This is a genomic window from Ralstonia sp. 25C (assembly GCF_051904805.1).
GTDB lineage: Bacteria > Pseudomonadota > Gammaproteobacteria > Burkholderiales > Burkholderiaceae > Ralstonia.
This window is the reverse complement of record NZ_CP196738.1, coordinates 1,946,087-2,003,757: the sequence shown is the minus strand read 5'-3', so window position 1 is coordinate 2,003,757 and position 57,671 is coordinate 1,946,087. Positions and strand designations below refer to the sequence as shown.

Annotated in this window: 48 protein-coding genes (2 of these 48 running past the window's edge); 18 read left to right on the top strand and 30 right to left on the bottom strand. The window is 62.8% G+C overall.

Annotated features, from left to right (window positions below; all coding sequences use genetic code 11):
* Window positions 1-730, bottom strand: the 5' portion of a protein-coding gene (locus ACS7SF_RS27490; protein ID WP_439893618.1) for a hypothetical protein. Its footprint begins 5 nt before the window's first position; 730 of the gene's 735 nt are visible here — the first part of the coding sequence; its start codon is at window positions 728-730; its stop codon lies beyond the left edge, outside the window.
* A gap of 260 nt (window positions 731-990) precedes the next feature.
* Here ACS7SF_RS27490 and ACS7SF_RS27485 point away from each other — a divergent pair, with 260 nt between their 5' ends.
* The 8 genes from ACS7SF_RS27485 to ACS7SF_RS27450 all read left to right on the top strand — a co-directional run bounded on the left by ACS7SF_RS27485 (window position 991) and on the right by ACS7SF_RS27450 (window position 12,064).
* A complete protein-coding gene (locus ACS7SF_RS27485) occupies window positions 991-1,848 on the top strand; it encodes a M15 family metallopeptidase (RefSeq protein ID WP_439893617.1) in 858 nt (285 codons plus the stop codon).
* A gap of 31 nt (window positions 1,849-1,879) precedes the next feature.
* A complete protein-coding gene (locus tag ACS7SF_RS27480) occupies window positions 1,880-2,149 on the top strand; it encodes a PAAR domain-containing protein (protein ID WP_439893616.1) in 270 nt (89 codons plus the stop codon).
* A 10-nt stretch (window positions 2,150-2,159) separates the two neighbouring features.
* Complete coding sequence (locus ACS7SF_RS27475; protein ID WP_439893615.1) at window positions 2,160-3,629, top strand: hypothetical protein; 1,470 nt, start codon at window positions 2,160-2,162, stop codon at window positions 3,627-3,629.
* Window positions 3,630-3,684: 55 nt separating this feature from the next.
* Window positions 3,685-7,632 carry a type VI secretion system membrane subunit TssM gene (gene tssM, locus ACS7SF_RS27470; protein ID WP_439893614.1) on the top strand — a complete coding sequence of 1,316 codons (3,948 nt, stop codon included), beginning with the start codon at window positions 3,685-3,687 and terminating at the stop codon, window positions 7,630-7,632.
* Complete coding sequence (gene tagF, locus ACS7SF_RS27465; RefSeq protein WP_439893613.1) at window positions 7,629-8,624, top strand: type VI secretion system-associated protein TagF; 996 nt, start codon at window positions 7,629-7,631, stop codon at window positions 8,622-8,624. Before tssM ends, tagF begins: the two co-directional genes overlap by 4 nt.
* A 2-nt stretch (window positions 8,625-8,626) precedes the next feature.
* The gene (locus tag ACS7SF_RS27460) at window positions 8,627-9,445 is read left to right on the top strand and encodes an OmpA family protein (RefSeq protein ID WP_439893612.1); all 819 of its coding nucleotides are present in this window, start codon (window positions 8,627-8,629) and stop codon (window positions 9,443-9,445) included.
* Between the two features lie 242 nt (window positions 9,446-9,687).
* Complete coding sequence (locus tag ACS7SF_RS27455; RefSeq protein WP_439893611.1) at window positions 9,688-10,443, top strand: hypothetical protein; 756 nt, start codon at window positions 9,688-9,690, stop codon at window positions 10,441-10,443.
* Between the two features lie 61 nt (window positions 10,444-10,504).
* Entirely contained in the window at window positions 10,505-12,064 is a 1,560-nt protein-coding gene (locus ACS7SF_RS27450) for a TIGR04222 domain-containing membrane protein (RefSeq protein ID WP_439893610.1), read from the top strand.
* Between the two features lie 12 nt (window positions 12,065-12,076).
* Here ACS7SF_RS27450 and tssA read toward each other — a convergent pair whose 3' ends face one another.
* The 7 genes from tssA to ACS7SF_RS27415 form a co-directional block, all read right to left on the bottom strand.
* Window positions 12,077-13,156 carry a type VI secretion system protein TssA gene (tssA, locus tag ACS7SF_RS27445; RefSeq protein WP_439893609.1) on the bottom strand — a complete coding sequence of 360 codons (1,080 nt, stop codon included), beginning with the start codon at window positions 13,154-13,156 and terminating at the stop codon, window positions 12,077-12,079.
* 35 nt (window positions 13,157-13,191) lie between these two features.
* On the bottom strand, window positions 13,192-13,599 hold the full coding sequence (locus tag ACS7SF_RS27440; RefSeq protein ID WP_439893608.1) for a hypothetical protein: 408 nt from the start codon (window positions 13,597-13,599) through the stop codon (window positions 13,192-13,194).
* A gap of 128 nt (window positions 13,600-13,727) precedes the next feature.
* Window positions 13,728-15,323 carry a rhomboid family intramembrane serine protease gene (locus ACS7SF_RS27435; RefSeq protein WP_439893607.1) on the bottom strand — a complete coding sequence of 532 codons (1,596 nt, stop codon included), beginning with the start codon at window positions 15,321-15,323 and terminating at the stop codon, window positions 13,728-13,730.
* Between the two features lie 387 nt (window positions 15,324-15,710).
* The gene (locus ACS7SF_RS27430) at window positions 15,711-16,694 is read right to left on the bottom strand and encodes a DUF6708 domain-containing protein (protein WP_439893606.1); all 984 of its coding nucleotides are present in this window, start codon (window positions 16,692-16,694) and stop codon (window positions 15,711-15,713) included.
* A gap of 207 nt (window positions 16,695-16,901) precedes the next feature.
* Entirely contained in the window at window positions 16,902-17,270 is a 369-nt protein-coding gene (locus ACS7SF_RS27425) for a MetQ/NlpA family ABC transporter substrate-binding protein (protein ID WP_439893605.1), read from the bottom strand.
* Window positions 17,209-17,880, bottom strand: coding sequence for a MetQ/NlpA family ABC transporter substrate-binding protein (locus ACS7SF_RS27420; RefSeq protein WP_439893604.1), 672 nt, complete (start codon window positions 17,878-17,880; stop codon window positions 17,209-17,211). Before ACS7SF_RS27420 ends, ACS7SF_RS27425 begins: the two co-directional genes overlap by 62 nt.
* Window positions 17,873-19,384: a hypothetical protein gene (locus ACS7SF_RS27415; protein ID WP_439893603.1), complete on the bottom strand. Its 1,512-nt coding sequence runs from the start codon at window positions 19,382-19,384 to the stop codon at window positions 17,873-17,875. The genes ACS7SF_RS27420 and ACS7SF_RS27415 overlap by 8 nt, the downstream gene beginning before the upstream one ends.
* 107 nt (window positions 19,385-19,491) lie before the next feature.
* Here ACS7SF_RS27415 and ACS7SF_RS27410 point away from each other — a divergent pair, with 107 nt between their 5' ends.
* Window positions 19,492-19,632, top strand: coding sequence for a hypothetical protein (locus tag ACS7SF_RS27410; RefSeq protein WP_439893602.1), 141 nt, complete (start codon window positions 19,492-19,494; stop codon window positions 19,630-19,632).
* On the opposite strand, the gene ACS7SF_RS27405 is transcribed toward ACS7SF_RS27410, so the two are convergent.
* The 17 genes from ACS7SF_RS27405 to ACS7SF_RS27325 form a co-directional block, all read right to left on the bottom strand.
* Window positions 19,629-20,753, bottom strand: coding sequence for a hypothetical protein (locus tag ACS7SF_RS27405; RefSeq protein ID WP_439893601.1), 1,125 nt, complete (start codon window positions 20,751-20,753; stop codon window positions 19,629-19,631). The genes ACS7SF_RS27410 and ACS7SF_RS27405 overlap by 4 nt on opposite strands.
* A 569-nt stretch (window positions 20,754-21,322) precedes the next feature.
* The gene (locus ACS7SF_RS27400; RefSeq protein ID WP_439893600.1) at window positions 21,323-21,496 is read right to left on the bottom strand and encodes a hypothetical protein; all 174 of its coding nucleotides are present in this window, start codon (window positions 21,494-21,496) and stop codon (window positions 21,323-21,325) included.
* Window positions 21,477-21,662, bottom strand: coding sequence for a hypothetical protein (locus ACS7SF_RS27395; protein WP_439893599.1), 186 nt, complete (start codon window positions 21,660-21,662; stop codon window positions 21,477-21,479). Before ACS7SF_RS27395 ends, ACS7SF_RS27400 begins: the two co-directional genes overlap by 20 nt.
* A 143-nt stretch (window positions 21,663-21,805) precedes the next feature.
* Window positions 21,806-22,534, bottom strand: a complete 729-nt coding sequence (locus ACS7SF_RS27390) for a putative type VI secretion system effector (RefSeq protein WP_439893598.1) — start codon at window positions 22,532-22,534, stop codon at window positions 21,806-21,808.
* 49 nt (window positions 22,535-22,583) lie between these two features.
* Window positions 22,584-23,330, bottom strand: coding sequence for a putative type VI secretion system effector (locus tag ACS7SF_RS27385; RefSeq protein ID WP_439893597.1), 747 nt, complete (start codon window positions 23,328-23,330; stop codon window positions 22,584-22,586).
* A gap of 97 nt (window positions 23,331-23,427) precedes the next feature.
* Window positions 23,428-24,204: a putative type VI secretion system effector gene (locus ACS7SF_RS27380; RefSeq protein ID WP_439893596.1), complete on the bottom strand. Its 777-nt coding sequence runs from the start codon at window positions 24,202-24,204 to the stop codon at window positions 23,428-23,430.
* The gene (locus ACS7SF_RS27375) at window positions 24,201-27,023 is read right to left on the bottom strand and encodes a T6SS effector BTH_I2691 family protein (RefSeq protein WP_439893595.1); all 2,823 of its coding nucleotides are present in this window, start codon (window positions 27,021-27,023) and stop codon (window positions 24,201-24,203) included. Before ACS7SF_RS27375 ends, ACS7SF_RS27380 begins: the two co-directional genes overlap by 4 nt.
* Before the next feature lie 49 nt (window positions 27,024-27,072).
* Window positions 27,073-28,023: a DUF4123 domain-containing protein gene (locus tag ACS7SF_RS27370; RefSeq protein WP_439893594.1), complete on the bottom strand. Its 951-nt coding sequence runs from the start codon at window positions 28,021-28,023 to the stop codon at window positions 27,073-27,075.
* A 7-nt stretch (window positions 28,024-28,030) separates the two neighbouring features.
* Window positions 28,031-30,814, bottom strand: a complete 2,784-nt coding sequence (locus ACS7SF_RS27365) for a type VI secretion system Vgr family protein (protein ID WP_439893593.1) — start codon at window positions 30,812-30,814, stop codon at window positions 28,031-28,033.
* Window positions 30,815-30,825: 11 nt separating this feature from the next.
* Entirely contained in the window at window positions 30,826-33,549 is a 2,724-nt protein-coding gene (gene tssH / locus ACS7SF_RS27360) for a type VI secretion system ATPase TssH (RefSeq protein ID WP_439893592.1), read from the bottom strand.
* 61 nt (window positions 33,550-33,610) lie between these two features.
* Window positions 33,611-34,702, bottom strand: a complete 1,092-nt coding sequence (tssG, locus tag ACS7SF_RS27355) for a type VI secretion system baseplate subunit TssG (protein WP_439893591.1) — start codon at window positions 34,700-34,702, stop codon at window positions 33,611-33,613.
* A complete protein-coding gene (gene tssF, locus ACS7SF_RS27350; RefSeq protein ID WP_439893590.1) occupies window positions 34,666-36,516 on the bottom strand; it encodes a type VI secretion system baseplate subunit TssF in 1,851 nt (616 codons plus the stop codon). The genes tssG and tssF overlap by 37 nt, the downstream gene beginning before the upstream one ends.
* 53 nt (window positions 36,517-36,569) lie before the next feature.
* On the bottom strand, window positions 36,570-37,043 hold the full coding sequence (gene tssE, locus ACS7SF_RS27345) for a type VI secretion system baseplate subunit TssE (protein ID WP_439893589.1): 474 nt from the start codon (window positions 37,041-37,043) through the stop codon (window positions 36,570-36,572).
* A gap of 69 nt (window positions 37,044-37,112) precedes the next feature.
* On the bottom strand, window positions 37,113-37,616 hold the full coding sequence (locus tag ACS7SF_RS27340) for an Hcp family type VI secretion system effector (protein ID WP_426400252.1): 504 nt from the start codon (window positions 37,614-37,616) through the stop codon (window positions 37,113-37,115).
* A gap of 106 nt (window positions 37,617-37,722) precedes the next feature.
* Window positions 37,723-39,207, bottom strand: a complete 1,485-nt coding sequence (tssC, locus tag ACS7SF_RS27335; protein WP_439893588.1) for a type VI secretion system contractile sheath large subunit — start codon at window positions 39,205-39,207, stop codon at window positions 37,723-37,725.
* Window positions 39,200-39,712 carry a type VI secretion system contractile sheath small subunit gene (gene tssB, locus ACS7SF_RS27330; RefSeq protein ID WP_439893587.1) on the bottom strand — a complete coding sequence of 171 codons (513 nt, stop codon included), beginning with the start codon at window positions 39,710-39,712 and terminating at the stop codon, window positions 39,200-39,202. Before tssB ends, tssC begins: the two co-directional genes overlap by 8 nt.
* 35 nt (window positions 39,713-39,747) lie before the next feature.
* Window positions 39,748-40,395, bottom strand: coding sequence for a hypothetical protein (locus ACS7SF_RS27325; RefSeq protein WP_439893586.1), 648 nt, complete (start codon window positions 40,393-40,395; stop codon window positions 39,748-39,750).
* Between the two features lie 412 nt (window positions 40,396-40,807).
* On the opposite strand from ACS7SF_RS27325, the gene tssJ reads away from it, so the two are divergent.
* From tssJ to ACS7SF_RS27285, 8 genes are all read left to right on the top strand, one after another.
* Window positions 40,808-41,413: a type VI secretion system lipoprotein TssJ gene (gene tssJ / locus ACS7SF_RS27320; RefSeq protein ID WP_426400689.1), complete on the top strand. Its 606-nt coding sequence runs from the start codon at window positions 40,808-40,810 to the stop codon at window positions 41,411-41,413.
* A gap of 48 nt (window positions 41,414-41,461) precedes the next feature.
* Complete coding sequence (gene tssK / locus ACS7SF_RS27315; RefSeq protein WP_439893585.1) at window positions 41,462-42,808, top strand: type VI secretion system baseplate subunit TssK; 1,347 nt, start codon at window positions 41,462-41,464, stop codon at window positions 42,806-42,808.
* Window positions 42,805-43,596 (top strand): type IVB secretion system protein IcmH/DotU, encoded by a 792-nt coding sequence (icmH, locus tag ACS7SF_RS27310; protein WP_439893584.1) that lies wholly within the window; start codon window positions 42,805-42,807, stop codon window positions 43,594-43,596. Before tssK ends, icmH begins: the two co-directional genes overlap by 4 nt.
* Before the next feature lie 107 nt (window positions 43,597-43,703).
* The gene (locus tag ACS7SF_RS27305; protein ID WP_439893583.1) at window positions 43,704-46,427 is read left to right on the top strand and encodes a type VI secretion system Vgr family protein; all 2,724 of its coding nucleotides are present in this window, start codon (window positions 43,704-43,706) and stop codon (window positions 46,425-46,427) included.
* 18 nt (window positions 46,428-46,445) lie between these two features.
* A complete protein-coding gene (locus ACS7SF_RS27300) occupies window positions 46,446-47,861 on the top strand; it encodes a DUF2515 family protein (protein ID WP_439893582.1) in 1,416 nt (471 codons plus the stop codon).
* The gene (locus ACS7SF_RS27295; RefSeq protein WP_439894495.1) at window positions 47,821-48,717 is read left to right on the top strand and encodes a hypothetical protein; all 897 of its coding nucleotides are present in this window, start codon (window positions 47,821-47,823) and stop codon (window positions 48,715-48,717) included. The genes ACS7SF_RS27300 and ACS7SF_RS27295 overlap by 41 nt, the downstream gene beginning before the upstream one ends.
* 127 nt (window positions 48,718-48,844) lie before the next feature.
* Window positions 48,845-49,618, top strand: coding sequence for a hypothetical protein (locus tag ACS7SF_RS27290; protein WP_439893581.1), 774 nt, complete (start codon window positions 48,845-48,847; stop codon window positions 49,616-49,618).
* 31 nt (window positions 49,619-49,649) lie between these two features.
* Window positions 49,650-50,165, top strand: coding sequence for a hypothetical protein (locus ACS7SF_RS27285; RefSeq protein ID WP_439893580.1), 516 nt, complete (start codon window positions 49,650-49,652; stop codon window positions 50,163-50,165).
* A 21-nt stretch (window positions 50,166-50,186) separates the two neighbouring features.
* On the opposite strand, the gene ACS7SF_RS27280 is transcribed toward ACS7SF_RS27285, so the two are convergent.
* Together ACS7SF_RS27280 and ACS7SF_RS27275 are read right to left on the bottom strand one after the other, a co-directional pair.
* Complete coding sequence (locus ACS7SF_RS27280) at window positions 50,187-52,949, bottom strand: DNA translocase FtsK 4TM domain-containing protein (RefSeq protein ID WP_439893579.1); 2,763 nt, start codon at window positions 52,947-52,949, stop codon at window positions 50,187-50,189.
* A gap of 119 nt (window positions 52,950-53,068) precedes the next feature.
* A complete protein-coding gene (locus ACS7SF_RS27275; RefSeq protein WP_439893578.1) occupies window positions 53,069-53,842 on the bottom strand; it encodes an MHYT domain-containing protein in 774 nt (257 codons plus the stop codon).
* A 259-nt stretch (window positions 53,843-54,101) separates the two neighbouring features.
* Between ACS7SF_RS27275 and ACS7SF_RS27270 the strand changes: the two genes are divergently transcribed.
* Window positions 54,102-54,683: a hypothetical protein gene (locus ACS7SF_RS27270; protein ID WP_439893577.1), complete on the top strand. Its 582-nt coding sequence runs from the start codon at window positions 54,102-54,104 to the stop codon at window positions 54,681-54,683.
* A 15-nt stretch (window positions 54,684-54,698) separates the two neighbouring features.
* Here ACS7SF_RS27270 and ACS7SF_RS27265 read toward each other — a convergent pair whose 3' ends face one another.
* The 3 genes from ACS7SF_RS27265 to ACS7SF_RS27255 form a co-directional block, all read right to left on the bottom strand.
* A complete protein-coding gene (locus tag ACS7SF_RS27265) occupies window positions 54,699-56,000 on the bottom strand; it encodes an MFS transporter (protein ID WP_439893576.1) in 1,302 nt (433 codons plus the stop codon).
* A gap of 61 nt (window positions 56,001-56,061) precedes the next feature.
* Window positions 56,062-56,961: an SMP-30/gluconolactonase/LRE family protein gene (locus tag ACS7SF_RS27260; RefSeq protein ID WP_439893575.1), complete on the bottom strand. Its 900-nt coding sequence runs from the start codon at window positions 56,959-56,961 to the stop codon at window positions 56,062-56,064.
* Window positions 56,962-56,965: 4 nt separating this feature from the next.
* A protein-coding gene (locus tag ACS7SF_RS27255) for an NAD-dependent epimerase/dehydratase family protein (RefSeq protein WP_439893574.1) crosses the window boundary here: on the bottom strand, window positions 56,966-57,671 show its 3' portion. 140 nt of this gene lie beyond the right edge of the window; 706 of the gene's 846 nt are visible here — the last part of the coding sequence; its start codon lies off the right edge, out of view; the stop codon is at window positions 56,966-56,968.

Genomic DNA, 57,671 nt, shown 5'->3' with positions numbered 1-57,671 from the left:
GCCCCTTCGGTTGATTGGCAGGCTTAGTTGCGTTTTGCGGTGACAACAATGCCGCCAGCAGGTCGGCATCCGGATCGTCCGCTGCTAATCCGCCTTTACGGGGCTTGCCGGGTTTTGCGGCCGATTGGGGCTTGGCCTTTGTCTGCACCGGTTTGATGGACGTATCGGTCGATTTTGCGACCAACTTGGCGGTTTCTGCCTTCGCCGCGTCGGTATTGCCCGATTTGACTGTCACGACTTGCTCGTTCTGATCGAGCGTGCTGGCGACGGATTTTTCATGCGCCGCGTCCTTGCTCGCCTTATCCGATGCCGATGCGTGCTCTTCAGGCGGCGCAACGTTGACGATCGTGGCGGCCTGCGGGGGCTCTGCCGACGAGGTTGTCGTGGTCGTCGAAGTGGCCGGTGCTACAGGCGTCGGTGCGGTGGCGGCCGCGTGGGCGGCCTCCGTGGCGGGCGTTTGCTTCGCTGGCGCCGCGTGTTCAGCCACCGGCAATGCGGGTTCACCGTCTTGGTTTAGCGCAACCCAGGTGCCCGCGCCCGCCAGCAGCAGCACGACGGCTGCCGCCACGCCATAACGGCGGCGCCTCGATTTTTTCGAGGCCTTGCAGTTGGCGCCAACCCGCCCTTCCAGGCTCGCCAGAATGCGCGTGTGGCCGGCCTCGTCGGTCTCGGGCTGGGAATTGAAGAGCGTTGGGGGCCCTTCTTGTTTCAAATCGCCGTTATTACTCATCACGGGTCCAGAATTGAAATAGAATGCGCGGCGAACGTTTGAATTGCAAACAGCGCCGATTCCGATAGTGGCTGCTGATTCTAAGTCTGGCCTTGCTGAAAGACAAATGATTGGCGCTGTTGATGCTTTTTTCTTTATGGTTTCTTAATATTGCCGTGCCGGGGCGTTCGATTATTACCGTTTATTAATCTTCTCGCGATCTAAATACAGATATAAATCTGGGTGAATTGACGTAGACGCCCACGCTCCTGCAGGTCGGTATGGTTTTTGTTGCTCTCGTTCTCTACTTCGTTGCCATGGTGGTGGTGGCGGCTGTAGTGCTGCTGCCTTCGGTGCGGCAGCGCTGTGCGGCCGTCCTGCGCGCGCAGTGGCACCGACTGAGCACGGGGGCGGCTGTGGTGGGGGCGCGTTCGGCGGGCTCATTGCGGGATTCGGTGGACAGCGCAACGTCGGGCGCGTCGGCGTTCAAGCAGTTTGTGGTGCGGCGCAAGTTCCTGCTGCTGGGTGGGCTGGGGGTGCTGTCGGTGCCGCCCCTGCTGGCGTTGGCGCTGCGCGAGCAGCAATCGTTCGAGTTTGACGATGACCAGGTGCGCGAGCCGGACCCACACATCTCGGCGTTGCTCAACGGCGAGCGGTTGATCCCGCCGCCGCCGTTGCCGCCCGAGGTGTTCACCACGCGTGAGGTGGAGCAGATTCGCCCGGCCATCCGCGATGCGAGCCGCGACTGGAACCTGCTCGATGCCGATTTTCGCCAGCGCCTGCTACTCGTCTACAAGATCATGCGTGACGAACACGGTTACGAGATGGCGCTGCTGGAAGGCTTCCGCAGCCCGGAGCGGCAAAGCAAGCTGGCGGCGATGGGCAGCAACGTCACCCAGGCCGGGGCGTTCCAGAGCTATCACCAGTACGGCCTGGCTGCGGACAGCGCGTTCTTCCGCGAAGGCAAGCTGGTCATCAGCGAGAAGGACCCGTGGGCCATGCGCGGCTACCAGCTGTACGGCCAGACGGCGGAATCGGTCGGCCTCGTGTGGGGCGGTCGCTGGAAGATGATGGATCTCGGCCACGTCGAACTGCGCCGCAGGGGCGTGCTCGGCACACAGCCGGCAGCAAGGCAATGACGAAAGCAATCGGACACATGGGGAACATGCAATGACACGGCCCTTCATCCTGCTGGGTGACAAGACGGACCACGGCGGCGTGGTGATCACCGCGTCAGGCAACACCAGCACCGGCGGCAAGGGCATCGCCTGTGTGGGCGACAAGGTGACGTGCCCCAAGAACGGCCATGGCGGCACGACCGTCATCGTGACGGGCGACCCGAACGTCATCATCGACGGCCGCCAGGCAGCGCGCCATGGCGACAAGACGGCCTGCGGCGCGACCCTGCTCGCGAGCCAGGGCAACACCGGCAGCATCTGACGCAGACGACATGGTTGCAAGACTCTTTCGGTCCGGGCTGACGCTGCTCGCTGTCTTTGTGGTGGTGTGGATTGCCGTCATCGTGTGGTGGCAGTCGGCCAACCGCATGCCGACCACGGCGGACATCTTTACCTACCTGCTGTTGCTGCCGCTGGGCATGCTCGTCGGCTATTGGGTGATCAAGCGTGCGGTGGAGGGCATCCGCTCCAACGTGGCCGCAGGGCGCGAGTTGTCGGCCGCCGCTCCCGCAGCCGCAAGCGCGGATGGCAAGGCCGCTGATCCGCAAGACGCCACCCGCCAATGGCGCGCCGTGCTGCTCGCCAGCGCCCTGCGCGCACCGGCCGGCAGCGATGCGGCATCCGTCGTCGAGGCGGTGCAGGCGAATACGCAACCTGGGCTGACCGACGTACAAGGCTTCGGCCAACCGATCTTTGCCGCGCCGGTGGGCGGCGTCGACATCGAAGACCTGCGCGCTGAACTGACGGAACGCCATCCCGATGTGGATTGGCTCGATGAACGTCTGCGTGCCCTGGCACTGGCTGCCCAAGTGGCGGAAGAACTGGCGGCACACGCGGTTGCGCAAGTGCCTGAAACCAGCGGGCCGGAAGCCACGCGGCTGATCATCACCGCCCTGCTCCCGCGCGACTGGACGCCGCAACACCAGGCTGCCGCCGATGGGTGGCTGCGCCAGCGCATCGCGTTGATCTGGCCGGCAGACCGGCTCACGCTGGAACCCATTACCGCCAAGGGCGATGCCGATGCGCTGCTGCTGCTCGATCGCGCCACGCAAGGCGTGAACCGCGCCAATGACGAGCGCGTGCTGCGCATGGTGGTCGTGGCCGATTCACTGGTGGGCCCGAGCGCTGTTGAGCAGTTGATGCAGCACGAGCAACTGTTCGAGCCGACGCGCTCGCACGGCCGCGTGCCGGGCGAAGCAGCCGCCGGCGTGTTGCTGTGTGCGCCAGCGGTGGCGCAAAGTTTGGCGCTCGTTCCCGCTGATGCCGATGAGGCCGCGCCGCCGTTCACGATCACCCGCGCGGGCGTGGCTCGGCTCGAGTCGCCTACCGCCGATCGCGGTCAGCCGCAATTGCAGGCGCTTGGCGATGCGGTGGGTCATGTACTCGACACGCTGGCTGCCGCGCCGGTCAAGTCCAAGCCGGATGCCCCGGCCGAGAAAGCCGAGGATGCCGCCCCGGCCGAGCCCATCACCGTGGCCGGCGTTGTGTCGGACACCGGCATACACCCGGTGCGCACCGTGGAGGTGGCCCGCGTGTTCTCTGAACGTTTTCCTGCGCTGGATTTGGCTGCGGATCTGCTGCCCATTGGCACGCCCTGCGGCTATGTGGGCGCAGCGGGCCCGCTGTTGTCCGTGGTGGTGGCGCACCAGTTGAGCCAGCAGACCGGCAAGCCGGTGCTGGCCATTACCGCCAACGACATCCAGCAGCGCGGCGCCATTGCGGTGGTGCCCAGTCTGACCTGACCCGCTTGGTCCCGATTCCGATACCGATTTCGTCTGCTCACGAGCCGAAGGCAACATGCAACGCTTCCTGAAATTCCTGACCAACACACGCACGCTATCGATTCTTGGCGTGATCGTGCTGACCATCTTTCTTCTGTTGATGGCGCAGACCTTTGAGATTGGCCTGGTCTGGGCCGGCGTCGCGCTGGGCGTGCTGCTTGCGCTGTGGCTGCTGTCGTATCTGTGGAAGCGTTGGCGCGCCCGCCAGGCCAGCAACAAGCTCGAAGGCGTGCTGGAGCAAGCCGCCGCCGACAAGACCGCCACCCCGGACAAACGCGAGGAAGTGGAAGCCCTGCGCGTGCGTCTGGCGGAGGCCGTCAAGACCATCAAGACGTCCAAGCTCGGCCAACTGTCAGGCAGCGCTGCGCTGTACGAGTTGCCTTGGTACATCGTGATCGGCAACCCGGCGGCGGGTAAAAGCACGGCGGTGCTGAACTCGGGTTTGCAGTTTCCGTTTGCCGACAAGGGCGGCGCGGTCATTCAGGGCATTGGCGGTACGCGTAACTGCGACTGGTTCTTCACCACCGAAGGCATCCTGCTCGACACGGCTGGCCGCTACTCGGTGCATGAAGAAGACCGCCGCGAATGGCTCGGCTTCCTGGATCTGCTCAAGCGCTATCGCCCCAAGGCGCCCATCAACGGCATCGTGGTGACGGTGAGCGTGTCGGAACTCACGCAGAACCGCCCTGAGTTCGCCATCAACCTGGCCAAGAACCTGCGCCAGCGCGTGCAGGAGCTGACCGAGCGCCTGGAAGTGTTTGCGCCGGTGTACGTGATGTTCACCAAGGCCGACCTGATCACCGGCTTTACGGAATTCTTTGGCGACAGCGAAAAGCATGAGCGCGACCGCGTGTGGGGCGCCACCCTGCCCTTCGAGCCGGATGCGAAGCCCGACGTGGCCGCCGTGTTCGACCAGCGCTTTGACGAGCTGTGCGACGGGCTGAAGGAGATCAGCGTGGCGCAGATCGCGCTGCACCAGAAGAACAAGCTGTCGCCGGGGCTGCTAAGCTTCCCGCTGGAATTTGCGTCGATCAAGCCGACGCTGCGCGCGTTCCTGATGACACTGTTTGATGAGAACCCGTTCCAGTACAAGCCGGTGTTCCGCGGCTTCTACTTCACCAGTGCGCTGCAGGAAGGCGCGACCAACAGCGTGTCGGCCGAGCGCATTGCGCGCCGGTTTGGCCTGTCGACAGACGGTGCCGCGCACGCGCGCGAAGTGTTTTCCAAGAACGGTTTCTTCCTGCGCGACCTGTTTTCCAAGGTGATCTTTGCTGACCGGCAGACGGTGCGGCAATTTGCCAGCCCGGCCAAGACACGCCTGCGCATCGCCACGTTCTTTGCGTTGGTGCTGGCCTTGGGCGTGATGCTGGGCGGCTGGACGTGGTCGTACATGGGCAATCGTACGCTCACGGCCAACGTGCAGGCCGATCTGGACAAGATCGTGAAGATGCAGCAGAACCGCGTGGACCTGCAGGCCCGCCTGGAAGCGCTGGACACACTGCAAGACCGCATCGAACAGCTGGAGCGCTATCGCAACGACCACCCGCTCGCGCTGTCGCTGGGCCTGTACCAGGGCGACACGCTGCAGCACAAGCTGCTCGACGAGTACTACAACGGCCTGCGCCAGGTGATGCTCAAGCCGGTGGGCGGCGCCATCGAGACCTTCCTGGGTGAAGTCAACGCGCATCCGGACCAGTTGGCGCCGATGGTGCGTCCGCCGGAAACCGGCGCGGTGATTGCCACGTCCGTCACCACGGCCACCGCCACGGTAGGCGGTGCTTCGGCAGCTTCGGGTGCGGCGGCTAACGCGCCGGCTTCGCCTAACCAAGCCACGGCTTCGACTGGCGCCAAGCGGTACACCGATGCCTCCCCCACCAACGTGGAAGACGGCTACAACGCGCTCAAGACGTATCTGATGCTGTCGGACAAGCGCCACGTGGAAGTCGCACACCTGACCGACCAGATCACGCGCTTCTGGCGCGGCTGGCTGGAAGACAACCGAGGCAACATGCCGCGCGAGCAGATGATCCGCTCGGCGGAACGCAACCTGTCGTTCTTCCTTGCCCGCGTGAACGACGACAACTGGCCGCTGCTGGAGGGCAACCTCTCGCTGGTCGACCAGACGCGCGAAAACCTGCGTCGCGTGGTGCGCGGCATGCCGGCTCGCGAGCGTGCGTATGCCGAGATCAAGGCCCGTGCCTCCACCCGCTACGCCCCGATGACGGTCGCACGCATCGTTGGCGAAACCGGTGCGGGCGTGATGGCCGGCAGCTACGCCGTGCCCGGCACCTTTACCAAGGAAGCCTGGGTCGGCTATGTGCAGCCCGCCATCAAGGAAGCCGCCAACAAGGAACTGCAGACCAAGGACTGGGTGTTGAACGTGGCCGCGCGTGACGACCTCACGCTGGAAGGCAGCCCCGAGCAGATCCAGAAGGCGCTGGTCACGATGTACAAGACCGAGTACGCGCGCGAATGGCAGCGCTTCATGCAGGGCGTGGCGATTCAGGATTTCACCAGCTTCGACCAGGCCGTCACCGGCATGAACCTGCTGGGCGATCCGACCAATTCGCCGATCCGCAAGGTGCTCGACACCGCGTATGACCAGACGTCTTGGGACAACCCCTCGATGTTCAACGCCGGTCTGAAGCAGGCCAAGACCGGTGTGCTCGGCTGGTTCAAGCAGCTCTTTGCGCGCCAGACGCCGTCGCAGGTGAACGTGAACCTGGAGGTGGGTGGCAACGCCGACGCTGGCGCGATCCCGGTGGGTCCGGTGGGCAAGGAGTTCTCCGGCCTCGCCCGCGTGGTGGTCATGCACGATGAGAAGTCGCTGCTGCGCGGCTATATGGATTCGCTGTCGAAGGTGCGCACGCGCTTCAACCAGATCAAGAACCAGGGCGACCCCGGCCCCGGCGCACGCCAGCTGATGCAACAGACGCTGGACGGCAACGGCTCGGAACTGGCTGACACGCTCAAGTATGTGGATGAGCAGATGCTGACCGGCATGACCGACAGCGAGCGCGCCACGCTGCGCCCGCTGCTGGTGCGTCCGCTGCTGCAGTCGTATGCGGTGGCAATCCGCCCGGCGACAGTGGAAGTCAACAAGGTGTGGAATGCGCAGGTGTATCAGCCGTTTGCCACCACGTTGGCCGACAAGTATCCGTTTGCGCCCAACGCCAAGATCGAAGCCAGCGCCGCCGAGATCGGCCAGGTGTTCGGCCCTGAAGGCGCCATCGCCAAGTTCGCCAATACGACCATCGGCCCGCTGTCGGTGCGCCGTGGCGACATGATCGCGTCCCGCACGTGGGGCGATCTGGGGATCGCGTTCGTGCCGGAGTTCACGACGGGCTTCACGCGCTGGATTGCGCCGCTCACGGGCGGTGCGGCCGGCGGCGGCGCGGGCGGTGCAGCAGCTGCAGCCCCGCAGACGGTGTTCCAGATTCTGCCGGTGCCGTCGCAAGGCGCCACGGAATACACCATCGAGATCGACGGCCAGCAGCTGCGCTATCGCAACACGCCGCCGCAGTGGACCAACTTCGTGTGGCCCAACCCGCAAGGCGAGCCGGGCGCGAAGGTGACGGCCACCACGTTCGACGGTCGCACGGTTGAGCTGCTGAACGAGCCGGGCCGCTTCGGCCTGGAGCGCCTGATTGCCACGGCACAGCGCAAGCGTCGTCCGGATGGCGCGTTCGACCTGACGTGGACGAAGGACAGCCTGACCGTGTCGATCAGCCTGCGCATCATCAGCAGCCCGCAGACCGGTGGCACCACGGCGTCCGACTCGCCGCAAGGCCAGGGCCTGCGCGGCCTGCGTCTGCCGACGTCGATTGCCGATGCCAGCGCTGCACAGAACACGTTGACACCGCCGGCCCCGGCGGGCACCCCGCCTGCAGGGCAAGCACCGGCCTCCACCCAAGCCGCGCGCCGCGGCACCGTTACGGAAGAGCAAGGGGGGACGGCGCAATGAGCCAGACCCAGTTGCAGCTTTCGTACTTCGGCAAGCTCCCCTCGCGCGGCGATTTCGTCAAAAGCGCCAACAACGTCCAACTGCTCGACACGTTGGACCGCTGGCTCGCGCAAGGCATGGAACTGCTGGCCGAGGCACCGGACTGGAAGACAACGTACGACAGCTGGAAGCCCGTGCAGTTTGCGTTTCTGGGCTCGCAGAGCAAGCTGGCGATTGCCGGTACGCTGATGGCCAGCAGCGATCTGTCATCGCGCCGCTTTCCGTTTCTGACGGCCGCAGCCATGCAGGTGGAGCAACCGCTCAGCTTTATCGCGCGCAGCCCGATTGCCCTGGCCCGCCTGTGGACGCGCGCCGGCCAGCAGATGCTGTCGCTCTGCCACGCAGACGACGCCACCGAGGGCTTGCGCCTGTTGGCCGAAGGTCAGCATGGTGTGGAAACGGGTGCTGGTGGCACCACCACACAATCGCACGACGCGAGCTTTTCCGATTTCATCGACTTCCAGACCGTGGCGGGCCTGGAGCAGATGCTGCGATCCGAGGGCCACAACATCCGCCTGCGCCGCACGCTGCTGGCACTCGGCACGCTGCTGCAGCCGGTGATGGCGAGTGGCTCGCCGCGGCTGGAAAAAGGCCTCACCCTGCCCTTGCCGGCAGACCCGCTGTACCGCAGCCTGGTGGCGAGCTTCTGGCTGGAGCTGGTATCGCGCTTCCTGCAGCGCGCGGACTTTGAACTCTCGCTCTTCCTGGGCGAGATCAACGGCACGGAGCGCCTCGTCATCGGCTTCAACGGCGCTTCGTCGCGCACGCTGCACAGCGTGATATCGCCACGGGTGTACGCCGAACAGAACATCAACATCGATGACCCGGAATGGGTCGACCAGCACGTCAGTGGAGAGTACGGCTTGGCGAAACTCGTGAGTTACCTGGATGAACCGCAGCTCTCGTTGCGCATGGCGGTCGATACCTTCCGCGAAGTCTTCATCGGAGAATGAACATGGGTCTGGATGCAATCAAGCGCGGCTTCCGGCCTGCAACGCTGCTGGCCAATGCCGCCCTGCTGGCGTGCCTGGGCAGCACCCTGCCCGCCTATGCTGCGCCCGGCGATGCCGCGCCGGTTGCCGGCCAGGTTGTCGCGGGCGGCATGGTGCCGGACGAAGCCACCAAGGCCGCCGTGCTGAGCAAGCTGCGCGAGCTGTACGGCAGTGCCAACGTGGTGGATCAGATCGAGGTGGGCAACGTGGTGTCGCCGCCCAACTGGTTGACCAACGTGCAGAAGATCCTGTCGCCGGCCATCAAGCAGGTCAACCGTGGCCAGCTCAACATTGACGGCACGCAGATCGCCCTGCATGGCGATGTGGGCAACGAAGCGCAGCGCCAGCAGCTCACCAGCGACATGGCCACGACGCTGGGCCAGAGCTACACCATCAAGAATGGGCTGCGCGTGGCTGCCGTGTCCGAGCAAGGGCTGCTGGACCAGACGCTGGCCAACCGGATCATTGAGTTTGAAACCGGCAGCGCCACGCTCACGCCCAAGGGCCGCGCCATTCTGGACGAAATGGCCGCCGTGCTGCCACGCCTGAACGGCCGCAAGATCGAGGTCGTCGGCCACACCGATAACTCCGGCAGCCGCGCCATGAACCTCAACCTGAGCCAGGCGCGCGCAGAAACGGTGAAGAGCTACCTGATCTCCAAGGGTGCCGAGCAAGGCACGCTCACCGCGATTGGCGTGGGGCCGGATCAGCCCGTCGCGCCCAATACCACCGATGAAGGCCGATCACGCAATCGGCGGATTGAGTTTCGGGCGAGTAAGTGACGCAGCAGAATGCGCGCCGGCGGGCGCGTTTGCGTGAGCCGTCGCCTGCTGCCCCGTTACAGCCGGGGGACGAACGGCGCGGCTCGCCCAAGATTCGGCTGGAGTACGAAGACCCCACGAGGACGCTATCCGTGCCAATTGCGGAGTTTTCTCCGTCGAAGGAGCGCGTCTGGTGGCTGTTGTGTCATCTGGCATGGGCTTGGCAGCAGCTTGCGCACTGGCTTGCCAGTTGACGGCAGGGTGTGCCGGTCGCGATCGTCAGCGGCATCATTCGCTCCGTACAGGTGGATAACGCGGCATTCAATGCCTATGAGGCGATGGGTTGGAGCGTTGACGCCAATGCGCGGCGTGCACATGACTACACCGACGATACCTCGCGAGAGGCCTACTGCCGCGTGACGCCCGTCATCATCACGCTGACTGACGATCGAGTCATCCACTTCTGCGAGTACCAAACCACGGCCCGTTGGGTTTCGTCGAATGCGCCCTACTTTGCCGGCCTGAGCGGCATGCGCGTACTTGCTGCTGGGTGGTGGGACAACGAGGTTTTCTCGGCATGGGGCATGCGTTTATCAGGGCGTCGCAAGCCGCAGACAGTCTATGTCGCAAAGCGCCCGCGAAATTTTCCCGAGTCGTTGGAGACACTCCTGTCAAGAAGGACCATGGGTACCAGTGACGCGATCGGTTTTCTCGGCTATAGCTGCGCCACGATGTTGTTGGTGGCTTTCTTTTTCGCAGCAATCGAAGGTGATCTTGAAGCGACTAGGTTCATCACGGGGGCGCTGATGGGGGCGTTCACCCTGGCGCCGCTGCTGTTCTTCGTTATCTGGCAAACGCTGACACGCCTGATGGCCGGGCCCCTGCGCCCTATCCCAGAAATGATGGCGGCTGGGCAATACGGCGAGCGCCATCTCCGCCTGCGAAGCTTCGACTTCGGCCGCTGCGAGCGCGCAGTGTTTCTCGCGCTGGAGCAGCCGCAGCAGGATTCGTCTTTGTGATCCGCCCGGGCTGCTGCCCAGCAGCAAGTCATCCAGGCACAGTCGGCTGACAAGAACACAGATGACAACGACCTCCCCTGATTCCCCCGCCGTACCGCAGGCCGCTGCGACCGAAGCCGATCGAGCAGCCTGCCTGCTTCGGCTGAACCAGTATTCGCCCGATGCGCCGGATGCCCCGGTGCCCTACAGCAAACGTCTGGCCGAAGCCGAGGGGTGGTCGACGTTGCATACGCTGACCGTCATTGAGGAGTACAAGCGTTTCGCGTATTTGGCGGTGTTTGCCGGGCATCCGGTCACACCGTCAGAGGCGATCGATGCCGCGTGGCATCTGCATCTGCAATATTCCGAAGAGTATTGGACGGTGTTCTGCGGCGAGGTACTGCGGGCGCCGCTCCACCATGCGCCGGGTGTCGGCGCGCCGGACGAAGACGATGCCTACGCGCAGCAGTATCAACAGACGCTCGACAGCTACCGAAGCCTGTTCGGCATGGAGCCGCCTCCCGACGTCTGGCCGCAACCGGTGCCCGCACAGGCAGACGGTGCGCCGGACGATCAGGGCTTCGTCGCACAGCGCCCGCACAAGGCTGTCTCGCCGACGCCTGTCTCGACCACACGCCGGATCATGCGATTCGCGTGGCCGGTGCTTGGTGTCAGCCTCATCGCCTTTACCACGCATGCGGCCTCGGATTTCCATGTTCTGAACTACTCTGGGCCGCGCTTTCTTGCGTTCTATCTGGGCGTGTGCGTGATTGCGTGCCTATCCATTAAGGCCTTGCATCGATTCGCATACCGGCGGCGACCGCAAGGAGAAGCCGGTGGCGGCACGCCTAGCCCACTGGAGCCCGACGAGGCCGCGCTAATGACGAGCGGTACGTTGCGAATGGCGCAGGTTGCGACACTGTCACTGCTCGACGCCGGCGCCATCCGCATCCTGCATCCCTCCAAGCGAAAGCGCGACCGCAACACCTACGTGGTCGCGAATGCGCAGCCAACGCCCGAGCGCCACGTGAACGCATGGACGTGGTTGACCCAGCAGAAGCAGCACCGATCACGGTGGCCGGACTTTCAAAACCGACTCGCTGACGAAGCCTCCGGCGTAACGGATCGGCTACTAGCTGCAGGATGGTTGTGGACGTCCGGCGCGATGCGGGGAACGACGCTGGCAGCATGGGTGATCCCGCTGCTGGTGCTGTGGCTTGGCGCGGTGAAGGTCTTCGTTGGCGTGGGCCGAGAGCACCCGGTGATGTGGTTGCTGGTCGAAATGGCGGTATTCGCGCTCGTCTACTGGCGCGTGACCGCGGGGCTGATCGGCGTCGGTTGTGCGGGACCCACCGCGGCAGCCGACGCCGCACTCGATGTGCAACGTCAACGTGGTCAACAAGGGGGAAGCTTGTCGGCGACCGATCTACTGTGGATGACGGCGTTTGCCGGCACCAGCGTGCTCGCCAACACGGCCTGGGCCAGATACCGCGGCATGCTGGGCGGCACCGGAATGCCCCTCAGTTCGGGCGGAGGGAGCGACACGTCGAGTAGCTGCAGTTCAGGCAGCCATGGATCGAGCAGTTGCGGATCCAGTGGCTGCGGGTCCAGCGGTTGTGGCGGTTGTTCGAGCAGCACGTAAGCGCTTGTTAGATCAGCCCGCGTTCTCGGCAGGCGGATCGCCCAACCCGAGCAACTCTTCAATCTGCGACAGCGTCGCATCATCCTTGACCACCGTGCGCAGCCACGCGTGCAGCGGCATGTCGCCCCACTTGGCGGCCCGTGCGGCAAGGTAGGCAACCGGGCTGTGCGGCTCGGTCTGGCGGAAGAACTCGGCCACGTCGCGCAACTGGTTCAGCGCCTGCGCACGCGAGCGGATCGGGCCAGCCACCACCACCGTTTCGACCGCGCCCTCCGCGGTGGATTGCGCGGCCAGCTGCTGCGCCCCCTTGGTTTCCACTGCGGTGGGCTTGGGTTCCGGCTTGCCGCCGAAACGTTCCACCAGCGCGCGGACTGCCTGCAACGACTCACGTGCGGCGCGGAAGCTGGGTGCGTGATCGCCTGCACGGCCATCGAGCACGGATTGCAAGCGCAACAGCGCAGCACCACAGCCCACCACATCGTCGTGCAGCGTCTTGTAGAACGCTGGCGCCGTTGCGCGGCGCGCGGCTTCAAACTGCTCCTGCGAGACCTTGCCGCGCGCGAGTTCGTCCGCCTGCTCCGGATTACGGCGGATGGCCTCGACCAAGCTGGTCGCCACTTCCCAATCGACCGTGTTGTAGCCACCCTTGGCCGGGTTGACGAGCGGCACCTCGCGGATCAGTTGGCTAGAACGCGTGGCAAGCCATGCCATGCTGCCCATGCGGGCTTCCGGGTCGTCGGCTTCGGGCAGCGGATACAGGTGCTCCCAGAACTGCTCGCACAGGCCCGCGATCAGCTCGTAACCCTCACGCAGGCCGGCAAAGCCACGGTCCTTCGACAGTGCTTCCGTCAGCCACGCGGCGAGGCGCAGATCCTTCGTGCGCTTCTGCAGCAGCGACGTGCTCTCGGTGATGACGGCACGCCAGTCCGCCTCCTTGATCTCGGTGACCCAGTCGCCCTGGTCGAGCGATGGGTCATCGAAGCGGCGCGCCTCTTGAATGGTGTCGAATTCTGCGGAGAAGAGCATGTCTTCGCCGCAGGGTTGGGCGCCGGGCAGCGGCGCGAGGAGTTGTTCGAACGAAAGAGAAGCCATGGTCTGAAGCAAGAAGCCGGAGAGTGATACGAACGTCAGGGTTTGGCGACGCGGCAATCCGCCAGCGCCAGCGTGAGGCCCACGAACTGGCGGTTCAGGCAGTCCAGCGTGATGTCTTTGCTGGGCTTGTACGCGGCCAGCTTGTGGTCGGCAAACAGTGCCTTGAGCGCCTCACGCTGATCGTCCTGAAACGGTGCGCCCACCTTCAGATCTTCGGTCATGGCCAGCGTGTTCAGGCTGTCGTCGGACAGCGGGTACACCTGGCCCTTGAAGACGATGCGACGGCCGTCGTATTTCTTGGAGGCAGTCGGGGCGTCCTTGAAGTACTCGGTCAGCACCTGGCGGTACGACACCTGCAGCGGCGCGTCATCCTGCGCAAAGGCAGGCGCACCAAGCAGCGCGGCCAGAGCCGTCGCGGCAGTGAGGCGGAACAGTGCGTTCATATCAGCGGGCGTGAAATGGGGATGTCCGCGCGCAAAGGGCGGACGGTGGAGATGCTACGCAGGCTTGGGGCGCTTGGGGGGATTGTTTCTAAATCTTCATGTGGTGGCGGGCCAGTGGGTGGCCCGTTTCACTGCGCTTTACCACCATCGGACCAGCCGCAGATGAACTGCTGGGGAATGTACTTACGCGCATCGGCCTCGCTCATGCGGCGGGCAATGTCCACGATGTTCATGTAGCTCTGGCCGTCGCTGTCGCTCGACTCCACCACCAGGCGTTTACCGTCTGGGCTGAACCGGGCGCTTTTCGGGAACCCTGGCATGAGGTACATGCCGATTTCCACGCCGGTGGCCGCATCAGTTACCCGGACGACGGGCTGATGGCCGAGCGACGCAACCAGCTCCCTGCCCGCGCTGTCGTGCCACACGGCGCTCGGGTCGGTGACTTGTCCCATGTATTCGGCATCGCAGAGGGTCCATGCGGCCACAACTTCGGGCTGCGTATTTGACGCGCCAGGGCGTATCAGCTGCAGTTGGTCCGCAGACGGACGCGTTACCAACAGGCCATCGACAGGCCCCTGGCGCGGCAAGGTGGTCCCCACATCCTCGGGAATGACTTTTGGTGTGGGTGGTGGCGGGAATTCGGCATCCAGGCGAGCGAGGGCCGCAGCGTCATCCCACTTGACCGCCTGCCCGGCAGACTCCTGCTCGCTTACCGGGGGCGGCAGCGTGGCCCGCAACGCTTCTGCCGCTTTCGCACGCACTCGCGCTGCAGCAGCGTCGATCTGCTCGGCTTCAAGCTTGGCGCGCCGTTCTTCTGCCGCTTGCTGCTCAATGGCATCTTGTTCAGCGGCCTCCAGATCCCACGATACCCGCCATTCGCGCAATGCTGGCCACGAGGCCAATGACAGACACGCATAAAGAGCCGCCACCGCCGCGACTACAGTCAACACGATACGGCGATGCGGCACCCAGCCGATGCGGGCCACGTCAGTCGCAGCGCCCACCGCGAGTCCGAAGATGGCACCCGACAGCAACCCGCCCAGATGCGCCGCCTGATCGACCCCTTTGATCGCGAACCCCATCACGATGTTGATGGCCACTGTCTGCACCAACACCTTGCCGGTCCCGGACAGTTCGATCCCTTCCTTGGCCTGAAGCGGCGGCGTGTCATCGTGCAGCCACGACATGACGATCAGCGCACCGCACAGCGCCATGATGGCGCCTGATGCCCCTACGCTCACGGTCATGCTGGCGTTGGCCTGAGACTCAAGCTGCCACCCCAGCCAGCAAGCGCTGGCGTAACTCGCCCATAGGCCACCCAGCAGATAGATCGCCAGCGTGCCAGCCTGGCCGAACCAGCGTTCTGCCAGCTTGCCCACGAGGAGCAGCATGTACATGTTGAGCAGCAGGTGAACGATCCCCGCGTGCAAGAACACGTTCGTCAAAAGGCGCCAAGCGTCGCCCGTGAGTGAAAGCGCGGCCAAGTTGCCGCCCAAACGGTACAGCGCGGTGGGCGAGAACGAAATGAAGCCCTCGCTAAACACAGTCGACAGCAAAAAGACGATCGCCGTGATGCCGATCAGAATCAGCGTGATAGACAGCGCTGGCGCAGCGTCCGCCGTAGCGTTTGGCGTCTCGTCGGGCACGTGCTGGGTGTTGGGCTGCAATGTATCGACTGCCGTGGCCGCATCTGACGACCGGCCCTCCTCAAAAGAATCCGACATAGGTTGACTTAGCGGTGAAGCTTGATAGAAACGGGGATTGCCAGCAGGGCTTTTTCCGTCAGGGAAATCGGGACACTCGTAGCGATATCTCTCGCTTTCGAGCGTGATTGCCTTGCTATCGATGGGTGGGCAGAGCGATAACGGGCGAACGGTGGGGATGCTACGCAGCCTTGGCGCTGACGGTGTTTCTAAATCTTCATCTAGCGTTTCACCCGACGTCGATCCAGCCCGGTATCCCAGCGAAAAATCAATGGCTTCTCTGGCCTAGGGCAACTTGGCCGGCCAGTTCAGCGGTTGCTCTGGCCCGATGCCTTTTTCGCGCCGGGTCTGGCCAACATCGCTTGCGAAGATTCTCGGCACCGGCACCGGGTGCCCTTCTTCAATACATCAGCCCAACGAGTCCGGCATGCTGCTGCGCAATCCTGTTTGGTTCAAGACATCATCTGGCCATTTCGGTTTAGGCGCCAAGCGTTGCGCAATGTACTCGCAAATGCCTATCGGCACGAAATACCAAACCAGCGCCAGCATAACGACACTTGCAAAGGCCACCGAGACGTGTAACTCGCAGCGCCCCATGCGCGCGCGAGCGCGGCGCCCACCCTCCGTCGGGTCAAGGAACGGAAAGAACGCGAAGAGGCAGCGCCAGAAATTGGCATCGCGTGGGAATGGCTTAACCTTTGGAAGGTGTTCAGGCCCTTCATTCATGTAGCAACGGATGTATGCCCACATCTGATGAAGTTCGGCTGTTCCGCCCAAGACCTGCTTCAATATGATCCGGTCCTCTACCTTGGTCGTACCCCGCTCGCATTGCGCCAGAATCAATCCGTATGGGGCTGGCTTGTACGGGAGCGTTCCGATTTCAGCCTCAACACGCGACCACTCAAACTCCTTGATCACCGCTTCCCATCGCGCAAATGGATTGGTTTTCATTAGATATTCCAGCGCGAAAATTTTTTGGCTTTTTCTGTCAAGCAAGACCGGCAAGTCCAGTGTGGTTCTGACCGATTTTTTTATCCCGTAGATAAGAATAACAACTAGGACAAACTGCATCACTATCAGAAATACCCAACCCAGAAATTCCGACGAAAAAATGCTATCGCCAATCACCCTTCTGTCAGTCAACATTTCAAAAAGAAATGGGAGCATGTAAACGTACCCAATGGATGTGCCAACGCTGAACAAAAAAATAAGGCCACGCTCGATGGAGGCGGCTCGTGACAATTCCAACACATTCGCATCGACGTAGCGAACATCAAGGCCCGGGTCAGGTTGGTCGTTCTTGTCCCCCGTCTTCAGTGCAGTGGTTGGAGAAGGCAGGTCTTCATGCCAATTGCGGTTCTGGGGGTGTAGTTTGGATTTCTTGTCTGCCATCTAAATGACCTGCCGTCAGCGTAATGCAGCCTATTACGCAAAACAGTCGCTGTTTGAGTTAAATAAAAAACGGAAATAAAAAGTGCCGTAATCGGCTGGGGCATCGGGCTTGCGTTGCGCCTTGGAGGATTTGGCCAGGTCGACGTTGCCGTGTCGGCTTTGGGGGAGGTTTTGAACACTATCCTTAATTCGATCCGAGCCTTCTAACTACCACGGGAAAGCGACAAGGCTTCCGTAGGTTCGACGCAAGGCAGCCTTCACTTCGGGAGAGGACTGGTAAATCTTGATGAACGTCTGGAGACGCGAATCGTGGGCGACATCGGCACGCGCGACGAACCGAATCGCATAGCGTTTCACGATTTCCGGGTCGGTATTGTCGAAAGCCAAGGCATCCTTTTCGGCTATGCCCGCCCGTTTGGCAATATTGGGATAGGTCACCGAGGCCGTGGCCTTATCGAACACGCTCACAGACTGCTCGTCTTTGACCGGAATCACTTTGATTTGCTTGGGGTTCTCAACCACATCGGAGAGGGTTGCCATATCGCCCACCCCCGAGCGCAGCTTGATCAAGCCCATGGCCTGCAACAGCAAGAGCGCTCGGCCCATGTTCAACCGGGCCGCTCGGCACAGCGATCGTAGTGCTTGGGGGTATTGCATCGCCACGCTTGAGCTTCTTGGAATACACGCCCATGGGTATCGAATAGCTGTATCCAACGGACACAAGCCGAACTTTGTCAGCCTGAGGCTTTCCCGGCTCTACGAGGGGCTTGGCATGCTCTTCGATGTACTGGCCTCCACTACCTTTATTGAAAAAACGCAGTTCAGGCTCGCTCTGGAAGAAATTGGCGTCAATCGTGAAGAAAGCCGCATGCATATTGAGATGCCACAACTCCGGGTCGTTGAACTCTGCCACCTGCACAGCCAGCCCCTGTTTTTTAGCCTCGGCTGCGGCAACCATAGTTGCCTCGTTGGCCTCGCCGGGAGGGACGCCAAGGGTCAGGGTCAGCCCTTCAACGCCCGAAGGGAGGCGAAGTTGCGTTTCGCTGGCGTGCACTCCGACGCTCAGGCTGGACATCATCAGCGTTAGTAGTACCGCCAACAGCCCGCAGGCAAAGCGGCCTGTCGTCCGCGCCCAGAGGCAAAAAATACCGAGATCGTCAGATGGCCTCTCTTGCGCGTCAGGCATCCTGTTTCGCTCCCGATTGCGGGGTCGGCAGCCGATAGAGCTCCACCTGCTTTCGCCCAGAGTTCTGCGGATCGTTCTGCAAGACCAGCAGGCCTTGGCGCCGCGTATCCCATCCAATCACTTTGATCGTGTAGTCATCTTCGCCGGGTGAGCGCGGCAGAACAAATGGCACCCAGGAATGGCCCTTGTCTCGGCTATAGAAATAGGCTTTGGCCGATGAGTAGCCACAGTTGCGCGTATGGGAGAAATAAGGCGGCATGTAGCAAGCAACGATGTTCCATGCAGTATGGCCACGAGCCTGGACCACCCATACGTCGCTGCCGAGCCAAACCTTGTCACTGTCGACCCAAGGGGTGGCGCCCCGAATGTCTGGGATGGTGCTTGTTGTCCAATTCCCGGTGGCCGGGTCAAGGTAACGCAAGCGGCCTTCTGGCATCGCGAACAACGCTTCTTTGGAATCCGACTGCACAACACGGTAGTTATGCTCGTCCGTAAGGCCAGCATCTGGCGTTGCCGCGACATTGCGCACGGCAACTTGCGAGCTAGATAAATCCAGTTCAAAACGGCGGGCCTGAGTGGGGGTTCGGCTTCTCTCCTGCCCCTCATCATCCACAGTGATCAGCGACATCGTCGACCAGCCGACTGCCTTGTCGCCTGGCGCAGGCAGCAGAGCCCACCTCGTGTCGGGTACTTGGTGCTCGCGTTTCGGGATGTCAGGCCATACGGTCTTGCTCAAATCGATGTTCTGCCAGGAGCGGCCGCCATCAAACGTTGTCCACACCTCACGCTCGCTCCCTCCGAAACGATAATCAACGCCATAGGCGCGGGTTTCTGATACATAGCCGTGAAAATCGGTGCTGGATGGCACCGTGGTCTTCGGATCGAATTTCCAAGTGCGTCCGCCATCGTTACTGACAAACGCGGTGTCGAAACGTGGGCCGTCGTTCGCCACGCGTTCGGGCGATTCACCAGAGCCAAACGCGATCCACTTGCCGCCGGGTGACGTCACAAAGTGGAGAGGCAGGTCGTCTTCGATACTGGCTACGATGTCAACTCTGCCGTCGTCTGTCATGCGGCCAATGAATTGCCGCTTTTGTCCGCGGCCCAAGCGGTCCATCAGGACCTGTGCGGCTAGATCTTGATGGCCTGCCGCCGCCATGCCGACTGCAGATTCCGCCGCCATCCGGTTGCGCAACTTCCGTAGCCGCTCTGCCCTGGCCGGCACTTGCGTGTCCAGGATTGCGCCAGGAAGCGGTGTTGTGTCGTCCTCCTTTCTCGAGTCCACCAACGTGCCGGTCAGAAGCTGAACGCCATTGGCGTCGACCCACTTTACGTCCGTGATGTCAAACGGAAGCTTTGCATCCGTCTTGAAGACAATCTCTGGTGGGGCAAGCGGTTGGCCCAGCGGCCGCTTTTGACGCTGGTCAATCACCGTAACGGTCACGAGCATGCCAACAAACGCGATGGCTGCTACAGAAAGTGCGATTTTGATTTTGGGTTTCATTTTTGGGGACGCTGACGCCTTCGAGTCATCAACGTTGAAGGCGGGGTTGCCTGTCGGATTAGCTCAATTGCGGAATAGACGTTGAGAGCCGTGAGCGCGAAGACGATATGGAAACCGACGAAGGTCGTAAGGTGGCGATGCTACGCAGCCTTGGCGCGGGTGGTGTTTCTAAATCTTCATCTGGCGTCTCGCCCCACGCCGACCAAGCCTGGTATCCCAGCGAAAAATCAATGGCTTCTCTGGCCTAGGGCAACTTGGCCGGCCAGTTCAGCGGTTGCTCCGGTCCGATGCCTCTTTCGCGCCGGGTCTGGCCAACGTCGCTTTTCCACGCTGCAGGAAAGACGGGCCAGTAGCACAGGCATTCCGCCAGCCAATTGAGTACGTGGTCTGGGTTGCGGCCTTTGTGTAGCCACTCTTTCGGCATCGCGGGAGCTTGCACGGCGCCCATGCCCTCTTGCATGAACGTCTGTATGTAATGCCAAAGACGCTCGCCACTGTTGCGCGGTCCAACCCAGATCAAGTCCTCTCCGCGTCGTTGCGGATCCGCTGGGTCCAGCGGTGGCCAGTACAGCAGCAGGCAGCCGTTGTTGCTTGCATTACGCCGTTGTTGGCGCGCTTCGTCAGACAGGTCGTAAGGCGGTACGTTAAAGCTGGCAATCAGATCCAGCAGTGCAGAGATCGCAAGGGTGCCATCCACCTCCTTGCCAGTCTGTCGTGACAAAGCTATCTCTCTTTGGACTTCCCGGGCCGTTTCGTTGGCAGAGGCCGCGTAGTCTTGGCTTTGCGTCGACTTGATCGGCGGCGCCCAATGCACATGCGCTTGGACACGCGACCAGTCAAGCACCGCATTGCCTCCCCATCGCCCGGGCCGCAACACATAGACCTTGCCTGTGGTCCGGTTGAAGCGGTAACGCGCGCAACGCGCTGTAAATACCTGGCCTTGAGATTCTCGCCACAACATGAGGGCCATGGGAACGCCTAGGATGCCAGCGGCCAACAGCCCCAAAAGCATCCCGAGCTCCCCAAATGAGCTTGGTGGAAACGGTATCCGCGGATCGCCAACGAACACGATGTCCCACAACAACCACAGCATCGCCACGCTCACCAGCAGACATAGCGGCACGAGTGCAACCAGCATCAAGGCTACCCAACGCGGCAGTTCATCGTTGCGCAGATTGCTCAGTTCCAGGAAGTGCGCATTGAAGTCGAGGACTGTGGGCTCAGGAGGCCACAGGGAGGCTGGCTCGGATGAGGTGGCATCAAGCGCGTGCCCCATGGGGGCATCGCGCAAATCGGCATAGTCCTCCAGTGCCTTAACCATGCCGTGCTTACGCCGATAGCGATGAAAGGCGGCTTCAAAAGTGAACATCGCTGAATCCTGACTTTTCGTGTGTGCTTTGATTCCCGACCCTGGGCGAAGGCGCGAATGCGGACGCGTCGTGCCGCTTTCCGGCTAAGCGCATCGGCTATCCGCCATCAAACCCACCGCCCGCAGAGGGAATCGCGCCGCCTGCCTTTGAGGGCCTTGCAGACGCAGCGCGCAACCTCCTTAAGTTGCTCTCCACCTTCTGCAACTCGGCAAGTGTCGGCGTAGCAGTCAGGCGCTCAGTTTGACGAGACGATCGATAGCATTCCCGGAATCGACTCCAAAGGGCGCCGTCAGGCCACGTCTCCTTGCTCTTTGTTCAAGGTTCTGGCGGCTGCCGGTCCCTGTTTGAATACCGTACCTCCACGATCGACATGCCCATCCAACTGCGCCTAACCTCCAGCACGTAGCGATAGCCATAAACGACGGAAACGGCATTTTCGGGAGAGGATGGACCGTTCCTTCCTGTCGAAAGGAGCTCTCCGGCATCCGGACCGTTCAGCAACTCGAATCTGATATGGCTCGTGCCCCGGGTGGGGCGGGACCCCGATCCGGGCGACCACCTTTTGCCCTCACATCTCGCCATGCCGATACGGATTGAGCTCAGTAAGAAACAGCGCAAAAAAAATGGTGACGATGGCGGTCAGGAATGTGCCGACAATTCCGCCTGCATGCCCCTGCTCTGGGGTTTCAGCTGGGGTTTCGGAAGGCGTTTTGGTGGGGGGGCTAGTCGATGCTTCTGACATCAGTCGTCTTGGTCGTGCGGCAATTGGTCAGCGCCAGCGTCAGGCCAACGAACCGGCGGTTCAGGCTGTCGACGGTGATGCCGTTGTTCGGCTTGTCGGCGGTCAGAATGGAGGCGGCAGCAAGCGGGACATCTGTCTCCTGGCGGTGCGCGGAAGAAAATGACAACCTGCGCGCAGAGGCATTCGGGTCAGACGGTGCTGATGCTACTCAGAACGGATGGCTTGAGGGGAATTGTGTCCAAAACTTCATTCAGGTTTGGAGCGACCTCAGTGTCATCTGCGCCGAAGACGATCCGCCTTCGAGAGCCATCAATAGCGGAAATAGAAGGTGCCGTACTCGCCAGGGTCGTCGGGCTTGCGTTCCGCCTTGGAGGATTTGACCAGATCGACATTGCCTGCATTGGGAATGCCTAGCGTACGGCAGACTTTTTCTGTCAAACGTACGAAGGGCATCCATTTGCTCGCCAGGCTGATGGTCATGAGGCCGAAGAAGGCATAAAGAGCTGTGCTCGTGACTAGAAGGGGCTCGGAGAAAAAAGCGCCAAGCAAGTGCCACGGGAATACGAGAAGCGCCAACACTGCGGACGCAATCGAGAACCACATCACCCCGAGAACCCACCACTTCGCTGCGTTCTTAATATGTCGAGCTTTGCCCCGCGAGCAATGCGGATACAGCGCGATGATTCGGTCAGCGGGCCTGGCAATGCCCGCCGTCTCATAGTGGTCGTCACGCCATTCCGCGGCCACTTCCACCGCATCGCCTTCTTTGAACGGGCTGCGCCAGACCCAGCCTTTGATCGGTTTCCCGTCGAGGTCAAACTCAACGTAGTCGGCATCCTCTTCAGCACTTGCGGAGTAGGCCGCCGTTGAGATGGCCGGGCCGCTCAGCCCGGCGATACCCGCCGCGATGGCGATGACGCCCAGCTTTGTTCGATCTGCATCCGTAAACATGAAGCTGGCTTCAGCACGGGTCACTTTGTAGTTTTCGATCGTGCCAGTCAGCTTCACTAGCCCAGCGGGTGGTTGCTCGACACTCATTGCATGCTTATCTCGGCCCATTCAGCAAACAGTCTTCATCCGCCCGACATCAGTATCGGAAATAGAAGGTGCCGTACTCACCAGGGTCGTCGGGCTTGCGTTGAGCCTTGGAGGATTTGACCAGATCGATATTGCCTGCATTGGGAATACCCAGCGTATGACAGACTTTTTCTGTCAAACGTACGAAGGGCATCCACTTGCGAGCTAGGCTGAGGGTCATAAGCCCGAAGAAACCATAGAACACCGCGATCATTGCCAAGAGACCATTGGGGAAAACATCCGCCAGCAAGTCGCGCGGGGACTCAACGAATGCCAGCATTATCCCCAGCACCGGCCCGCCTACTCCGACCAGGAACAACGCCACTCCGATGCCCCACCACTTGACCGCATTCTTGATGTGCCGCACTTTCCCTCGCGAGCAGTGAGGATACAGCGCGATGATTCGGTCGATCGGCCTGGCAATGCCGGCCGTTTCGTAGTGACCATCGCGCCATTCAGCAGCTACCTCCACATCATCACCGTCGTTGAAAGGGCTGCGCCAGACCCAACCCTTGATCGGTTTCCCGTCAAGATCAAACTCGACATAGTCCGCATCTTCCTCTGCGCTGGCGGCGTTGACCGCTGTTGCGATAGCTGGACCGCTCAGCCCAGCGATACCCGCCGCGATGGCAGTCACGCCAAGCTTGGTACGGTCTGTATCCGTGAATACGAAGCTAGCCGCCACACGGGTAACTCGGTAGTTCTCAATCGTGCCAGTGAGCTTCTCAAGCCCTTCAGTTCGTTGCTCGATGCTCACTTATCGGAGCCCCATTTTCACCAAAGCAATCGACAATTTTTCGCCTTGTTCCTTGGCTGTCTTTTAGCCGACAGCCCTCCGCCCATTCTGCCCCCTGTCAAGGCCTTGTTGCTCTGGCGCGTTCTTCATGCGGATCAAGGTAGTGGTAGATCCATGGCCCATCGCTGAGGTAAGGCCATTTTATGCCGCGGGCCTTGCTGTAACGCTTGTGGTCGCGCGGCAGATCGACGCGTGAAGGATTGGGGTAGCCCAGGGCGGCAAAGATACGTTCGGCTTGCTGAGCAACGGGGCGCCATTGGAAGTAGAAGCGAAGGCCATAGTAAATCGCTGCTACAACCCCGAATGTGGAAAACATCGGCAACACAACGTGAAATGTTCCGGCATCGATTTTGGGGCCAAACGAAAACAGGCTTGATGCCAAATAGCTGGCACAAAAGAATATGGGCAAACCGACTACCAGTCGCAAAAAAACTCCATACGCAAAGCGCCTGTGCGCTCGCATACCCCGTGAGCAATGCAAGCTCATCCATAGTGTGTGGTCCCTCGGCCTGATGGCCGCCAAGGCCCGATCTGCTGCACGTGGCTGACGCGCCACCACAAACGAAACTTCATCCCCATCCTTGAACGTCACCTTGCTGAAGCCACCTGCGACGGTGCGCTCGCCCAACTGGCAAGTAAAGAACTGCACCGCGTCACCTGTGGATGTGGCAGCCAAGCCCGCGCCCGCAGCGACTCCAGCCAGCCCCGCCGTCGCGAGGCCAGCAGCCACAGCCGCACCAGAGCCCTGCTGTGCTGCGCTCAAGAAAGCTTGTTCGCCATCGTGAATTGTCAGGCCGCTGACCATGCCCGAGATCAGTTCCAGTCCATCGCTCATTCCGCCCCCGTCAAGGCTTTGTTGAAGGCTGCAAGCTGCGACTCGGCAGTCTTGTAGCTGTCTTGCAGTTGCGCCCGCTTCAAGCCGAAGGCGCAGCGGTCGCACCACTTCTGCAAGGCATCATCCTCGAAGTACCAGATGATAAAGGTGACGGCCAGAACGAAGACCGACACTTCCAGGCTGGCGAAGACCAGGGCCGCGCGCGCCAGCAGCAGCCGGGTAGCGGCGGTGGTCAGTGCCTTGGCAATCAGCCGCTCGCCGAACCTCTTGCCGAAGGTTTCAATGAGGGGGGAGCAATAGGAAAGCGCCGTGAGAGAAGAAAGAACTGCGCTCGTAGCCTGAAATGTTCCTCGAATGCCGAACAGGATCATCATTCTGTAGTCCGCGCTGCTCTCACTCGCTCCGGTTTCGTGAAAATCCAGCATCGCCCCATACCCCGAAGCCGTAGCACTCAGCGCCCCGCCCGCAAGTTTGAGCATCTGGTAGCCCACGGCCCGGTCTCCGGCCCCGGCCAACGCCTTGACCCAGTTGCTCGTCACGTCGAGGGCCGCTGCCACCGTGGCCAGTTTGGCCGCAGCCAAGGTGGCCTGGGCCTTCTCGCTCTTGGGGCTCTTGGCCGCCTGCTCACGGGCCTTGTACAGGTTGAATGCCTCGAACACTGCCACAATCAGCGCCATGCGCGCATCGCGTGCAGCGTTAAAGCTGCCCCCTCGGCTGGCATCAGGTACTTCCACGTTTGTGCGAAGCGCCTTCCACTTGGCCGCGCGCGCTTCGTAATCGGCCTGCGCCGCCTGGCTCAGGTAGTAGTCTTGGTTCATCAGACGGCGCACCAGCATCTGCCGATCGGCCGCGTAGTGCATCGCGTCCTGTACCGCTACGGCTTTGGCCGCCTCGGCCGACACGCCGCTGCGCGCCAGCAGCAGGGTACGCAAGGCCAATTCGTTGACGGTATCCACGGCCCCCGTCAGCGGCTTGAGCCAGCTACCGCCCACAGAAAGAAATATCTTATCCAGCCCGCGCATGCGCTGCACCGGCCGGATGCCCGATTTCGGGTCGATCGCCTTCATCTGCGTGTTGAACGCCGTGAGCGATTTTTTGCCCAGGTCGGCGAACTTGTTCCATTTGATGTGCCCGGCTACGCCCGCCCAGGTCTGTCCGCTCAACGGCTTCGGGCCGCCATAGATCACGTTCAGCGCCTCGTCGATGTCAGCCAGGCCTTCCTGCTGGTTCAGCGCGATGGCCCGCCACAGCAAGTTGGTGTCGATGCTGGCCTTGGCCTCTTTGATCCAGACGTCGATCTTCTTTTTCCCCGCCGCACTGGAGCCCATACCGAAAATGGCTTCGCCAACGCAGTCCTCGAACAGCACGCCATCCACTTCGCTGGTGCGATGAAAGTCTTCCAGGGTGTCGATGAACAGCTGCGCCTCCAGCCAACTAATCAAGGCTTCCGTGCGCTGGTCAATGACCTTGTTGGCCTGGGTCAGCAGCCCGTCCCAGTTTTTCTTGAAGCGCTCCAATGCGTCGCCGTCGATGTGCTCTTTGTACTTCGGCCAGGCTTGGGCAGCGGCGCGGGCTTGTTCTTGTTGATCGCCACGCTTGGAGGCGCGTTTGATGTCGTCTTCCCGTGCCAGGGCCGCTTGCAACTCGGCAGGGTCTTTCGCGTAGCGCTGCACCAAGGGGGCACGGCGCGCCTGCAGTTCCTCCAGGCTGATATCACCGTTGCGGTAGCTCTGGCTGAGCGCGTAGTACTGCTGCGAGAACGCTTGGGCCGAGGCTTCATCGCGCGTAGCCTTCACAATGGGTGCGCGCAACCGCATCATCTCGTTGGTGGGCGAAGACTGCGAGACTGCATTGAAATCGCGCACCCGGTCCGCCGCCCCTTGCTCCATGGCCCTCTTGGTGCCATCGATGGCATTGAACGCGCTGATCTGGAGCTCACGCTCATCGCGGTACTTTGTGAGCCATCCGGCTGCGTCGTTTCTGAAGCCGTTGAGTTCGTGCGTGATGCCCACGGCATCCCACAGGGCCAACACATGAGGCTTGCTCGGCTTGTCTTCTCCTTTGCCGCGATTCTCCATGTGCTTGACCGTACTTTCAGCCATGCCTGTCCGTAGATACCATGGATAGCGGGTACTCATTTGCTCAAATTGGCCATCCCTTATGCAGGTCCCATCCTCGTTGCTCAAGGTGCTGACAGGGGGATTAAATGGCAGAGGCTCCAGCGAACGCGCTTGCGCATACTCGAGTACGGATTCAAGCGCCGCCTTGGCGGCAATCTGGCCATGGCTGTGCTTCGCCCCAGCAGCCATCGCTGGCGGTTGAATGGTTTGCATGCGCTTGTTGCGCAACTTGCTGTTCGTCTCGTATGCCGCGATGGTCTCGTCGCTCCACTTGTGCTCGCTATAGGCGATCCAGGTGGCTCCGCATTTCTCGGGATGTTCGATCACGAGATAGTGAACCTGCGTATTGTTGGCGCCGTGGCGTGAGCATTGCAGTACTGGCGTGCTTTGTGGTTGAGCAGATTGGGGGGTGAGTTGGCGCGTCAGGCTGCCGTCGTCGCCAATCGCATAGCACTCCCACTGCTTGGAGCCGCGGGCATTTTTGTCATAGAAGAGATACAGGTAGCCGGTGCGCAACGTACGCAGGACATAGTGAAAGTCTTCACCGAGTGACACATTTTTTACGCGATCACCGCCGGCCCAGTCAGGCAGTCCCGGCTTGATGCTCTTAGGCATGACGGCATACCGCACCGGTAGGATAGGCAAACCGGTGGCTTTGCATTGGTCGCAGAATTGGCTTGGGGACACGCTAGGCGGCATGAAACTCTCTCGATTGTCTTGACGAACCTGACCTTTCCTCGAAGGCCCTTTAGCCAGCGGCCATGATGGCGCACTCGTTGGCAATGCGCTGCCAGTCACGCTCTTCCAGGTCGTCGATCAAGCTGGTGAAATAGTCGTTCTGGTTACGCTGTGCAAGCCTCGCCTGCACCACCGCATGGGAGTCGAATTCAGGATGAATTTCCAATGCAAATCGCGCGTAGACAGCAACATCACGGTAGTCGGTAAAGCCTGCGGCACGTGCCCTTCGCGCAGCGGCGAGCGCGCCTGTACAGAGGGAATCGAATCGGGCCCCTACTGTCTGTGCTTGCCCCCATTCGCGGATCGCAAGGTTCAGCGACGCAATGCAGTTGACGTCTTGCCACTGCTCGTGGCTTAAGGTCAGCGGAACTTGGGGCGCCTGAGCTTGAATCGGCTCAGCTCGTAGCGCCACGAGCCTGCCGGCCGGATCGAGCAGCCAAAAGGCATCAATGGGGCCCAGCAACGCGGTGCGCTGCTGAGGAGAAAGGAATGACCAGAGCCACCACAGCACAGCGGGGTCTTGCAGCCGCAGCCAGACGGCCCCGCGTCCCATGGGTGGGCGTTGAATCATGGTCGCTGCCAAGTGACGCGCCACGCTGCGAATAGGCGCAGAGCTAGTCAACCAACCAGTAATGCGACGGCCCTCACCCCTGCGTAAGCTCTGCGAAGGTAGCTCTTCGAGTGCACTCAATACACTCTGCTCAAGCAAACAGCTGTCTTTAAACTTTGCAACGCTCAAAGGCAACAGCATCGGATAGTGCGCGGGGTCGATATCCGGGTGCCTAAGCTTGACGCTGACATTCGAGCGCTGCGAGTCGTGTTCCCACAGAGCATCTTCCTCTGTGATCGGCCGCAGCACAGTGTCGATTAGCAGTATGCAATCTGCTTGCGGTCGCGTGATCATATGCGCATGCAAAGCATGACTAAGCTGTGCGGCCTGCGCAGTTAGAAGATCGGTCATGATGCGGTCAACCTAGTGGCACAAGTGCGCCCTGCTCCCGTGCAGCGCTTTCTACGGATGGTGCACATCCCTTCAAGTTGCCGCTCGCCAGCTTGTTATCCACCGCAGCCCCACCCGGCCCGACCATCGTATGGTTCGCCCCCTTAAACGTCACCATCCCCGGCGCATGCAGCTCAATCGTGCCGTTCGTCACCTTGATCTGCGCGCCGGCCGCATTGACGATTACATGCTGTTTCGCCTCAGCGGTGACGTTGCCCTGCGTGGATGCCACGGTCACGGCTTTCTCGGCCACCAGGTGGCTCTCGCCCTTGAGGCTGGACAGGCCGACCTTGCCGGTGGCCGCATGCATGGCGATACCTGGGGGGGCGTCGCTGGTTTGCCCGACGGCCTTGCCGTGTGCGTACAGGCTCAGCCCGTTGGCCACGGCGACGGAGAGGTTGCCACCCGCCGCAACGTTCGTATCCTGCTTCGCGGTCAAGGTGACTTGCGTGCCTGCCACCAGCACGGCATCGGCTGGCGTTGTCGCCAGCACACCTTTGGGTGCGGACACCTGCAGATGCGGTTCGCTGTAGGCAACCGCCTCGGCGCCCTCGCCTGCGCTTTCCGTGTGGCGCAGCACCTCGGTGGTGTGGCGCAATTGCTTGAGCGCGGGCAGCTCCTTCGCAGCGGGTTCGTCGGGCAAGCCGGCTTTCTGCTTCTTTGCCGCATCGGCCAGTGATTCGGCAAGGTCGCTCATCGCTTCGATCTGGCTGGCGGCGGCTTCGCTGTCTTGCAGCGAGGCGCTGGTGCCGGCGCTGTGCGCGGTGAGCAGCAGGCCGGCGCCGGCGCGCACGCTGCCGCTGTCGTCGGTGGCGAGTGCGGCGCCGTGGCCGAGGTCGGCCTGGCGCGCGCTGTCGATCTGTTCCTTGTGATGGCCGAGCACGAGGCCGGTGGCGGCCTGTGTGGTGCTGAGCTGCGTGCGGCCCTGGCCTTCGGTGTCATCAAAGACGAGCTGGTTGTAGCCCGACGAGCCCGTTTGGCTGCCGGCCAGTGCCTGCGTCTTGATGCCGGACAGCACCGCGTTGTGGGCGTATGCGCCTTGGCTCTTGGCGTCACCGGCAAACCAGGCGGGAGCGTTGCCGGTGGCGCCAGCAGCGCCTGCCTGGTTCTGGTTGTACTGCGCATCGGTCTGGCCGCGGCCGTTGTAGGCGGCGCCCACCACGACGGGCCGGTCGATGTCGCCTTGCAGGAATTCCACCAGCACTTCCTGACCGACGCGCGGCAGTGCCACGCCGCCCCAGTTTGGGCCGGCCACGGGGGCGGTCACGCGCACCCATGCGCCCAGGCCGGCGCGGGCGCGGGCGTTGTCGTCACCCGCCGGATGCGATTGGCGGCTGGCCGAGCGTGCCCCACGCTGCCAATGGAATTGCACCTTGATGCGGTGGTCGCGGTCGGTATGCACGGGCCCTTCCGCACCGACGACCAATGCCGTCTGGCTGCCGTTGACGGTCGGGCGCGGGTGCAGCGCGCGGCCCTGGGCATCGCTCTGCTGCGGGCGCACGGGCACGTTGTCGCGCACCACGGTGAAGTGGTTGCGGTAGAACGGCGCATCGTCACCGTCGGCTTGGTTGCTGCCGGCGGCCAGTACGTCGCTGCCGCCAAGCGAACCGAGCGTGCCGAGCGCTTCCGTCAGCACCTGGCCAAAGCGGTCGTTGAAGTTGTTGCGCGCCTGGTGCGTGACGGCCAGCACGGCAAAACGCTGTTCGCCGTCGTCGTGGTCGAAGTGGTCTTGCAGTTGGAAGCGCGTGCCGGTAGCCAATGTGCGCACGCTGCCTTCGCCGTCGAACTGCTTGTCGCGCAGCTCCAGCGCTTCCATCATCAGCCGGGCCACGCGCTGCGCCTGGTTGTTGTCTTCAAACCAGTACTGGCCGGGGTAGTCGGTGTCTTGCAGCGTGAGCTGCGGGCCGTCGTTGCCTTGCTGTTGCGCGCCGCTCTGGGCACCCACTTGCGCCTTGCGCTTGGCGTTGGCGCGGTAGTCCCAACTGGCGATCGATACGGCGTTGGTCTGCCAGCGGCGGGCGCCTTGCCAGCGGTCGATCACGTCTTCGGTGGCGGTGGCATCGGCGCGGCCAAAGCGGATGCTCGCCTGTGCATTGTCGACAAACACGTCGTTGGCATCGGCGATGACCATGCGATGCACGCCCAGCGCTTCGCCGTCCTTGGCTTCGTGCTCGAAGAAGTAGAACAGCCCTTCTTCTGCCAGCAGGCGCGTGACGAAATCGAAATCGCTTTCTTCGTATTGCGTGATGACGCTGCGGCGCGTGTAGACCGAACTGTCGCGCAAGGCCCAGCGCCATGCGGGCACGAGGCGACCTTGCCCCTGGTAGTCGCCAAACAGGCTGTCGATCACCTCAATGACCGACATGTCCTGAAACAGGAAGCTGTCTTGCCGATGGCGTAGGAAGGCCAGCCACGGCTCGATGACGAGCCGGTAGCGCACCAGCCCGCCGTTGGCGCCAATCTGCTCAAACCGCGTGACGTGCCCGTGGAACGGGCGCAGCGTGCTGCGGCTCTGCTGCGTCAGCAAATCCAGCCGCACGGGTTGCCCGAGCAGCTTGGCCGCGTCGATGTCGGCGTTGTCGGACAGCGCCGTGAGTTCCAGGCGGAAGCCGCCCGCGTCGATGTGCTCGGCGGCATCGAGTTGCTCGGGCAGCAGCGCGTTGGGCCCCAGCGGGGTTTCCAGCCGCAGCAGGCGGTCAGCCTGGGTGAAGGCCGCGCGCAGCAGGTTGGCCAGTTCGGTCAAAGAGACCATGGTGTGCTCGCTTATTGAATGCGGTACTTGAAGTCGCCGTCTTTGCCCACGCTCACCTTGATCTTCTCAATGCTGCCGCCTTCGGCCATGCGTGTGAGCACCGATTCGGCAATCTGCGGCAACAGCGTGCCGTTGAGGATGTGGTCGACCGCGCGGGCGCCGGCGTCGACTTCGGTGCAGCGTGCGAGCACCGATTCAATGAGCGCGTTGTCCCACTGGAACGTCGCCTTGTGGTTGACGGCCACGCGGTCGCGGATGCGGCCCAGCTTGAGCGTGATGATCTCGGCCAGCACATCGTCGGAAATCGGGTAGTACGGCACCACCTTCATGCGGCCCAGGAATGCCGGCTTGAACGCCTTGTAGAGCGTGGGGCGCAGCAATTCCGCCAGCGCATCGGCATCTGGCAATTCTTCTGCGGCCTTGTTCAGACACGCCTGCATGATGTTCGACGAGCCCACGTTCGACGTGAGGATGATGATGGTGTTGCGGAAGTCGATCGGGCGGCCTTCGGCGTCGTCCATCTCGCCCTTGTCGAACACCTGGAAGAACATCTCCAGCACGTCGGGGTGGGCCTTCTCCACTTCGTCCAGCAGCACCACGCTGTACGGGTTGCGGCGCACGGCTTCGGTCAGCACGCCGCCCTCGCCGTAGCCGACATAGCCCGGCGGCGAGCCCTTCAGGCCCGACACGCTATGCGCTTCTTGGTACTCGCTCATGTTGATGGTGATGAGCTTGCGTTCGCCACCGTAGAGGATGTCGGCCAGCGCCAGCGCGGTTTCCGTCTTGCCCACGCCCGAGGGGCCGGCAAACATGAACACGCCGCGCGGCTTGTTCGGGTCTTCCAGATTGGCGGTGGCGGTGCGCACGCGCTGCGCGATCGCATCCAGCGCATGGTCCTGGCCGATCACACGGGCGGTGAGCAGCGGCTTGAGGTTCAGCACCGTGCGCAGTTCGTCCTTGACCATGCGGCCCAGGGGAATGCCCGTCCATGCGGACACGATTTCCGACACCACATGGCCATCCACCTGCAGCGGCACCATGGGCGATTCGCCTTGCAGGGCGCGCAGCTCGGCGATCAGCTTGGCCAGTTCGTCCTGCTCATCCGCCGCGCCTGCGCCGCGCTTGCGCTTGGAGATGGACACGACATCGCTGTTGGCGGCCACGGGCAGCGCGTTGTCTTCGCTGGCTTGCGTGTCGCCGCTTTCGCGGGCTTCGCGCAGCGCCTGAATGCGAGTGACAAGCTCACGCTCCTTGGCCAGGCGTTCCGTGTTTTGCGCGACGCGCTGTTCGAGTTCGGTGCGTTGCTCGTTCAGCGCTTTCAGGCGCGCATCGTGCTCGGCGCCGGCGCTTTGTTCGCGCTCCAGCGCGTCGATCTCGCCTTGCAGGCGTTCCAGCGTTTTCTGATCGTCTTCAATGGCGCCGGGTGTGGCGCTCTGGCCGAGGGCCACCTTGGCGCACGCCGTGTCCAGCACGCTGACGGCCTTGTCCGGCAGTTGGCGGCCGCTGATATAGCGATGCGACAGTCGCACCGCCTCGGTAATCGCCTCGTCCAGCACGCGCACGCCAAAGTGGCGCTCCATCAGCCCGGCCATGCCGCGCAGCATGGAGGCTGCCAGCGGCTCGCTCGGCTCTTCCACCTTCACGACCTGGAAGCGGCGGGCCAGCGCGGCGTCTTTCTCAAAGTACTTCTTGTATTCGCTCCACGTGGTGGCGGCAATCGTGCGCAGCTCACCGCGTGCGAGCGCAGGCTTGAGCAGGTTGGCCGCATCGTTCTGGCCTGCCTGGCCGCCCGCACCGATGATGGTGTGCGCCTCATCGATGAACAGGATGATCGGCTTGGGGCTCTTCTTCACCTCGTCGATCACGTTCTTCAGGCGGTTTTCGAATTCGCCCTTCACGCTGGCGCCGGCTTGCAGAAGGCCCATGTCCAGCGTGCGCAGCGTCACGCCTTGCAGCGGCGGCGGCACGTCGTTGGCGGCCACGCGCAGCGCCAAGCCTTCGACCACGGCGGTCTTGCCCACGCCAGCCTCGCCGGTCAGGATCGGGTTGTTCTGGCGACGGCGCATCAGGATGTCGATCACCTGGCGGATCTCGGCATCGCGGCCGATGACCGGGTCAATGCGGCCATCACGGGCGGATTGCGTCAGGTCGACGGTGAACTGATCCAGCGCTGGTGTCGCCGTCAGTGCGGCAGCGGGCTTGCCACCTTCGCTTTGAGATGCCTCAGCGCTGTCGTCGGCAATATCCACGGCCTGCTCTTGCTCGTCCGAACCCGAAGTCAGGCGATCGAAATCGTGCTTGAGACGATCGGCGTCAATCTGCGCGAAGAGGCGCGAACCGCGTTGCGCCAAGGCAGACAGGCTCGGCTCGGTCAGCAATGCCAGCAGCAGATGCCCGGAGCGGATGCGCGTGATTTGCGAATCGAGCGAAGCGATCAACCAGCCGTGCTCGAACAGCTTCGGCAGATACGGCGAGAACGCCGGCGTGCGCGTGTTGCCGGTCTGGAAGCGGCCGATCTCGGCTTCCAGGTCACGCTGCAGCGCGGCCAGGTCGATGCCGCTGGCGCGGGCGGCCACCGCAAAGTCGCTGCGGCGGTTTTCCAGCAGCGCCAGGAACAGGTGTTCGAGATCCACCTCGTAATTGCCGCGCGCCATGCAGATGGAAGCCGCGCGCTCGGCGGCTTGCCGGCTGGTTGCGTTCAGCTTGGCGATCAGGGTTTTGAGTGGGATGGCCATGGCAGCTGCGCTCCGAAGATTCGATGAAAAAGTCGAGAAACGTCGATGAAGATGTGGGTGTTCAATGCAGCGGTGCGAGCGTGTATTCCGCGTCGCTGCGGTCTTGCTGCGCGGGGCGGGAACAGAGGAAGGTGTCCCAGCCCAGGCGCCCATCGTTGCTGTTGTCCAGCGTGCTGCCGGTCACGTCTTGCTGGCGCAGGATCAGCTTGATCTCGAACTCCAGCGTGGTGCCGCACAGGATGGTCAGCATCTTGCGCAGCGCAAGCGAGCCTGCCGCGCCGGGCAGAAAGTTGCGGTATTGCTCGCGCTTGAGCGGCCCCATCCACAGGCGCACGCGCAAGTCGCGTTGCCACACGCGGGCACCCGCCAGCGCGGTGGCGCCGAGCACGTTGCTGGTGCCGCCCAGCCGCGTGTATTGCGATGCCGGCACGCGATACCACCCGCCTACAAACTGCTCCACGCGCACCGGCGCTTGAAAGTAGTCCGACAGCACGCGCTGCAGATACGCCGCAGACACCGGGCGGTGCCGGATCGCCGTGGCATAGCCGGCCAGCGCTTCATCAAGGATGGGGCCGGGCGTGGTGGACAGATCCGCGCGCAGCGATTTGTCTGCGGCACCCGCCAGCGACAGCAGCAGCGGCAGGTAATGCTTGTTGCTGTCGACTTCGTACTGAAACGGCAGGCGGTACTTCTTCCACGCCAGGTAGAACAGCGCCGTAGCGCGGTTCGAGAAGATGTCGAAGAACGCCCGCGCGGCGCGGTCGCGCCAGACGGATTCGCGCTCGGCGACGATCTCGGTATAGCGCAGCGGCAAGGCACCCTGCCCACCCAGCATGCCGAAGAACGTAGGCGTGATGGCCAGTGTGTCGAGCGCGCCCTCCTCCAGCGCAGCGATAAACGCGGCGTCGGTTTCGAGCATCTCGGCGGTGACGCCGTTTGCCTCGATGCCCTGCAGCTCGCTGGGCGGAAACGACAGCGACAGCGTGTTGCGAAAACTCACGCGCGTGGCCAGCGCCTGCTCGGGCGCCATGCTGCCTTCGCGCGCAAAGAGCTGTTCCAGCAGCCGAACGGCCTGGAAGAACTGGTACCGGTACGGCTGCTTGAGCAGCCGCCGGATCACACCAGGATCGATTCGCCGCTGCGAGGTGCGCATTTGACCAATTCCTTGCCACTGCGGCGTGACACCGCAATCAACTGCACAAAGCTGTTCATGTGGACGTACAGGCCGAAGAAGTGGTCCAGCACGCGGATGAACCGGTGCAGGCCGGTGCCGACAAAGGCGTCTTCATCCAACGTGAGGCGCACTTCCAGGCCGCGCACGAAGGTGGCGAACGGCTTGCCCGCCAGCCACTGCGTTGCCGGCTGGTAGTCCAACCCGACAATGCCTTCGATCTGCCGTGCGGAGATCGCGTTGCGCGGCAAGTCGTGCAAGCGCAGCATCTCTTTCAAGGTCGGCAAGCCGTTCTGCACCAGCGACAAATGGTTCAGCGCCAGCAGCGAGATCAACCGCCACTGCGCCGCGCGCCCGCCGCCAAACCGCATGGAAGGCGTCGGCTTGCGCAAGAAGATGATGTTGCGGGCAATGGAGCTGCCTTCCATCGACAGATCGCCATCCGGCTGGCCAAACGCCAGGGTGGATGGCAAATCGCGGTTCGTGCAGGTGACGGTCAGGCTCAGCGTGTCGGTCTGCGGGCTCGCGGGGTCGAACTGCGTATCGACGATGGAGATTTCCGTCTCGAACCCCGGGCTGCGCTGCGCGATCAGCTCGTTGCGGCGGGCCAGCCAGTAGTGGCCGGCACGGCCGGGCTCCTCGCCGTGATGCAGCGAGTAGAACGGGCGGAACTCCGTCACCTTTTCGTGCGCGGCGGTTTCGCGCACCAGTTGCACGTTGTCGATGGAGTAGATGTCAAAGCCGTGCGCGCGCCGGCTGTCGGCCACCACCGGGTAGGCGCTGGCCGTGTGTTCAATGCGGATCGGATCCGCCTTCTGCTGGAACAGGTTGACTACCGGCGTGCAGTGCAGACGCAGGTGCTCGGCTTGCAGGTTTTCCAGCAGGCGTGCAGCGTGCGAATCGCTGCGCAGTTCCTTGAGCACCAAGTGCAGCGTCAGCCGGCGCACCGGCACACCCGGCGTCATGCCACGGCGCACGGCGGCGAGGTCGATGTCGAAGAAGTTGAACTTCTCGGCAAAGCTGAAGTGTTCGGTCAGCAACCGATAGGCCGGATGCGAACGCGCGGGACAATCGATGAGCGCTTCGTTCTCGGCAAAGCCGACTTCGTGCAGCGGCACACCCGACAGGCGCTTCCATACGCCGCTGCGCTCGGCCTCCATGTAGGCCGCTGCGGTGTGCAGGAACAGCGCATCGCCCAGGGCCGCCACGAACGACGGTTCGCCGTCCATGTAGACGCGCAGCTTGTCCAGCGCGAGCGATTCAAAACCGCCGCGCTCGCCCAGGTATTCCAGCGTGATGGCGATGGCGCCCGTCGCCCCCTTGGGCAATTGCACGGCAGTGGGGGCCGAGACAGCGCGCTCGAAGGTCGCGCCGACCACGCGCACCGGCGCGAAGGTGACGTCGTATGCGGTGCGGAAGCGGCATTCCACCTTGCGCACCACGCGTGTGGTGAGGAAGGTGCCGCGCGCAATGGTGACGGGGGCGCTCAACTGCGCGGCCACGCCACGCACATCGAAATGCGCCACTGAGCACGATGGAAACGGCCGCAGGTAGTGCGGGTACAGCACCTCCAGCAGCGCTTCGGTAAATTCGGGGTAGTCGTCGTCGAGCTTCTTGTTGACGCGTGCCGTCAGGAAGGCAAACGACTCGATCATCCGCTCGACGTGCGGATCGTCGCAACCGTCGCCCGACATCGCGAGGCGGCCGGCCACCTTCGGATACCGCTCGGCAAAGTCGCGCGAGTACCGGCGCAGGAAGGCCAGTTCTCGTTCGTAATAAGGCAGCAGCTCTTCCATGCTTCGTGGCGATCCGGTGATTGATATTGCCGCGCGGTTCTCCGGCGGCGGCCTCAGCCGCGTCCGCGCGCGACGGAGTAGCGCAGCGTTGACGGTTGCAGCGTCGCGTCGAACGTCACCGGCTCCCGCGCAGGGCCGACCAGCAGCACGGCGCTGATCCCAAAGCACAGTGCATTGGTGGCGCGTTCATTGATCTCCAGCGACACATTCACATGCTGCAGACGCGGCTCGTGCCGCTCGATCGCCTTGGTGAGCGACTGGCAGATGTAGTTGCGGTCGTAGAAACTGGCCAGGCTCAGGCCGGCAAAATCGTTCAGGCCGTAGGTGAGCAACGACCGCTTGCATTCCGGCAAGCCGTGCAGGTCTTCCTCCTCAAACACGATGCGCGTGTTGAGCAAGGATTCAATGTCGCGTGCCACGTTGCTCTTGAGTTCTTCCAGCGAGAGCTGGCGCAATGCCGTAGGCATGGGCGCGTGGGGCTCGTCGTCGAAGAGCTTGTCAAGCAGGCTGGGTTCGAAGCCTTTCATATGCAGCTATAAAACAAGATGCCGCAGCACGGTGGCTGCGGCTCTTGTTATCAGAACAACACCAAACGGTTAGACCGAGTAGGTCTTGTCGTTCTTGGTGAGGCTCCAGGCGCCTTGCGAGTTACCGCCCTGGCCGCCAGCGCCCTTCTGCTGCGTGTACTTCCACTGCACAGCGGCGTAGCGCAGGCTGAACGTGTCGGTCGGGATGCCTTGGGCAACCACTTGCGAATCCACTTCGCTCAGGATGGCGTTCTTCAGCTTGACTTCGAGGTACTTCACGCGGTTGCCTTCGCCGTCCGCGCGGAAGAATTCGATGGTGACTTCACCGAAGGTCGTGCCGCCCGAAGCGTGCTGATACAGCAGCGGGCTGACAACGTCCAGGTCCTTCGAGAAGACCATGTCGCGGTGCTCGCAACGCTCAGCCGTGTGGCCGCCGGCGGTCGAAGCCGTGGCCGAACGCGGTTGGCTGATAGCCTGCGACCAGCTGTTGATTTCGATCCAGTCCTTGTGATCCTTGTCTTGCGACTCGCCCTTGATTGCCGGGCTGTCGAACTTGACGTAGATATCCTTCATACAGAGACCCTCTTCGATAGATTGGTTGTTGGTACTGCTACGGGTAACGAGCGTAACGGGGGTGTTATGCCCGAACATTCCCCCCCGGGGAGAGTCCGGTCAGGAATTACGAGTTGGCTGGCTTTGGCAGATCCGCCACGAGGCGCAGCGAGATCGAAAGTTCATCCAACTGGAAGTGCGGCCGCAGGAACGCCACCGAGCGGTAGGTGCCCGGCTTGCCAGGTACCTCCTTGACTTCAATCGACGCTTCGCGCAGCGGGAATTGCGCCTTCTGCTCTTGCGTCGCGTTGTCGTCCAGCAGCACGTATTGCGAGATCCAGCGGTTCAGGAACGTTTCCACGTTCTTGGCCGAAGCAAAGCTGCCGATCTTGTCGCGCATCATCGCCTTCAGGTAGTGCGCCACGCGCGATACCGAGAAGATGTATTGCAGCTGCGCAGACAGGACCGAGTTCGCATTCGCGCTGTCGGTGTCGTACTTCTTAGCCTTCTGCACCGATTGCGCTGCGAAGAACGCGGCGTAGTCGGAGTTCTTGCAGTGCACGAGCGGGATGAAGCCGAGGTCGCTCAGCTCCTTCTCGCGGCGGTCGGTAATGGCGATTTCGGTCGGGCACTTGAGTGCGATCTCGCCATCATCGGTCTTGAAGGTGTGCGTCGGCAGGTCTTCCACCAAGCCACCACCTTCCACGCCACGGATGGCTGCGCACCAGCCGAAGTCGTCAAACGCGGCCGTCAGGCGGGCGCCAAAGGCCCAGGCAGCGTTGCACCACAGGTATTTGCTGTGATCGGTGCCGTCGACGTCTTCAACAAAGTTGAAGCTCTCGACCACGGTGCCGTCCTTCGGGTTGTACGGCAGACGACCCAGGAAGCGCGGCATGGTCAGGCCAACGTAGCGCGAGTCTTCCGAATCGCGGAACGACTTCCACTTGGCGTATTCGACCGTGTCGAACACCTTGGCCAGGTCACGCGGCTTGCCCAGATCGGCAAACGATTCCAGACCCAGCAGCTCAGGCGACGACGACGCGATGAACGGAGCATGCGCGGCAGCCGCCACGTGCGCCATCTGCTCGATGAAGTACATGTCTTCGGGCTGGCGCGTGACTTCGTAGTCGCCGATCAGCGCGCCGAACGGTGCACCACCGAACGTGCCGAATTCTTCTTCGTAGACCTTCTTGAACAGCGCGCTCTGATCAAACTCGATGGCCGTCTTGAAGTCCTTCACCAGGTCGCGCTTGGTGGCGTTGAGCGCCTTGATCTTGATCGTCTGGCCGGTGTTCGTTTCCTTGACCAGATAGTTCAAGCCACGCCAAGTGGATTCCAGCTTCTGGAATTCCGGCGCGTGCATGACCGCGCTCAACTGCTGCGAGATCAAGCGGTCCAGCTCGGCGACACGCGCATCCAGCGTGGCCGACAGATTGTCGGACACCACCACGGTGCCGTTGAGCACCTGGCTGGCCAGCTCGCCAATGATGTCCTTGGCGCGTGCACGCTCGGAGTCGGATTTGGCAACGCGGCTTTGCTCGACGATGCTGTCGAGCAGGCTCAGTTCTTCGGCAACCGCGGCGCCTTGTGCGGAGGATTGGTTCTCAAGCATCTTCGCCTCCGGTGTTCTTGGCGCCGAGCTTCTTCGCGTTTTCGGTGTTCTTCAGCACTTCCGCCAGCAGGTCTTCCAACTTGTCGTTACCGGCCATCTTGTTGCGCAGGTCGGCCAGCTTGGAGCGGGCTTCCAGCAGCTTGCGCAGCGGCTCAACCTGCTCAACCACGGCTTCCGGGCTGAAGTCTTCAATCGAGCGGAACTTCAGGTTGACGCCAAAGCGGCCACCCTCTTCCGTCAGCGTGTTGGGCACTTGGAATGCCGCGCGCGGCTCCACGCCCTTCATCACATCGTCGAAGTTGTCGCGGTCGATGTTGACGAACTTGCGGTCGCGCAGCTTCGGTTGCTCCACTTCGGATTGCCCCGAGAGATCCGCCACCACGCCCACGACGAACGGCAGTTCCTTCTGCTCGATCGCATCGCCGATCTCGACGTCATACGTGAGTTGCACGCGCGGCGGGCGCACCTTCTGCAGACGCTTCTGCACACTTTCTTTTTTAGCCATGACTTTCCTCCACAGGCTTGAAATTGGCGCAGGGCTTAGCGCAGCGAGCTGAACGGGTCGGCGCTGCCGCTGCTGGCGCCCGCAGCTGCGGCCGGGGCAGCGGTGGAAGCACCATGGTTAGCAGCCTCGGCGGCCGGCGCAGCAGCAGGACCCGGACGGCGCACGACGCGGCGGCGCGGCGGCTGGGTCTTCTGCTCAGCCGGGAACAGGACTTGTTCGCCCAGCGTGTCGCGCAGCATGCGGGCCAGCACCTGCGCGTCGGTCTTGACGTCGCCAGCCAGCGCGCTGTCGGCACGCAGTTCTTGCAGCGAGCGGCGCGCCACGCGCAGGCCGCTCACGGCCAGGATGCTCTTGGCTTGGCGGTCAGCGTTGTCACGTTGCAGCGCCTCTTCCGCCGCCAGGATGGCTTGCGGATATTTGTCTGCGGCGAACTGCAGCTGAGCGATGCGAACCCACGGCTCATCGCGCGTCGGGTTCTGCTTGGCGATCTGTTGATACAGGTCGATGGCCTTGTCTTGCTGGCCACCCTTGGCGGCGGTTTCCGCCTCCGACATGCTTTGTTTGAATGCCTCGTCGGTCTGCGGGCCTGGATTGGAGGTCGCGCAACCCGTGATCAGGGCGGCGGCACCAGCGAGCACGATGAGGGAACGGAGAACGCGGGAAATAGGCAGGGATTTGGCCACGGCGAGACTCTTCAAGGTTTCAAAGCGGTGTGTCGAAATCCAAGCATCCAATCAAATTCGCCGGAATTGGCGAGTTAAATGTTGGTCTCGACTGGCGCGAAATAGTACACTCCGCTCGTCGCCGTTGACAACCAAAAACGGATTATTACGAAACAGAAACATCCTTTGGATTCAACCGCTTACAGCAAGGTTTGACCGCGAACCACGATTATTAAGAAACCGAAACATTCGAGCCAATTCCGTTTATTAAGAAATCGAAACATTAGCCGCATTCGCCCGGTTTGACGGGCGGCGGCACGGGTCAAATCAAGAGAATTAAATAATCCAGAAATCAGGCATGAAGACGATGAAATTCGACACGGCATGGAGGCAGCCGGGCTGCGACCGCCTCCCGCGGCGCCGGGTCGCGACGATGTTCAAGCTGATGCTGGCGGGTGCCAGCGTGGTGGCCCTGGGGGCCTGCTCGACGGGCGCCAGCGTGCTGGCCGGCGCGGCCAACGGTGCGCTGGAAGCGATCGGGCTGAAATCGTCGAACGTGCCCGACTCGCAAAAGCCGCCACGCGAGGTGCCGCTCAAGCTGACGGCCGGCAACAACCTGAACGCCGCGAATGATCGGCGCCCGGTTGCGGTGGTGGTCCGCCTGTATTCGTTGAAGGACCCGACCAGCTTCCTGCAGGCGCCGTACGACACCTTCATCGACCCGGCGCGCGAGAAGCAGACCTTGGGCGCTGATCTCGTGCAGGTGCGCGAGATGACGCTGATTCCCGGACAGCGTTACGACTTTACAGAGAAGGTCTCGCGCGAGGCGACGACGCTTGGCGTGGTGGCGCTGTTCCGCAGCCCCGCTGCCCAGCGCTGGAAGTTCGCCTTCAACACGGAGAAGAACGAGAAGTCCGGCATCGTGATCGGGCTGCACGCCTGCGCCATGACGCTGGCCAGCGGTACGCCGACGACGCCTGCCGGCAGCACGCCGCTGACCGACCTCAACCTGCTGTCGGCCGCACCCTGCGGTAGCTGAGCCCGCGCACTGATGCACCAGCACTAAAGACGAGACGAGAAGGTCAACGTGAGCTATTCCGCAAAGATTCTTTGGGGCGAGGGGTTGTTCCTGCGCCCGCAGCACTTCCAGCGTCAGGACGCGTACCACGAGTCCCGCCTGCACGCGACGGCGCAGGCCATTCAGCCCTACGGTTGGGGCGTGCGCCATGCGCGCTTTGATACCGACGCGTTGGCCAGCGGCGTGCTGCGCGTGATCGAGCTGTCGCTGTTCTTTCCTGATGGCGAGCTGTATTTCGCCCCGCAGGCCGATACGCTTCCGCCGCCATTGGTGCTCGATGCCGTTCCGGCCGGCACCTCGGAGCTGACGTTCCACATCGCGCTGTATCCGCTGCAAGACAACGGCGGCAACTACCGCGAGCCGCTGGAAGGCGCCACCGTGTCGCGCTTTGTCGGCACGGAAGAAGAAACGGCCGACCTGTATACCGAAGCCGAACCCGCTGCGATTACGTATCTGAAGAAGTCGGTCAAGCTGGTGGCCGAGACGGAGCCGCGCGACCAGTTCATCTCGCTGCCCGTTGTGCGAGTGCGCCGCACCGGCACCGGCGGCTTTGAGCTGGACGAAAGCTTTGTCGCGCCGAGCCTGTCGATCAACGCGTCGGCCGTGCTGTATCAGCGCCTGCGCCGGTTGCTCGACGCGCTGCAAGCCAAGGTGAATGCGCTGTATGGCTTCCACCGCGAGCCGACCAAGAACATCATCGAATTCCGCTCCGGCGATATTGCCTCGTTCTGGCTGCTGCATACGGCCAACGCGGCGTTTGCAGCGCTGTCGCACCTGTATCACCACCCGGATCTGCACCCCGAGCGCCTGTTCCAAGAGATGCTGCGCCTGGCCGGCGCGCTGATGACGTTTACCAAGAGCTACACCCTGGCCGACCTGCCCGCCTACGACCACGACAACCCGGGCCCGGTGTTTGCCAAGCTCGACACCATCGTGCGCGAACTGCTCGATACCGTCATCTCCACACGCTACTTTGCGATTGCGCTGGAAGAAACGCGCCCGTCGTTCCACCTGGGCCGCATCGACTCCGGCAAGATCGACGAAGACACCAGCTTCTATCTGTCAGTGTCTGCGGACATGCCTGCGGCGGAACTGGTGGAAGCCATTCCCGCGCGCTTCAAGGTCGGTGCGCCGGATGACGTGGAAAAGCTCGTGCTGTCGTCCATGCCTGGGGTGCCACTCACCTACACCCCGCAGGTGCCGCCGGCCATTCCGGTGCGCCCGGGCGCGTGCTACTTCGCAGTGGAAGCGCGCGGCATGCTGTACGAACGCATGCTGCAGGCGCAGACCCTCACCATCTATGCCCCGGCCGGCATCCGGGAACTCAAACTTGAACTCATCGCGGTGACTTCATGAGCGCTACCACCACCCCTTCCCTGTTTGGCGGTTCGGCACCCGTACCGGGCAATGCCGCAGCCGATGCGCGCGAGTCGAGCACGCACGCGCGCACGCTGCTGGATTTGCTGTACGACGGTTTCTTCATGCTGTTCCAGTTGCGCAATGGCCAGCAGCCGGCCAGCGCGGAGGATTTTCTCTCGCGCGTGCGTGCGTTTCTGGAAGATTTCGACCGTGGCGCCAAGCGCCTGAACGTGTCGGCCGAAGACGTCTTCGACGCCAAGTACGCCTTCTGCGCCGCGGTGGACGAGACCATCCTGTCGTCCAGCTTCGCTATCCGCACCGCGTGGGAGCGCCGCCCGCTGCAGCTCGAGCTGTTCGGTGAGCAACTCGCCGGTGAGACCTTCTTCGTCAAGCTGGAAGAGTTGCGCGCGCACGGTGCGCCGCGCCTGCAGGCGCTGGAGGTGTTCCACATGTGCCTGCTGCTGGGTTTTCGCGGCAAGTACATCCTGGAAGGGCCAGAGAAGCTTGCGTACCTCACCGCGCGTCTGGGCGACGAGATTTCCGCCATCAAGGGCAAGCGCGCCGCCTTTGCGCCGCAGTGGCCGTTGCCCGACAAGGTCGCCCACACGCTCAAGCGCGAAACGCCGCTGTGGATCTTCGGCGCCGTGTTCGCGCTGATCGGCCTGCTGGCCTACATTGGCCTGTCGCACACGCTGCGCACCAAGACCAATGAAACGCTGGAAGGCTATTCGCAGGTCATCAAGCTCGGGCCGCGTTTTTCGCACCTGACGATTTCGCTGCCTTGATTTCGCCAACTTAAGCGCATGCATTGCGGCAGCGGCTTTGATGGCCGCATGCCGCACACCCCGCCTACCGCTGCCCCGCAACCCGAACCCTGCGCGATGCTGTTCCGATGAAGCCTTTGTTCAACCTGCCGGCCGCCGTGCCGCAAGCCGTCCTGGGCGCGTTGCTCGGGCAGCAGACCCGCCAGATCACGCTGGAAACGGCCCTCGCCTCTGACAACCTTGTCGTCGAGCGCTTCACCGCCACCGAGGCAGTATCGGCCTCGTTCGTGCTGCACATCGATTGCCTGAGCCCATCAGCACACTTGGATACGGCCAAGCTGGCCGCGCAAGAGGTGACGCTGCGCTTGCAGCAAGCCGACGGTAAACGCCGCGCATGGCACGGCTACGTGGCCGATTGCGCATCACTGGGCGGCGATGGCGGTCTGGCGCGCTATCGCCTGCGTGTGGTGCCGTGGTTCGACCGCCTGCGCACTCGCAGCGATTGCTTCGTCTACCAGAACAAGACTGCGCTCGAGATCATCGAAGAGGTGTTTGCGGAATACCCCACCGCGCACTACAAGATTGACGCCACGCAGCTGTGCGCCAAGCGCTCGATCTGCTGCCAGTACCGCGAAAGCGACTATGCCTTCGTGATGCGCCTGCTGGCCGAAGAAGGCCTGTCGTTCCGCATCGAACATGACCAGAGCGACGAACAGCAGAGCAACGCGCAGTCCCGGCACACGGTCGTCATTTTCGACAATGACGCGCAGCGGCCAACTTGCCCGCAGTCCGAGATCCGCTTCCACCGCGTGGACGCCACGGAGAGCGAAGACGCCATCGAACGGCTCTCGCACGCGCACAGCGTCGGCACCAATGCCGTGACGGTCGCGTCATGGGACTACAAAGCCCTGGCTGCCACCGCAGCCCAAGCCAGCGCCAGCGACCCCGGCGGAGAGCTGCCGACGCTGGAACGCTTTGAAGCCTCCGGCCCCTACCAGTTTGCGGATGCACAAGGCGCCAGCCGCGCCGCGCAACTGCGCATGCAAGCGCATGAGGGCGCCTACCTGCGCTACGAGGGTCAAGGCAGCGTGCGACAGCTCGGCGCCGGCCAGCGCTTTACGCTCACGCAGCATTTCGACAGCAAACACAGCGAGTTCGTCACGCTGCAGGTCGAGCACGAAGCCGCCAACAACCTGGGCGCAGACATCGCGCGACTGCTCTCCACCACCGAAATCGAATCGGGCAGCTACCGCAATCGTTTCGTCGCCGTGCCGGCTGAAGCGCCCATCGTGCCGGCATATCGACGCCGCCCGACTGCGCCTGAGGGCCAGGCTGCCGTAGTGATTGCCGATGACGGTGCCCCGCTCACGACCGACCGCGACCACCGCGTGCGCATCCGCTTCCCGTGGCTGCGCGCGCCCGAGACGAACGCCTTCTCCGACCCATCCAGCAGTGACCGCACGCAAGTCACCGCCTGGGTGCGCGTGGCCACCGCCAGCGCTGGGCCGAATTGGGGTGGCAACCACCTGCCGCGTGCCGGCACGCAGGTGCTGCTCACCTTCATCGACGGCGACATCGACCGGCCGCTGGTCGCCATGCAGTTGCACAACACGCAAGACGCCCTGCCCTGGCCGGCGGCGGATGCGCCGCTTGGGCAGGCGCTGTCCGGCTGGCACTCGCAGGGCCTCGGCGGTGGCGGCTACAACCAGTGGGTGGTCGACGATCACCCCGGTCAGCTGCGCATGCGCGTGGCCAGCTCCACTGCCAACAGCCAACTCAACCTCGGCTATGTGACCTCGCACGGCGCCACCGGCGGCGATCGTGGCGAATGGCGCGGCACCGGCGCTGAGCTGCGCACCGACGCGTGGGCCGTGGTGCGCGCGGGCGCTGGCCTGCTGCTGTCCACCACCGCGCGGGCGCAAGCTGGCGGCACCCTGCTCGATACACATGAAGCGCGCGGCCAGCTCACCGCCGCGCAGAAGACGGCGCAACGCTTGTCCGACGCGGCCGCCAGCCAACAAGCCCTGCCGCTGGCCGCCAACGAAGCATTCGAGCCCATCGACAAGGCGCTGGACCCAGCGCAAGACGGCCACTACCCCAGCAACGTCAACGGGCAAGACACCAAGCAACCGGTCGACAAGTTTGGCCAGCCGCTGCTGGTGGCGGAATCCCCCTCCAGCATTGCCCTCGCCTCGCGGGCCACTACCACGGTCTATGCCGGTCGGCATCTGCATGGCACGGCACAGGCGGACTGGCACCTTGCCGCCGGCAACGTTATCGCCGCTGCGGCCGCCAAGGGTGTGAGCCTGTTTGCGCAGCGCAATGGCGTTCGCGTGATTGCCGAAGGTGGGCCGGTCTCTATTCAGGCGCATACCGATGCGCTGGCTGTGCTGGCGGATAAGGCGGTGACCGTGACCTCATCGGCCAATTCGGTTGAGATCCTCGCGCAGCAAAACATCGTGCTGCATGGTGGGGATTCGATGATCCGGCTGGAGGGGAATGCGGTGACGTTTGAGACGTCGGGGCTGCTGTCGGTGAAGGGGGCTGGGCATCCGATGATTGGGCCAGGGGGGCAGGCGGCGGAGTTGCCATCCCTCCCCTTCGGCACTCTGATGCCCGAGCCGGCGGAACATTCGCTGTTCCAGAAATTCGATGAGCAGGTGCTATTCAAGGACGCTGATCAGAAGGTCGTCGAAGGCCGGCTCCGTTTCCGCGTGCGCAACCAGGCGCAGCCTGAGCAGACCTTGCGCGGCGATGCCCCGCAGGGTGGTGAAACGGAGCGGATCCAGACGCCGACAGAGCAGCCACTTGAGCATGCCCTGCGCTACGCCCGTTTTAAGTTCGACCGATAAGAGAAGAAGGTTTACACGATGCCGCATGACGACGACGGCTACGACATTGAAGTCCTTGGCCAGTGCCGGACGAATCCGCGACAAGGCTCTCAGCACACGCAGAACGTCGATGCCAAATATCTGTGGTCCTACGCGCAGGAAGAGGCTCTTGTCGCGCTGAGCGAGCAAGGTGACAACAAGTGCTGGCACCTGATTACCGATCCGGAACGCCGGGCCAAGCGTATCGCAGCGCGCTATGCTGATCTGTACTTCACCAGCGCCGAGAAGTCGCGTGGCAAGCTGCAGATGCTCTGGCCGGCTCTGGCCGCTTTTGTGGTCAAGGACATCGTGGAGGCCTATCGCTATTCGCGGGTGGACGTCCTCAATGGTGGCTGGCGTAACATGGCGCGCACCTCAGGCCTATCGCAGACGGTATCCGACTTGTTCACCGACGCATCGCCCTACGAACATTCGCTACGGGTGTATGCGGCACTGGCCAAGGGCAACCTGTGGCTTTTCATGGACATCTACCCTTGGCTCTGGTTTGTGTTGGAGTACGGCCTCAACCAGGATGGCAGCCTCAATGCCGACCGATTGCGCAGCCACGTGGAAAAACGCGACGCCAGTACGTTCCAGCAACAGTCTAGAGACGCCGTCAAAGAGCTGCCTTATGGCGCTAACTGGATGGGACGGCTACAGGGACGCATCGCGGGTGACCCGGTGTATGCACAGGCACGTAGCTACTTCCAGACAGCCCCAGTGTGGGGCGGAATGGACGGTGGCTATGGGCAGTTTCAAGCCAACGCCGGCCAAGCGCACCGTTACGTGAAAGCGAACGTGAAGAGCTACGACAAGGGCTACCGAGTGCCAGGCTCTGAGTATTGGGGAAGCTTCAATGAGGCCTTCTACGTCATGGAGGAGGAGCGCAAGGAACTGAGCCGGATAGCGGGCGACACTGGGGCCATCGGAAAATTGCAGGCGGTGGCCCGGTTTAAGGTGACCAAGGAAGTGAGACAGACATACTCGCTTTTTATCGACGAGTACGCCTTGGACCAAGCAGGCAAAGTCAGCAGTCAGCAAGAAGAGGTCAACATCATTGCAAAGCAGGAGCAGATCAACGTACTGCAACCGCTGATCTACGAAGACCCTAAGCTGATTAGGACGATGGATATCAACCATCTGTTCAGTCGTGCGTCGTTGGGGTCACTGTCACCGACATACACGCTGTACTTCAGTGCCTCGCCAAAAAACGACGACCCTGCGTTGCAGGCAACCTTCGACAAGCCCAAGGGGCCTTGGGACTATGTGACTGGGCGGAAGAGGAGCTTGCCGAACCCGACCGACCGAATGGCCTATGTCAAGGAACTCGCAGACAAATTCAACGACTTGATGAAGAACAGACGGTCATATATGGATGGCGAACTTCAAAAAATCAGAGGGTGGCTGCATGCTTAACCGGCGGCGTTTCATGATGCTTGCCGTGCTGCCCATCGCGGGTGGCGTGCTGGGCTGTAGCAAGAGTGCGGGTGAGGGAATGACGGAAATACGATTCGACCTTGGGAAGAACATCGCGGACACGGCACGTGCTTCAGGTGTTCCAACATTTGCGACCGACAATATCGATGGCTATATCAGCTATAGCGTCTCGCCTGTGCCGGATGCTGTCGTTGCGCACTACACGCGCGAAGGCTTTGAGATTCGCTGGCAACCAATCTTCTCGCTGGCCATGCGTGCTGACGAGAAGAGATTCCCGGATCGTCGAGTTCAATCGGTATCGCTACTGCTCAACGATAAGGCCATCAAAACCAACGCCGAGGCACAAGCGTTGGTAGAGCAGACGATTGCACAGTTCCAGCGTGGTAAATGGCAGCGCTACTACAACCCCGAATGGGATGTGTTGCTCACGGGGCGTTCCAGTTTGCTCAATGAGAATGGTCAATTTGGACGTTTCCCACGAACGATCGACCCGGCATACCGGATTCCGGCGAACGATTGGCCTGCGGTAGTGCAACAAGGCCCGATCTGGCGCTGGGTCGGTGATGGCGTGCTGGCGGAGTTGAGCGTCAAGGGAGATGACGGTTCCGCGGGATTGAGCTATGACGTTCGCCTTAACTTCGAGCTATTGGACGTGGCGCTCAAGCGCGACGCGGAAAATCTCGCCCAGCAGCTCAAAGAAGGCGATGCCAAGGGCTGGAACAGCACTGCTGAGCACGAAGCGGACAAGAAGAAACGCGCAGCGCTGAACAAGCGCCTGATCGAGAACGCTATCAAGCGTGGTGATGCAGTTGTTAGCCAAAGCGCTTCAAAGTAAGTGGGAACCACGGCAGAAGCAAAGTCGAACGACTTCGCTCCCTTGGGCATATCGCCCGAGCTGCATATCGCCTAATCGGCCGAACCACGTCATCGACTTCATCGTCGGCCAACTAAGCAGGTGATTGGTGTTCTGGCTTCTCTACCTGGCCCTGCCCGTGTACGCAGGCGCGAAGGCTGCAACGCTCGTCGGGCCGCAGCACGGCTTCCTCGCGGGCCTTGGTGTCATGGTCGCCGTCATGGTTGCGGTGCTGATTCCGCAGACAGCACTGGTGTACTGGTTGGGTGGGATCGCTGAGCGCTGGAACAAGGCGCGTGGAGAAGCGCTTCCCTCAGCTGCAGAGACCACGCAGCCCATCGCCCAGTTGCCTGAGCGCATTGGTGGCCTCGCACGTTTCCGGTCGTTGGTGCTCTATGGCGCGGACGACGCACGCCAAGACGCGACACGACTCGTCTACGACTTGCTGAAAGACATGGTTACCAGGCACGTCAGTGTGGAGGTCGAGCACGATGATTCCGACGCCGCCCTCCCCATGGTGTCGACAAGCGAGGTGGCCGAAGCGCTAGAGGGTTCGGGGCTTTCCCCGGAGGGTGCCCTCGTGGTCTTCCGCTCGCACGATCTGGCATGGGTCGGGTTCCGATGCGGCAACGACATCTTTCGCTTCCGGCATCGCGCTGTTACGGAAGTGACGTGTTCCGTGGTCCATCCCGCAAAGGGCTCCGGCGGGTTCGGCCTCGCGTTTCGGTTCGGCGATACTCCCCGCGCGTATGGAAGCATTGCCTACTACGAGCTGCCGTTCGGCTATCACGCTCGGCACGAGGGCGTCTTCACATCCGCTGTCACCGAGATCGCGCACATGCTGGAAGCCAAGCTGACGTCCGAGACGTACGCAGACGCTTAGACCAACAGCAATGCCCCCTCGTCACTCCGTCATGAACGCAATCACCTGGACTGTCGCCGCTTGTCGCAGCAGCCTACGGCAGTGCCTAGCCGTGTTCTGCATGGGCGCTGTACTTGCCGGATGCGGCCAAGCCGACACGCAGGTCAACCGCGATCCCACAGCCCTGCGGCAGTATGTTCGTCTTGAAGCGCCACCTCAATCCGTGCGCTTCGAGCTTGCCACGCTACCCGAAAACAATTCCGGCATGGGCGTACCGGGGCCCACCGACTATGTGGCGTTGATCGTTGCGATCAAGTTGCCCCCTTCGGAAAGCGCACGCTTTGCGGGGAAGCCTCGCTATGTCAACCCAGGTCCGGTTCCGGAGGCGTTTGTGCGTACATGGCTTACGGAACCCGAGAAAGCCGCATTGCGGCGCACCGCCACTGAGGGCGGCGTGGCCTACAACATCAGTTCGATGACGACACGATCGACTAAGCGCGCCATTGCTGTCCCCGTACGGGCCGACGAGTGGGTGCTGTATATCGAGTATGTCGCGCCATCGGCGTGACACCCGCCAGGCGAACGCCTCTTACTCGCCACCACCGGGCGCCAGCACCTCACGCTGCCCATTGCGCCCCATCGGCGAAACCAGCCCTGCCGCTTCCATCTGCTCAATCAACCGGGCCGCACGGTTATAGCCAATGCGCAATTGCCGCTGCACGGACGAGATCGACGCTCGCCGCGTGTTGAGCACAAACGCGGCGGCTTCGTCGTAAAGCGGGTCGGCTTCTGCGTCACCACCCTCGCCACCGAACAAATCGCTGCCAGCAGCTGCCTCAGCCGGATCACCGGCGAGGATGGCTTCGTCGTATTCCGGTTCGCCAAACTGCTTCCAGTGTTCCACCACACGGTGCACTTCTTCATCGGCAACGAACGCGCCGTGCACGCGCTGCGGATACCCCGTACCTGGCGGCAGGAACAGCATGTCGCCCTGCCCCAACAGCGATTCCGCGCCCATCTGGTCGAGAATCGTGCGCGAGTCGATCTTGGACGACACCTGGAACGCCACCCGCGTCGGAATGTTCGCCTTGATCAGACCGGTGATGACGTCCACCGATGGCCGCTGCGTCGCCAGAATCAAGTGGATGCCGGCTGCGCGCGCTTTCTGCGCCAGGCGTGCGATCAGCTCTTCGATCTTCTTGCCGGCGACCATCATCAGATCAGCCAGCTCGTCGATGACGACGACAATCAGCGGCAGCGTGGAGAGCGGCTCCGGTGCGTCTGGCGTCAGCGAGAACGGGTTCGGCACCTTGCGGCCCGCCTGTTCTGCCGCGCGGATCTTCTGGTTGTAGCTGGCCAGATTGCGCACGCCCAAAGTGGACATCAGGCGATAGCGCTTTTCCATCTCCCCGACGCACCAGTTCAGCGCGTGCGCGGCCTGTTTCATGTCGGTCACCACCGGCGCGAGCAGATGCGGAATGCCCTCGTACACCGAGAGCTCCAGCATCTTCGGGTCGATCATGATCATGCGCACGTCGTCGGGCGTGGCCTTGTACAGCATCGACAAGATCATCGCGTTGACGGCCACCGACTTGCCCGACCCCGTCGTGCCGGCCACCAGCAGATGTGGCGCGCGCGCAAGATCCGTCACCACCGGGTTGCCGGTGATGTCCTTGCCCATGGCAAGCACCAAATGCGAGGCATGCGATTGGAAATCTGCCGCGTTCACCACCTCCGACAAGCGGATCATTTCGCGCTTGGCGTTGGGCAGTTCCAGGCCCATGCACGTTTTACCGGGGATGGTCTCGACCACGCGGATGGACGTCACGCCCAGCGCACGGGCCAGATCCTTCACCAAGCCGACCACCTGTGCGCCGCGTACGCCCACGGCGGGGTCCACCTCAAAGCGGGTGATGACGGGGCCTGCGGAAGCACCCACCACCGTCACAGGCACCTTGAACTCGGCCAAGCGCTGGGCGATCAGGTTGCTGGTTTCGTCCAGGTGTTCGGCGGAGACGGCTTCTGCGCTGGTCGATGCAGCCGTCAGCAGCGCGGGGCTGGGCAGGCGGTAGTCCACATAACGCGGCACCGCTGGGGCGGGAGCGGGAGCCGGCGCGGGTGTGGTGACGCTTGGCACCGGCGGCGCAGCGCGGGAGACAACTGCGCCCACCACGGCGGGCAAGACGATACGCGGTTTGGCCGCTGGAGCCGCTTCCAGCGCGGCTTCGCTCGGCTCAGGCGCGGGTGCGGCCTCGTCTGCCGGTGCTTCTTCAGCCTCCACTGAGGGCGCATTGAATGCGGGCACAACCGCTTCGATCACGGGCTCGTTGTCTGGCTCTGGCACGGGCTCGGATACCGATGCGGCAGGCACCATCAGGCTGCGCAGTTCCGCCAGCAAAGCTTCGGCCTCCTGGCGGACGGCTTCCAGATCGACGACAGGGGCCGCCGTGGCAACGTCGGGAGCGGCGGCGTCAACCATCTCAGCCTGCGCGGGCTCCGCGATGGGCAGGTCGACCGCCTCGGGCACGGGCGCTGCTCCTGCCGGCTGCACTACCGGTGTCGAAGGCGTACGCTCGCGCAGCCCCAACTGCGGTTGATGGAACGGGCTACTGACGATCGTGGCGCGTGGTTTGGGGCGCACCTGCGCAGCTTCCGGAGCCGCTGCGGGAGCGGGTGCAGGGGTTGCCTTGGCGCTGGGAGGCGGCTCTGCAGGCGCCGCTTTCTGCGCATCGATCAACGGCCAGATTTCGCCGGGCTGCGGCGGCGATGGGCGCGTGCGCGGCGGCGGCTGCCAAGCCGGTTGGCGGCGTGCGGACACGGCTTCGATACCGCGATGGCGGGTCGTCGGCTGCGCTGGGCCCGTGTTGCCGGTCCAGCCAGTCCAACGTGCTTCGCCCGCGCCACCCAAGCCGAGTGCTGTGGGTTTCAGGCCCTCTTCCGCCGGCTCGCTTTGCTGGAGCGACGGTTCATCGGGCGAGGCGTCTTCTGCAGCGGGTTTGCGCTTGAGCACTTGCTGCCACGTGCGGCCGAACACCATCGGCGCTACCCAGATGAGCACGCCGAGCATCAACAGAAACGCCCCAGTCCAGCCCAGCACGTGTGAGAACAGCGTCGACAACGCATGCCCCGCCGCGCCGCCCGCCTTGTCTTGCGGGTCGCCGCCGGCTGTCAGTGCTTCAAGAGTGCTGCTGGCGCACAGCGCAACCAGCGTCACCAGCCAAAGCCGGACGGTGCCCCGCCCTTGCAGGAGACCACGTTCCCCTGCCAGCGCACGCATTGCGTATCGCCACACCAGCGGCAACAGCCACACGGTAGAAATGCCAAACCAGCCAAGCCCCATTTCAAGCGCCATCAACGAATTCCAGCCCGCGATTGTAGCGGGGCGCGCCACCGCAAAGAGAAACGCCCGACCGAAAAAGACATCGGCCGGGCGTTTATATGCCTACAGACCCCAGGGCTGCGGAATCGGGCTTAACGTGCGGCCACGCGCTTCCCGGTCGTCGTATGCGTGGCTTCGATCAGCAGAATGATCATCAGGATGGTGCCGGCCAGCGCAAACACGGCATAGCCGATATTGCTGCCCTCGATGGCGAACAGCGACGGCGAATAGCTTTGCCCCGAGCAGATCATCGTGCCGGCCGTCATGCCCGTGTAGTGCATGCCGCAAACGGCCACGCCCATCACCAACGCCGCGCCGATCTGCTGGTTGCGCGTTTTGACGGTGGTCGCCAGCCACAGCGCAACGATAGAGACCACGATCGCAATCAGCGCAGACACCGCCATGATGGAGATGTCCCACTCGAACGTGCTGTTGGTGTGCACCGCGGCCATGCCGGTGTAGTGCATCACTGCCACGCCCAGGCCGGTCAGGACGCCACCCTCCGCGATGTTCTTCATGCGATTGCCCGTGGGGCGCGACGCCAGCACGAGCCCCGCCCCGGCAAACACCATGACCACCAGCAGCGATACCACGGTCATGAACAGGTCGAACTCCAGCCGCACCGGGGTGCGATAGGCGGCCATGCCGATGAAATGCATGGACCACACCGCCCCGCCGCCCAACGCCACGCTGGCGCAGATCAGCCGGTCTGTGTCGATGCTGCCGTTCTGATTGCGGATGCGTCTTGACCATCGCAAGCCCACATACGCGCCTGACACCGAGATGAGATACGACAGCCCTACCAGCAGCCAATCGTATGCATAAGGCACGATCGCGCCCGGCACTGCGGAAAAGCCGTTGAACATGGCACACCCTCCCGTTTCAACACCACAAGGCTGCCGAGTTGCCGGGCAGCATCGGCTGGCCGCCCGTGTTCCGGATGGCCGTGACTTCGTTGTCGTTGTCTTTGTCTTGGAACGGCGTGGCCTCGACTGGGCCGTGCTGCGCAGTATGGCGACGGGCACTTGCCCAGCCAATCACCTGATCTAGGTAACTTTGGGTTGACTTTTGGGCCTGGCCCCGCGTTTGCGTACGCAATGGGAAACGCGTTTCTCAGGAGGCCCCATGTCGCTGATCGTCGCTGCCCGGTTCGATACGTTTGAGCGCGCGGAAAGCGCCGCGCGTGCGCTGTTCTCTCGCGGATTTTCCGAAGACGATGTGAACGTCTTCTTCGTCAACCCTTCAGGGCAGCATGCCGCGTTTCCCATCGGCGGAGACCAGAATGCCGACCCTGGGGCTTCGCGGGCGCATGCCGGCGCGGGTAAGGGGATGGCCGTGGGGGCGGCGATTGGCGCCGTGGCGGGTGTGTTCGTGCTGATGTCGTTGCACGTTGCCGTGCTGTTTTCGGTGGTGGCGGCTGGCGTGGGTGCCTATATCGGCTCGCTGGCCGGTGCAATGTTTGCCACCCGGGACGAACCGCAACCGGAACAGCCACCCGATGCCACGCTGCGTACGCGCCATTCCGGCGTGCTGCTGGCCACGCGCGTGACACCCGAGCAGGAGGCCGAAGCGGCACGCGCGCTGGCGGAGGCCGGCGGTATGGATGTGGAAGAAGCCGCTGGCCGCTGGCGCAACGGCGAGTGGGTCGACTTCAACCCACTCAGTCCCGCCAAGCTCAATCCGACGATCGCTCACCGGGCCGCGTAATACCCCTACGCAAACTCAGGTAGCGGTGCTGGGCGACGTGCTGCCGGGCTGCATCGGCACGGCATGGACTTGTTTGTCGTTCAGCATGGTCCACACCACGATGGCCGCCACGATGTCGAATACGGCCAGCGCCACGAACAGCGGGTTGTAGCCGATGGTGGCCGCCAGCGAGCCGACCGCCAGCGAGAACAGCATGCCGCCCATGTAGCCCGACATGCCGGCCAGGCCCACCGCCGTGCCGACCTCGTGCTTACCGAACATGTCGGACGTGAGCGTGTACAGCGCGCCCGACAGCGTCTGGTGCGCAAAACCGCCCACGCAGAACAGCGCAATCGCCGTGTAGGGGCTCGTTGCCAGCCCGATGCAAGCCGGGCCGACCATGCACAGGCACCCTGTCAGCATCACCAGCTTGCGCGACGTTACGAGCGATACCTTGAACCGCTTCTGGAACCACGGCGCCAGATAGCCACCCAGCACGCAGCCCACGTCTGCCGCCAGGAACGGCAACCACGCAAACAGCGCGATCTCCTTCAGGTTCATATGGCGCTCGGTGGCCATGTACAGCGGGATCCAGTAGTTGAACGTCTGCCACGCCGGCTCCGATAGAAAGCGCGGGATGGCGATGCCCCAGAACCGCTTGCTGCTGACGATCTTGCCCCACGAAGGCTTCGGCGCGTCGGCATTGTCTTCCCGCACTTCCTGGCCGGCGCGGATGTAGGCGTGTTCCTCTTCGGACAGGCGCGGGTGCTTGGTCGGCACGCGGTACAGCGCGAACCACAACACGCTCCACACCAGCCCCATCACGCCAATTACCCCAAAGGCCAGGCGCCAATCGCCGTGCAGGATGCACCAGACCACCAGCGGCGGCGCCACCACCGCCCCGATCGACGAGCCGATGTTGAACCACCCCGTTGCAATGGAACGCTCCTTGGCCGGAAACCACTCCGCCGTTGCGCGCAAGGCCGAGGGGAAGCCCGCCGCCTCCGTCATCCCCAGCATGGCGCGGAACGCGGCCAACGACAGCCAACCGCTCGCCGTGCTGTGCAACAGGCAGACCAGCGACCACGCCCCCGCAAACAACGCAAAACCCAGCTTGGTGCCGAGCACGTCCAGCACGTAGCCCGCCACGGGCTGCATCACCATGTAGGCCGCCTGGAACGCCGCCACGATATAGCCGTACTGCTGCGTGCTGATGCTCAGCACCTTGTTGACTTCGGGCGCCGCCACGGCCAGCGCATTGCGCGCTAGGTAGTTCATGATCAGGCCGCTCAAGACGAGCCCGATGATCCACCAGCGCAAGCCTTTGATGGGTTTCATGTTGTCTCCTTAAAGCCCCCCCGGTTTTGTTCTGGTGTGGGGCGTACTGCGTTCAGATCATTCAAATGGGCAAAGCGGCTTCCGGTAATCCAGTCACCCCGGGGCGCAACGCAAACATGGCGCCCGAGAGTGGGTCATCGTCGATCAGGATCGACGTGACGAACAACGTATCCAGCCCCGGCCCGCCAAAGGCACACATGGCGGGCTTGGGCGTGGGCACGGCAATGCTGCGGTCCAAGCGCCCGTCTGGCGTGAACCGGTGCACCAGACCCGCATCGTTACCGCAGATCCAGTAGCAACCTTCGGCATCCACGGCGGCGCCGTCGGGCCGGCCGGGGTAGGCATTCATGTCGATGAACACGCGGCGGTTGTGCGGCGTGCCGCTATGGATGTCGTAATCGAACGCCCAGACGATTTGCCGGCTCGCGTGCGAATCCGACAGATACATCGTGCGGCCATCCGGGCTGAAGGCCAGGCCGTTGGGGACGATCAGATCGTCGATGACGGCATCCAGACGCACCTCGCCACCCGATGCATCCAAGCGATAAAGCTTGCCGAGCGGCGCCCCCTCCGACGTATCAAACACCATCGTGCCGGCCCAGAAGCGGCCCTGCCGGTCACAGCGACCATCGTTGAAGCGCATGTCGGGGCGCGGGTGCGCCACCGTCGCCAGCCGCTCCACCGGCGCGAGTTTGGCGCCCGCCTTCGGCTGCGGCACGTGGAAGATGCCTGTCTCCATCGCCAGCGCCCAGCCATGCGACGTCATACCGATGCAGCCGGCCATCTCCGGCAGCGGCCACGCATCGCACTGATCCGTCGACGGAGTCCAGCGCCACAGCGTGCTGCGCGGAATGTCCGTCCAGTACAAGGCCTGTTGGCCGATGTGCCAGACGGGGCTTTCACCGACGCCGCATTGCATGGTGCCCACCCGCTCCACGGTGGGTTCTACATTCACGTGCATCGGGTCAATCTCCAAACGGGCCGGCTTTCACGAACGCCCCGCCCTGGTACACCGCCGCAAGGTCGTCGGCAGGCAGCGGAGGCTGCGCTTCAACCTTCTCGCGGAAGATCTCGCTCGTCTCGGTTGGCACGTAGCCGAGGTGCGCGGCGTGGCGGTTATCCCACCAATGGTCGCGGTTGCCCGACATGCCGTAGACCACCGTAAAGCCGACCTTGGGCACGAACAGCGCGCGGCGGATGAGTTGTTCCAGGTCGTCGTAGCCCAGCCACGTGACCAGCATGCGGCGGTCCTTCGGTTCGGGAAACGACGAGCCGATGCGGATGGCCACCGTCTCGATGCCGTAGCGGTCGAAATAGAAGCTGGCAAGCTGCTCGCCGAAGACCTTGCTCAAGCCGTAGTAGCCGTCGGGTTTGGTTGGCACGGTGCTGTCGATCACCTCGCCCTGCTTGTAGAAGCCGATGGTGTGGTTCGAGCTGGCAAACACGATGCGGCGCACGCCGTGGCGACGCGCGGCTTCGTACAGGTTGTACGTGCCTTGGATGTTGGCCGGCAGGATTTCTTCAAACGGCCGCTCCACCGACACACCGCCCAGATGCACGATCGCATCCGTGCCAGCGACGAGCGCATCGACAGCCTGCGCATCAGCCAGATTGCACGGCACGATCTCTTCGCCGGCGCGCGCCTCGCTCAGATTTGATATATCAGACAAG

What these genes read in the sequence shown, in the direction of transcription:
- ACS7SF_RS27280 (WP_439893579.1), bottom strand. Translation starts at nt 52,949, where the DNA reads ATGGCGCTTGAAATGGGGCTTGGCTGGTTTGGCATTTCTACCGTGTGG.
- ACS7SF_RS27425 (WP_439893605.1), bottom strand. Translation starts at nt 17,270, where the DNA reads ATGGGCTTGATCAAGCTGCGCTCGGGGGTGGGCGATATGGCAACCCTC.
- ACS7SF_RS27305 (WP_439893583.1), top strand. Translation starts at nt 43,704, where the DNA reads ATGAAGCCTTTGTTCAACCTGCCGGCCGCCGTGCCGCAAGCCGTCCTG.
- ACS7SF_RS27460 (WP_439893612.1), top strand. Translation starts at nt 8,627, where the DNA reads ATGGGTCTGGATGCAATCAAGCGCGGCTTCCGGCCTGCAACGCTGCTG.
- ACS7SF_RS27405 (WP_439893601.1), bottom strand. Translation starts at nt 20,753, where the DNA reads ATGTTCACTTTTGAAGCCGCCTTTCATCGCTATCGGCGTAAGCACGGC.
- ACS7SF_RS27435 (WP_439893607.1), bottom strand. Translation starts at nt 15,323, where the DNA reads ATGTCGGATTCTTTTGAGGAGGGCCGGTCGTCAGATGCGGCCACGGCA.
- ACS7SF_RS27410 (WP_439893602.1), top strand. Translation starts at nt 19,492, where the DNA reads ATGGAAACCGACGAAGGTCGTAAGGTGGCGATGCTACGCAGCCTTGGC.
- ACS7SF_RS27440 (WP_439893608.1), bottom strand. Translation starts at nt 13,599, where the DNA reads ATGAACGCACTGTTCCGCCTCACTGCCGCGACGGCTCTGGCCGCGCTG.
- ACS7SF_RS27480 (WP_439893616.1), top strand. Translation starts at nt 1,880, where the DNA reads ATGACACGGCCCTTCATCCTGCTGGGTGACAAGACGGACCACGGCGGC.
- ACS7SF_RS27270 (WP_439893577.1), top strand. Translation starts at nt 54,102, where the DNA reads ATGTCGCTGATCGTCGCTGCCCGGTTCGATACGTTTGAGCGCGCGGAA.
- tssA (WP_439893609.1), bottom strand. Translation starts at nt 13,156, where the DNA reads ATGGCTTCTCTTTCGTTCGAACAACTCCTCGCGCCGCTGCCCGGCGCC.
- ACS7SF_RS27285 (WP_439893580.1), top strand. Translation starts at nt 49,650, where the DNA reads ATGAACGCAATCACCTGGACTGTCGCCGCTTGTCGCAGCAGCCTACGG.
- ACS7SF_RS27420 (WP_439893604.1), bottom strand. Translation starts at nt 17,880, where the DNA reads ATGCCTGACGCGCAAGAGAGGCCATCTGACGATCTCGGTATTTTTTGC.
- ACS7SF_RS27375 (WP_439893595.1), bottom strand. Translation starts at nt 27,023, where the DNA reads ATGCCGCCTAGCGTGTCCCCAAGCCAATTCTGCGACCAATGCAAAGCC.
- ACS7SF_RS27380 (WP_439893596.1), bottom strand. Translation starts at nt 24,204, where the DNA reads ATGAGCGATGGACTGGAACTGATCTCGGGCATGGTCAGCGGCCTGACA.
- ACS7SF_RS27390 (WP_439893598.1), bottom strand. Translation starts at nt 22,534, where the DNA reads ATGAGTGTCGAGCAACCACCCGCTGGGCTAGTGAAGCTGACTGGCACG.
- ACS7SF_RS27475 (WP_439893615.1), top strand. Translation starts at nt 2,160, where the DNA reads ATGGTTGCAAGACTCTTTCGGTCCGGGCTGACGCTGCTCGCTGTCTTT.
- ACS7SF_RS27370 (WP_439893594.1), bottom strand. Translation starts at nt 28,023, where the DNA reads ATGACCGATCTTCTAACTGCGCAGGCCGCACAGCTTAGTCATGCTTTG.
- tssE (WP_439893589.1), bottom strand. Translation starts at nt 37,043, where the DNA reads ATGAAAGGCTTCGAACCCAGCCTGCTTGACAAGCTCTTCGACGACGAG.
- ACS7SF_RS27265 (WP_439893576.1), bottom strand. Translation starts at nt 56,000, where the DNA reads ATGAAACCCATCAAAGGCTTGCGCTGGTGGATCATCGGGCTCGTCTTG.
- tssH (WP_439893592.1), bottom strand. Translation starts at nt 33,549, where the DNA reads ATGGCCATCCCACTCAAAACCCTGATCGCCAAGCTGAACGCAACCAGC.
- tagF (WP_439893613.1), top strand. Translation starts at nt 7,629, where the DNA reads ATGAGCCAGACCCAGTTGCAGCTTTCGTACTTCGGCAAGCTCCCCTCG.
- tssM (WP_439893614.1), top strand. Translation starts at nt 3,685, where the DNA reads ATGCAACGCTTCCTGAAATTCCTGACCAACACACGCACGCTATCGATT.
- icmH (WP_439893584.1), top strand. Translation starts at nt 42,805, where the DNA reads ATGAGCGCTACCACCACCCCTTCCCTGTTTGGCGGTTCGGCACCCGTA.
- tssF (WP_439893590.1), bottom strand. Translation starts at nt 36,516, where the DNA reads ATGGAAGAGCTGCTGCCTTATTACGAACGAGAACTGGCCTTCCTGCGC.
- ACS7SF_RS27340 (WP_426400252.1), bottom strand. Translation starts at nt 37,616, where the DNA reads ATGAAGGATATCTACGTCAAGTTCGACAGCCCGGCAATCAAGGGCGAG.
- ACS7SF_RS27295 (WP_439894495.1), top strand. Translation starts at nt 47,821, where the DNA reads ATGGCGAACTTCAAAAAATCAGAGGGTGGCTGCATGCTTAACCGGCGG.
- ACS7SF_RS27430 (WP_439893606.1), bottom strand. Translation starts at nt 16,694, where the DNA reads ATGGCAGACAAGAAATCCAAACTACACCCCCAGAACCGCAATTGGCAT.
- ACS7SF_RS27400 (WP_439893600.1), bottom strand. Translation starts at nt 21,496, where the DNA reads ATGTCAGAAGCATCGACTAGCCCCCCCACCAAAACGCCTTCCGAAACC.
- tssB (WP_439893587.1), bottom strand. Translation starts at nt 39,712, where the DNA reads ATGGCTAAAAAAGAAAGTGTGCAGAAGCGTCTGCAGAAGGTGCGCCCG.
- tssC (WP_439893588.1), bottom strand. Translation starts at nt 39,207, where the DNA reads ATGCTTGAGAACCAATCCTCCGCACAAGGCGCCGCGGTTGCCGAAGAA.
- ACS7SF_RS27260 (WP_439893575.1), bottom strand. Translation starts at nt 56,961, where the DNA reads ATGCACGTGAATGTAGAACCCACCGTGGAGCGGGTGGGCACCATGCAA.
- ACS7SF_RS27450 (WP_439893610.1), top strand. Translation starts at nt 10,505, where the DNA reads ATGACAACGACCTCCCCTGATTCCCCCGCCGTACCGCAGGCCGCTGCG.
- ACS7SF_RS27485 (WP_439893617.1), top strand. Translation starts at nt 991, where the DNA reads ATGGTTTTTGTTGCTCTCGTTCTCTACTTCGTTGCCATGGTGGTGGTG.
- ACS7SF_RS27365 (WP_439893593.1), bottom strand. Translation starts at nt 30,814, where the DNA reads ATGGTCTCTTTGACCGAACTGGCCAACCTGCTGCGCGCGGCCTTCACC.
- ACS7SF_RS27415 (WP_439893603.1), bottom strand. Translation starts at nt 19,384, where the DNA reads ATGAAACCCAAAATCAAAATCGCACTTTCTGTAGCAGCCATCGCGTTT.
- ACS7SF_RS27275 (WP_439893578.1), bottom strand. Translation starts at nt 53,842, where the DNA reads ATGTTCAACGGCTTTTCCGCAGTGCCGGGCGCGATCGTGCCTTATGCA.
- ACS7SF_RS27300 (WP_439893582.1), top strand. Translation starts at nt 46,446, where the DNA reads ATGCCGCATGACGACGACGGCTACGACATTGAAGTCCTTGGCCAGTGC.
- tssG (WP_439893591.1), bottom strand. Translation starts at nt 34,702, where the DNA reads ATGCGCACCTCGCAGCGGCGAATCGATCCTGGTGTGATCCGGCGGCTG.
- tssJ (WP_426400689.1), top strand. Translation starts at nt 40,808, where the DNA reads ATGTTCAAGCTGATGCTGGCGGGTGCCAGCGTGGTGGCCCTGGGGGCC.